Here is a 48,157-nt window from a genome sequence, read left to right on the forward strand (position 1 = left end):
GCTCCCGGGCACCGACATACAACCGGCAACACGGGTTGAAAGTCGGCCGGGGGGGCCCGCGACCGCGGCCACCCCGGCAATTCGGCATCAGCCGCGCGGCTTCTCGCGCATCTCGTAGGTCTCGATCAGGTCGCCGACCCGCAGGTCGCCGTACGAACCGAGGGTGAGACCGCACTCGAAGCCCTCGCGGACCTCGGTCGCGTCGTCCTTGAACCGACGCAGCGAGCTGATCGGCAGACCTTCCTGGACCACGACACTGTCGCGGATCAGTCGGGCCTTGGCGTTGCGCCGGATCTCGCCGGACATCACCAGGCAACCCGCGATCGTGCCGACCTTGGACGACTTGAAGACGTCGCGGACCTCGGCGCGGCCGAGCTCCACCTCTTCGTAGATCGGCTTGAGCAGGCCCTTGAGTGCCGACTCGATCTCATCGATCGCCTGGTAGATCACCGTGTAGTAGCGCATGTCGATGCCCTCGCGGTTGGCGAGTTCGGTCGACTTGCCCTCCGCCCGGACGTTGAACCCGATGATGATCGCGTCGGACGCGGTCGCCAGGTTGACGTCGCCTTCGGTGATGCCACCGACGCCGCGGTGGATGACCCGCAGCTCGACCTCGTCGCCAACGTCGATCTTCGTGAGCGCGTCCTCAAGTGCCTCGACGGTACCCGAATTGTCGCCCTTGATGATCAGGTTGAGCGCGCTGGTCTCCTTCAGCGCGGCGTCCAGGTCTTCCAGGCTGACGCGCTTGCGCCTGGTGGCGTTGAGCGCCGCCCGGTTCCTGGCCGCGCGCCGCTCGGCGATCTGGCGTGCCGTGCGGTCCTCCTCGACCACGAGGAAGGTGTCGCCCGCGCCGGGAACCGACGTCAGACCGATCACCTGGACCGGCCGAGACGGCAGGGCCACGGTGACGTCCTCGTTGAACTCGTCCACCATGCGCCGCACGCGGCCATACGCGTCGCCGGCGACGATCGAGTCGCCCACGCGCAGCGAACCGCGCTGGACCAGGACGGTGGCGACCGGCCCGCGACCGCGGTCGAGGTGTGCCTCGATCGCGACGCCCTGGGCCTCCATGTCCGGGTTCGCCCGCAGGTCGAGCGCCGCGTCCGCGGTCAGCAGGATCGCTTCGAGCAGCCCATCGATGTTGATGGCCTGCTTCGCCGAGATGTCCACGAACATGGTGTCGCCGCCGTACTCCTCGGCGACCAGTCCGTACTCGGTGAGCTGCTGGCGGATCTTCTGCGGGTTGGCGCCTTCCTTGTCGATCTTGTTGACCGCCACCACGACCGGGACGTTCGCCGCCTGGGCGTGGTTGATGGCCTCGACCGTCTGCGGCATGACACCGTCGTCGGCGGCGACCACGATCACCGCGATGTCGGTGGCCTGGGCGCCACGGGCACGCATGGCGGTGAACGCCTCGTGACCCGGAGTGTCGATGAAGGTGATCAGCCGATCGTTGCCTTCCAGCGACGTCGCGACCTGGTAGGCACCGATGTGCTGGGTGATGCCACCGGCTTCGCCCTCGTGCACGGTCGTCTTGCGGATCGTGTCGAGGAGCCGGGTCTTGCCGTGGTCGACGTGACCCATGACGGTCACGACGGGCGGCCGGGCCCGGAGATCCTCTTCCTCGCCGGAGTCCTCGCCGTAGCTGATCTTGAACGAGTCGAGCAGCTCGCGGTCTTCCTCCTCGGGGCTGACCACCATGACCTGGTAGTTCATCTCCGAGCCGAGCAGCTCCAGGATCTCGTCGGTCACCGACTGGGTGGCCGTGACCATCTCGCCGAGGTGGAACAGCACCTGCACCAGGGACGCCGGATTCGCGTTGATCTTGTCCGCGAAGTCGGTCAGCGAGGCACCGCGGGCCAGCCGGATCGTCTCGCCACTGCCCTTGGGCAGGCGGACGCCGCCGACGCTGGGCGCCTGCATGTTGTCCATGTACTCCTGGCGCTTCTGCCGCTTCGACTTGCGGCCACGCCGCGACGGTCCGCCGGGACGGCCGAAGGCACCCGCGGCGCCGCCGCGTCCGCCGCCGCCACCGGGACGGCCACCGCCACCGCCGCCACCGCCGCCGCGGAAGCCACCGCCACCACCGGCCGGAGCACCGCCGCCACCGCCACCGGGACCGCCGCGGAAGCCACCGCCACCGCCGCCGCCACCGGGACCGCCGCCGGGGCCGCCGCGGAAGCCACCGCCACCGCTGCCACCACCCGGTCCACCACTGGGACCGCCACGGAAGCCACCGCCGCCGGGGCCACCACCGGGACCGCCCCGCGGACCGCCGCCGGGTCCGCCGCGCGGACCGCCGGGTCCGCCGCCGGGGCCACCGCGTCCGCCACCGGGGGCGGGACGGGCGGGCCGGGGCGGCATCATGCCCGGGTTGGGCCGCGGCGGCATGTTGCCGGGCGTCGGGCCGGACGGACGCGAGCCGCCGGGAGCGCGGTCGCCGCGGGGAGCGCCAGAAGGACGTCCCTCACCGGGCCGCGCGGGCCGCTCGCGATCGCCGCCGGGGGCGCCGCCCGCCGGCCCGGACGGACCGGGCCGGGGACCGGAAGGCCGCTGTGCCGGAGCACCGCCGCCGACGCCGAACGGGTTGTTGCCGGGCCGCGGCGCGCGCGGACCGGGCTTGGGGGACTGCGTCTTCGGCGGGACGACCGAGCCACCCGGCTGCTGCGGCGCGGGCCGCTCGGCGGGCTTGGGCGCGGGCTTGGGCGGGGCGACCGGATCGGCCGCCGCCGCGGCGGGCGCCTGCTCGCGGGCGGGCTCGCGCACGGGTTCCCGCACGGGCTCGGGTTCGGTCCGCACCACGGGCTTGGGCGCGGGCCGGGGTCCGGGTGTCACGCCGGGCTTCGGCGCGCCGGACACGGTCGGGGTCGGGGGGGCCGAGGCGGCGACCGGAGCGGACTGCTCGGGTCGGGGCGCCTGCGGACGCGGGGCCGGCTTCGGGCCGGGACGCGGGCCGTTGGCCTTCACGTCGCCCTTGCCGGGATAGGCATCCCGCAACCTGCGGGCTACCGGCGCCTCCACGGTGGAGGACGCAGATTTCACGAACTCGCCCAGGTCTTTCAACTTGGCGAGCACATCCTTGCTGGTGACTCCGAGCTCCTTCGCCAGCTCGTGCACACGGGCCTTGCCTGCCACTGCTCTCCTCGTCTGGTGAGGCCGGCGGCAGTCCCGTCGACCTCGTCCTATCGTCGCGCGTTCATGTCTTCAGCTTCACGGCTGACTCATGACGGGTCGACCTGCTTCCTGTCTTCTGCCACGGCGCGAGAATGCCTCGCACCAACACTGCCCGCGAGCCGCTCGATCTCCGACCGCAGGCCGTCGAGGCGGACCGGCCCCTGGACCCGCAGGGCCCGTGGGAACGACCGCCGCTGCTCAGCCCTGGCCAGACAGCCGAGATCGGGGTGAATCCACGCTCCCCTACCCGGCATCCGACGCCGCGGATCGGGAAGCACATCCCCGTCCGCGGCCACGGCCCGCAGCAACTCCGAGTCCGCCGCCCGGGCACGGCAGCCAACACAGGTCCGAACGGGGCTTGCGCCGCGAGGACGTGCGGAGACCGGTTCCTGGCGATGAACCACTGAAAGTCTATCCCGTCTTGCTCAGTCAGCCGAACCGGATACCGGTGCCGGCGCCGCGGCGTCGCTGCGGATGTCGATCCGCCAGCCAGTCAGCCGCGCGGCGAGGCGGGCGTTCTGGCCCTCCTTGCCGATCGCGAGGGAGAGCTGGAAGTCCGGCACCACCACGCGGGCGGTCTTCGCCCGCTCGTCGACGACCGTGACCGAGACCACCTTCGCGGGCGAGAGCGCGTTGCCGACGAACGTCGCCGGGTCGTCCGACCAGTCGATGATGTCGATCTTCTCGCCGGCCAGCTCGCTCATCACGTTGCGCACCCGCGCGCCCATCGGGCCGATGCACGCGCCCTTGGCGTTCACCCCGGACACCGTCGAGCGGACCGCGATCTTGGACCGGTGCCCGGCCTCGCGCGCCACCGCGGGGATCTCGACCGTACCGTCGGCGATCTCCGGGACCTCCAGCGCGAACAGCCTGCGCACCAGGTTCGGGTGCGTCCGGGACAGCGTGATCTGCGGGCCCCGGTTTCCCCTGGCCACCCCGACCACGTAGCACTTGATCCGGGTGCCGTGCTCGTAGCTCTCGCCCGGCACCTGCTCGACCGCGGGCAGCACGCCCTCGGCGTCGTTGACCTGCACCACGACCATGCCGCGCGAGTTGGCCCGGGTGTCGCGCTGCACGACGCCCGCGACGATCTCGCCCTCCTTGGCGGAGAACTCGCCGAAGGTGCGCTCGTGCTCGGCGTCGCGCAGCCGCTGCAGGATGACCTGGCGCGCCGTGGTGGCCGCGATGCGGCCGAAGCCCTCCGGGGTGTCGTCCCACTCCTCGTCGACCTGGCCGTCCTGGCCGAGGGTGAAGGCGAGCACGCGCACCAGGCCGCTGCGCTTGTCGATGTCGATCCTGGCGTGCGACTGGTGGCCCTCGGTGTGCTTGTAGGCCACCAGCAGGGCGTTCTCGATGGCGTCGATCACGGTGTCGAACGGGATGTCCTTGTCCCGCTCGATCGCCCGCAGCGCGGCGATGTCCACGTTCATCGCGCGTCCTCCTCAGTGCCGGATGCACGACCTTCGAGCATCGCCATGTCCGCCACGGGCGGCTGCTTGAACTCCACCTCGACCGCGGCCCTGGCGACCTCGGCGTACCGCACCCGCCGCAGGGCGCCGTCGACCAGCATCTGCACGCCGCCGTCGGCCACCTCGTCGGCCGCGCCGACCCTGCCGACGAACTCGTCGCCCTCGACCGGGCGGACCTTCACCAGGCGCAGCCGGGCGCGGCGCCAGTGCCGCGGCCGGGTGAGCGGGCGGTCCAGGCCCGGGGAGGTGACCTCCAGGGTGTAGGGGCCGCCGAGCACCTCGTCGTTCTCGTCGAGCACCGCGGCCACCGCCCGGCTGACCTCGGCGACCTGGTCGAGGTCCACGCCGTCGTCGCCGTCGACCACGACCTTGACCAGCCGCTTGCGCCCGGCCTGGGCGACGTCGAGCTGCTCCAGCTCGAACCCGGTCGTCGCGACGGCCTCGGCCACCACCGGCTCCAGCGCCGCGCCCATGGGGCTCGCGGGCGCGACATTCGTTCCGGTGTCGCGATGTCGGTCGTTGGCCACGTCGGCCGCTCCCCTGTTCAGGTCGGTGGTGCGATTGTCGGCCGGTCGGCGGTACCGCACGCCGACCGTGGTCACCTAGCGTATCTCTTCCCGCCGGACCGAGCCGCCGCAGGCGATGGTCTCGGAATGTCGGGCGGGCCTGGCAGGATGACACACCGTGAGGACCACCCCGGTGACCCGTCGCGCGGTGCTAGCGGCGGCTGTCGCGGCTCCCCTGCTGGCGGGCTGCACGAGCGAGCCCGACGGGCCGCCGCCACCCGATCCGCTGGCCGAGCTGGCCGTGCGGGCGCGCGCGGACACGGCCGCCGCCGAGGCCGTCGCGGCCGGGGTGGCGGAGTTGGCCGCGCCCGCGGCCGAGGTCGCGCGGGTCCGGGCCGAGCACGCGGCCGTGTTGCAGGCGGAGGTCGATCGGGAGCGTCCGCCGAAGAGCACGGCGGCCTCGTCGCCCGCCACCAGCCCCGCGCCGCCGATCGCGACGCCCGCCGACCCGGCTACCGCGCGTACCTGGTTGATCGAGGCGCTGCTGGCGGCGGAGCAGGGGGCGGCGGCTGTCGTGCCCGCGGTGCCCCGCTACCGAGCGGGCATGGTCGGCTCGGTCGCCGCCGCGTGCGCGAGTCTGCGGGAGGTGCTGGCATGACCCAGCCGACCCAGCCAGGGTTGCCGGGGGACACGGTGGCCGCCGTGCAGCAGGCGCTCGGCACCGAACACGCCGCCATCTGGGTGTACGGGCTGGTCAGCGCGTTCCTGCCCGCCGCGTTCGACGTGTCGATCCGCGAGGGCGCGACGGCCCACCGGGCGCGCCGCGACGCCACCGGGCGGCTGCTGGGCGCGGCCGGGGTCGTCCCGGAGCCAGCGGAGGCGGCCTACCTGCCGCCGCAGCCGGTGTCCGACCAGGCGTCCGCGCTGGCGCTGCTGGTCGCCGCGGAGCAGGACGCGACGGTGGCGTGGCGGTCCGTGCTGGAGCGCACGGACGACGTCGAGCTGCGCAAGGCGGCCCTGGCGGCGCTGACGGCCGCCGCCGTGCGGGCGACGCGCTGGCGCAAGGCGGCCGGGGTCGCGCCTCTGACGCCGCCGCTGCCCGGTCAGCCGTGATCAGCCGGTCGACATCTGCTGGCCGAGCCGGATGGCGTCGCCGCTGATCCCCGTGAGGAAGGTGTCCTCGTCCTTGGTGCGCTTGGCCGCGGGGGCGAAGTCGGACTCGACGATGATCACCAGGCGGTCCAGTTGCGCGGACTCGTAGCCGCCGCCGCCCACCCCGTTGTCCAGGCCGTCGACCTGGACCAGCTTGGCCCTGATCGGGTCATTGACATTGCCGGTGTTGTTGCCGTCGACCAGCTTCTTCAGCGCGATGGCGTCGTCGTTGGTCGGCATCTGCACGACAGTGACCGCGGTGAAGACCTGTCGGCCGCCGACCGTGGTCGTGTAGAGACCCCGGGTGAGCTGGGTGCACGGCTTGCCGACGAAGAACTCCTGCACCTTGGTGTGCGAGTTCGCCGCGCAGTCCCGGTCGACCTTGGGTTTCTGCAGGTCGGGGTGCGCGGCGAACTGGTATCGACCCTCTTGGCGCTCGGTGGTCGGGCCCGGCGGAGTCGCCGTCGATGACGAGGAGTCGTCCCGGATGTAGGACCAGACCAGCCCGGAGATCACCGCGATCGCGACCAGCCCGGCCGCGCGCAGCGCCCAGGTCAGCGCGGGATTGGTGACCTGCGCGGGCCGTTCCTCTTCGAAGCGGAACGGCTCGTCGCGGCGGGGCGCGTCCTGGACGCGCGGAATCCACTCCGTCTCGCCCGGGCGGCCGTAGGGCTGCTCGGGCCACGGAGCCTGTCCTGGCCGGTGTGGGTCTGACACGACTGCTCACGGTAAACGGTGTCCCCCATCCGTGTCAGACCGCATCGGCGGTTTGTCCGAATGCGCTGCTCAACCACGGTCGCGCAGCGCGTCCAGAGCCAGGTCGACGTCGTCCGGGGTGTTGTAGAGGTGGAACGACAGCCGCGGCAGGCCCGCGCGGATCGCGCACCGGATTCCGGCGGCGGTGAGCCGGTCGGCGGCGCCCGGAACGTCCAACGCGACGATCGCCGACCCGCGCGGCGCGAGGTCCAGCCCGGCAAGCAGCCCGTCGGCGAGGCCGACGCAGTGGTCGCGGACCGCGGCCATGTCGAGGCCGGTCAGCCAGGTCACCGCGGCCGCCGCGCCGACCTGGGCGAACCAGACGGGCGCGAGGTCGTAGGCCCGCGCGTCGGGGGCGAGTCGCAGCGGGAGGCCGTAGACGGTGTCCCACGGGTCGTCGCCCGCGTACCAGTTCGCGGCGATCGGCCGGGTCAGCGTCGCCGCGTCCGGGTGGATCGCGAGCCAGGCGGAGCCGCGCGGCGACATCAGCCACTTGTAGCCCGCGCCCACCACCCAGTCGGCCCACCCGAGGTCGAGCGGGAGCCAACCGACCGCCTGGGTGGCGTCGAGCAGCACGCGGGTCCCGCTGTCGCGCAGGCCGTCGAGGTCGGCGATGGCGCCGTTGGCGGACTGTACGACGCTCACCGTGACCAGGTCGAACTCGGGCGCCCGCGCGACGAGGTCGGCGGGGGCAACCTCGGTGACGGTGACGCCCCGGTGGGCCTGCGCGGCGAACGGGAACGTCGCGCTGGTGAACTCGGACCCGACCGTCACCACCCGCGTGCCGTCCGGGATACCGGCCGCGACCAGGGCGATCAACTGGGACACACTCGCCCCGACCGCGACCCGCGCGGAATCCACCCCGACCAGCCGCGCCCAAGCCCCACGCGCGACGGCGGTCGGCTCGTCGAACTCGGGCGCGGAGTTCGCTCCCGTCCGCCATCGCCGGACGGCCTTGTCCAGCGCGTCCGCGACGACGCCCGGCGGGACGCCGATGCTGGCGGTGTTGAGATATCCGGGCGGTACGGCGAAGTTCTCCCCAAAGGCGGCGCGCACACCATCGACCTTACGGTGGCTCCGTGCACAGCGAGGAAATCGAGATCCACACCGGCGCCGCCGAAGTCGTCCACGACCTGACGGACCGCTGCGTGCGCTTCCTGACCGAAGCCGCCGCCACCGACGGCCTACTGCACGTCTGGGTCCCTCACGCCACGGCGGGCCTGGCGATCATCGAAACCGGCGCGGACAGCGACGACGACCTACTCGCCGCGCTGCGCGATCTGCTGCCGCCCGACAGCCGGTGGCGGCACCGGCACGGCTCACCCGGCCACGGCCGCGACCACGTGCTGCCCGGGCTGGTACCGCCGTACGCGAGCATCCCGGTGCTGGACGGCAGGCTCGCGTTGGGCACGTGGCAGTCGATCTGCCTGGTGGACACCAATGTGGACAATCCGGTACGCAAGGTCCGGCTGAGCTACCTGCCGGGCTGAGCCAACTCCCCGCCTGAGCCATCTACCAGGCGACAGATCACCTCGCCCGGGATACCTCCCGGGGGTACACCTCCCCGACCGGCCGAGTTGTCCACATACGACTCAACCATCCACAGCCAAGTGCCACCCCTGGCCCCCACGCCCTTGCGCCGATAGCCTGGAGCAGGGCAGTGCCCCCAGGGCGGGCGGGGGTTGTCCCTACTGGGGATCGCGCAAGGCGGGGTTAAAGTCGATCATCGTTCGGGGTCTCGTTGATCAAGTGGGGTCGCGTCCGGTGATCGCGTGCGGGTCAGGGAACGGAGGAGTCGGCGGGTAATTCGGTCGCCGGGATCGGATGCCTGCCAATAGTGTCCGTCCATGCACACCGTCCCGCACAGCCCCACCGCAGGCGTCTACCCCGCCACCCGCGACTATGTGCACGCCCTCGAAGTCCGCGACGCCGGACGGTTGGTGTTCGTGTCGGGGACCATGGGGCTCGACCCGGACGGCGTGCCCGGCGCGACCCTGGACGAGCAGTTGGTGTTGATCTGGTCGAACCTGCGCGCCATCCTCGCGGCCGCGGACATGACCGTCGACAACATCGTCCGGCTCACGAGCTACCTCCGCGACGCCTCCTATGCCACGGCGAACGCCAAGGCGCGGGTCGAGGCGCTCGGCGGGCGGCTGGTGCCGACCACCGCGATCGTGGCGGAGACGCTGGAAAGCACCTGGCTGGTGGAGATCGAGGTCATCGCGGCCGGGTAGCGGTCAGCACCGGCTCGGGCGCATCCGCCGGTCGACGCGACGGCAGCGACAGCACCGCGAGGCCCGCCACCGCCAGAGCGGCCAACACGATCACGCCGAGCCGCACGTCCGGCGCAGAACCCGTGCCCTGCACCAGACTGCGCAACCCCTCCGCCGCGAACCGGAACGGTGTCCACGACCACAGCAGCGCCCGGTAGACCGGATTCAGCAACTCCGGCACCTGGCCCGCGACGGCAGGGGCGATCAGGTAGAGCGGGCCGAGGATCGCCATGGCGCGGATGCCGAGCAACCGCAGCAGAGCACCCTGGACGGCGGCGAACGCGACCGCTGTCAGCAGCAGGAAGCCCAGTACGTCCACGCCCAGCGGCAGCGCGGAATCCCACAGTGCCAACAATCCCGCGACGGCGGCGACGCCGACCACGCTCACCCCGGCGACCAGGCCGAGCCGGTGGACGGGGCGCACCCGCAGCCCGGCGCGCGCGGCGAGCAGGACGAAACCCGCGGCGGCGACCAGGCCCGCGACCCACAGCAACGCGCTCGCCGCCAGCGGGGCCGTGCGGCCCGCGATGCTCGCCGGGTTCACCGTCACCGTGCGCACTTCGCCGCCAATGGCTTGGGCGGCACCGGTCAGCACCTGTTGGGCGATCTGCGTGCCCTGCGGGTTCACCGCACCGGACAGCACGACGGTCGCGCCGAGGCCGCCGGACGTCGGGGCGAGTTCGAGGATGCCGTAGACGTCCTTGTCGGCGAGCCGCGCGCGGGCACCCTCGGGGGTGTCGACGCGCCACGCGACGGTGTCGCCGCCGTTGGCCGCGATCCGTTCGGCGACGGGCCGGAGCTGGGCGGGCGCCGACACGGCGAGCGGGACGGCGTCCGGTCGGGCCGTGGCCTGCGCGCCGAAGGTGAGCAGGCCGAGCACCGCGGCGACCACGGCTCCCGCGACCGACAGGGCCAAGACCAGCGCGATGGGGCGTCTGGATGTCGAGCCTGCCATCTCCGCCTCCTGAGTTTCATCACGTGTTGAATTCTTACCGCGAACGGTAGCCCCGCCCCGCCGCCGGGTCAAACCCCGACCCCGCCGCGGGCGGTATCGTCCGGCCGTGACCTATCCCGGCGGCCAGTACCGAGGCTTCGGCGTCTTCGAGGAGCCACCGCCGCCGCGCGACCGGACCAAGCCGGTGATCATCGGGTCGCTGATCGCCGTGGTGTTGATCGTCGCCGCCGTGCTGGCCATCACGCTGATCGACCGGGAGCGCGGCACGCCGGTCGCGCAGTCCACCACCACGACAACCACGAAGACCACGACGACGACCACCTCGGCCGCGCCCGACGGTCAGCCGATCGAGAACCTCGCCGCCAAGGTGCGCTACACCGTGCCGGAGTCCTGGACGGTGGCCAAGGACGCGCAGCCGATCACGCTGCAGACCGTCGCGGGCGTCAGCATCACCCAACTGGCGGGCTACGGCGACTACCGCTGCGGCGGCAAGTCCTACAGCCGCGGCATCGTCGGCAGCGGCACGGTCGCGCGCGCCGAGATCAACCAGGCGGGCACCGACCTCGCCCGCGCGTTCGGCACCGAGTTCTACAGCACCGGCACCGGGGTCGAGGTGACCGTCGGCACCCCGAAGAAGATCACCCGCACCGCCGACAACGGCTCGGCGGTCGAGGGCGTCCAGGTCGACGCCACCATCGTCACCACCGGCAACGACTGCCTCGCGAGCAAGGGCCGGGTGAGCGTCGTGCTGCTCGACTACGCGGACGCGCTGCGGCTGGTGATGGTCAACGGCGACCTGGAGGGCGGCCCGGCCACACCCACCCCGACCACGCCCGCGGACCTGCAGACGATCGCGGACAGCGTCCGACCCGGCTGACCCGCGCCCCATCGTCAGGGGGGCGTGCCACCATGGCCGAATGACCGAACAGACCCGGCTTCGCGCGGCGGACGATCCCGCCGCGCCGACCACGCTCGTGCTCTGGGACATCGACCTCACCCTGGTCGACTACAGCGGCATCGGGCGCCGGTGGTACGGCGAGGCGCTGGCCACGGTGCTGGGCATCGAGCTGGCGCACGTGCCCGCCTTCCCCGGCCGGACCGAGCGGTCGATCACGGTGGAACTGCTGGAGGCGCACGGCGTCGAGCGGACCGAGGAACACATCCAGCGGATGTTCGCCGAGCTGATCGCGATCGCCACCGCCGCCCGGCACGACCTGCACACCCTCGGGCGCCCGCTGCCCGGCGCCACCGAGATCCTCGGCGTGCTCGCCGAACGCCCGGACGTCGTGCAGTCGCTGGTCACCGGCAACCTGCCCGAGCTGGCCGACTGCAAGCTGACCCCGTTCGGCCTCGACCGCCACCTCGACTTCGAGGTCGGCGGCTACGGCTCGCTCTCGATCGACCGACACGAGCTGGTCTCCGCGGCCATGGCGGCGGCGGGCGCGAAGTACCGCACCCGGTTCGCGCCCGACCGGGTCGTGGTCATCGGCGACACCCCGCACGACGTGGCCGCCGCCCTGCACCACGGCGCCGTCGGCGTCGGCGTGGCCACCGGGCGGCACTCCGCGGCGGAGCTGGCCGACGCGGGCGCGCACCTGGTGCTGCGCGACCTGTCCGACACCGCCGCCGTGCTGGACGCCCTGATCGGATGTACAGGTTCCGGCGACCGGGTGAACGCGCACCAACTACCGTCTGGGGCATGAGCAACCCCGGGGGACCGTACTGGCAGGAGCCGCAGCCGCAGTACCAAGTGGACCCGATCACCGGCAGGCCGACGACCTTCCAGCCCCAGGGCCACCCGCAGCCGAGCGGCTACCAGGGGTTGGGGATGTACCCGCAGCCGGGCAAGCCGAACCGGACGCCGGTGATCGTCGCCCTGGTGGCGGCCATGGTCGTGGTGATCGGCGTGGCAGTCACCGTGTTCGTGGCGTCCGGCGGGTCAGACCCGGAGCCGGTCGCCGCGCCCCAGTCGACCGAGTCCGCGCCGACCAGCAGCACCTCCCGCAGGCGTGCGTCGACGAGCCCACCCCCAGCGTCCAAGACGCCGACCGAGGTCTCGGACATCACTGTCGATCCGGTGATCGCCGGGTGGCAGGGTGTGTTGTCCTTCAAGGAAAAGGTCGCCTACGACGTGCCGCCCGGCTGGAAGCCGGAGAAGCCCGGCGTCCTGGTGGGCTTCGAGGACAACGAGGGCAAGCCGACCGCGACCATGCACGGGGTGTCCACCTACAAGCCGGACGCGTGCACGGGCGTGCGGGGGTCTTATCGCGGTCGCGTCGGTCTGGTGACGGCCGGGAAGGTGGAGACCACCCTCGCCGCTAAGAACGGTGTCAAGCTGTTCGCCGAGGCCGCGGCTCTGAACACGGACGGCTCGAAGTCCCCGGTGACGGCGACCGAACCGGTGTCCACCAAGGTCGCCCAGGGCAAGATCGACGCCGTCCTGGCGACCGCGACGCTGACGGTCGACCAGCCCGGTGACTGCCCGTCACCCACGGTGTTGTTCACCGCGGTGGCGTTCAAGAACGGCGCCGACACGGCACTGTTCATGATGTACGCCGACCAGGGTGTGCCGGACGCGCTGGCGCCCGACGTCGCCCAGCAGGTGATCGCCAGCCTGCGCCCGTACCAGGAGTGACCCCGGCGGGTCAGCCCCGCAGGTGCGCGACGATGTCGGCGAGCACGACCTCCGTGCGCTCCCCCGTCGCCCGGTCCTTGACCTCGACCACGCCGTTGACCAGCCCGCGGCCGACCACGACGATCGTCGGGATGCCGATCAGCTCGGCGTCCTTGAACTTCACGCCCGGGGACGCCGCGCGGTCGTCGAGCAGCACGCTGAAGCCCGCGGCGTCCAGATCCGCGGCCAACTGCTCCCCACCGGCCTTCAGCGTCTCGTCCTTGCCCGCGACAACCAGGTGGATGTCGTAGGGCGCCACGGCCTTCGGCCACACGATGCCCAGCTCGTCGTGGCTCTGCTCGACGATCGCGGCGACCACGCGGGACACGCCGAGGCCGTAGGAGCCCATGGTGATCCTGACGGGCTTGGCGTCGGGTCCGAGGGCGTCGAGGGCGAAGGCGTCGGCGTACTTGCGGCCGAGCTGGAAGACATGGCCGATCTCGATGCCGCGCGCGGCGACCAGGGTGCCGTTGCCGTCGGGGGCCGGGTCGCCCTCGCGGACGTCGGCGGCGTCGATGGTGCCGTCGGGGGTGAAGTCGCGGCCCGCGACCAGGTCGATCACGTGGTGGTCGTGCTTGTCGGCGCCGGTGACCCAGGCGGTCCCGGTGACCACGCGCGGGTCGACCAGGTAGCGCACGCCGTTGTCGAGCAGCGCCTTCGGGCCGATGTAACCCTTGACCAGGAACGGGTTCCGCGCGAAGTCGGCCTCGTCCAGGATGGCGACCTCGGCGGGCTCCAGCGCCGCCTCCAGCCGCTTGGGGTCGACCTCGCGGTCGCCGGGCACGCCGACGGCCAGCGGCACCCACTCCGTCGTGCCCGGCTGCCGGGTCTTGAGCAGCACGTTCTTCAGCGTGTCGGCCGCGGTGAAGGCGCGCCCGAGGTCGGCCTGGTTGAGGAAGTCGACCAGGGTGTCGATGGTCGGCGTGTCGGGCGTGTGGTGGACCTGCGCGTCGGGCAGGCCGTCCAGCGCGCGAGCGGGCGGCGCGGGCGTGACCACTGCCTCGACGTTGGCCGCGTAGTCGGAGCCGCTGCCGCGGACGTAGGTGTCCTCGCCGGTCGCCGCCTCGGCCAGGAACTCCTCCGAGGCCGAGCCACCCATCGCGCCCGACGTGGCGGCGACGATGACGTACTTGAGGCCGAGCCGGTCGAAAATCTTGATGTAGGCGTCGCGGTGCTTGTGGTAGCTCACCGACAGGCCGTCGTCGTCCAGGTCGAACGAGTACGAGTCCTTCATCAGGAACTCGCGCCCGCGCAGGATGCCCGCCCGGGGACGCGCCTCGTCGCGGTACTTCGACTGGATCTGGTACAGAATGACCGGGTAGTCCTTGTAGGAGGTGTACTCGCCCTTCACGGTGAGGGTGAACACCTCCTCGTGGGTGGGGCCGAGCAGGTAGTCGGCGCCCTTGCGGTCCTTGAGCCGGAAGATGTTCGGGCCGTACTCGGTCCACCGGTTGGTGGCCTCGTAGGGTTCCTTGGGCAGCAGCGCCGGGAACTGGATCTCCTGCCCGCCGATCGCGTCCATCTCCTCGCGCACGACGCGCTCGACGTTGCGCAGCACCCGCAGGCCCAGCGGCAGCCAGGAATAGCCGCCCGGCGCGACGCGGCGGACGTACCCGGCGCGCACCAGCAGTCGGTGGCTGGGCACCTCGGCGTCCGCCGGGTCCTCGCGCAGGGTGCGCAGGAACAGCGACGACATCCTGGTGATCACGGCATGGCTCCTCATGGCGACTGACGGCCCGAACTGTGCCGCAAAGCGTAGTGACCGGCCGCCTGCCAGCGCATTCGGGTTACGGGTGACCGCCTGCCGATGGCTCGACCACCCGGGCCTCGGTGACGATCGCGGTGACCAGGTCGGCCGGGGTGACGTCGAAGGCGTAGTTCAGCGCCGCCGTCCCCGCGGGCGCGACCCGGGTGCCCGCGAACTCGGTCAGCTCGGCGCCGTCGCGCACCTCGATCGAGACCGCCGCGCCGGACGGCGTCGCCATGTCCACAGTGGACTCGGGGGCGGCGACGACGAACGGGATGCCCGCGCGGGCGGCGGCCAGCGCGAGCGGGTAGGTGCCGATCTTGTTCACCACGTCGCCGTTGGCCGCGATGCGGTCCGCGCCGACCACGACCGCGTGCACCAGGCCGTTGGCGATCACCGAGGCGCCCGCGGAGTCGACAACGAGCGTGTGCGGGATGCCGAGGCGGCCCAACTCCCACACGGTGAGCCGCGCGCCCTGCAGCAGCGGCCGGGTCTCGTCGGCGTAGACGTGGCCGATGGCGCCGCGCTCGTGCAGCGCGCGCACGACGCCGAGCGCGGTGCCCCACTCGACGCAGGCCAGGGCGCCCGCGTTGCAGTGCGTGTGCACGTTCAGCGGGCCTGCCACCCGGCCCAACAGCCAGTCCGCGCCCCGCTCGCCGAGCGCGCGGTTGACGGTCACGTCGGCTTCGAGCACGGCCAGCGCCTCGGCCACCACGGCGTCGAGGCCGTCGCCGAGCCGGGCCAGCGCCCGGTCGACGCCCCAGGCCAGGTTGACCGCGGTGGGCCGCGCGGCCCGCACCAGCGCGGCCTGCGCGGGAACGTCGTGCGGGGTCACCACGGCGGCCAGCGCGACGCCGAGCGCCCCCGCGACGCCGAGCGCGGGCGCGCCGCGCACGGCCAGCCTGCGAATCGCGTCGACGAGGTCGGCGACGGTGTGCAGGTCGAGCAGGATCAGGTCGTCGGGAAGCCGGGTCTGGTCGATCACGACGACGTGGTCGTCGCGCCAGTCGATGGTGCGCACGGCTCCATCATGGCGGGGTTGTCCCCAGGGCGGGATCACCGTCCGTGCGGAATTGTCGGTGGCCGGGTCTACCTTGCCGCCATGAGTATCGACATCGGCGGCGTGACCATCGATTGCGCCGACCCCCGCGCCCTCGCCGGGTTCTGGACCGCGGCGCTGGGCTATGAGATCACCACCGACTACGACGGCGAGTTCCTGTTCCTGCTGCCCGAGGGCAAGGACATGGGCGAGGCCGTCTACGTCGGCCTGCAGCGCGTGGACGAGAAACGCGCGGGCAAGAACCGCCTCCACCTGGACTTCCACACCGAGGACCGGCCCGCCGAGGTCGCGCGCCTGGTCGAACTGGGCGCGTCCGTACTGGACGAGCACGCCATGCCGGGGCTGACGTGGTCGATCCTGGCCGACCCGGAGGGCAACGAGTTCTGTGTGGGGTCGCGCCACGGGTGAACAGACGGACAGACCTCAGTCGAGCGGCAGCGCGTAGGTGGTCCAGCGGTCGGTGACGGCGAAGCCGCAGCGCTCGTAGACCCCGAGCGCGCCGGTGGCGTTGCCCGAGTCGACGCTGAGCCCGGCCGACGCGAACCCCGCCTTGCGCGCCTCGGCCAGCACGGACGCGAGCAGGGCCGTGGCGATCCCGCGGCCCCGCCACGCGGCGCGGGTGCCGACGTCGCCGATCCAGATCTCGCGGTGCCCGCGGGCCTCGGCGTCGGCGGCCTGGAACCGGCTGAGCACGAACGCGGCCATGGTGCCGGTGGCCTCGTCGCGCAGGTGCACGGAGTGCTCGGGCAGGAACGACTGGCTGCCGGTGAAGAAGTTCCGCCAGAACTCCTCGTCACACTGGGTCGAGCCCCAGTGCTCGGCGAAACAGTCGTTGCGGGTCAGCCGGAGCTCGTCGTCGACGTCGGGGTGGTAGGGCTCGATCCGCAGACCGTCCGAAATGGACAGTTCGGGCGGCGCGGCGGACAGATCGGCGCGCATGTCGAAGAACCAGCGCACCGGGCTGAACCCGGCGGCAGTGAGCATGGCCTGGTGCCCGGCGTTGTTCTGGTGGCTGGTCGAGTGCACCTCCAGCCGCGCCGCCGGATAGCGGGCGGCGTGCTGGGTGCGCGCGCTGTCCACCAGCCGGGCGAGCAGCTCACGGCCGACACCGCGCCGCCGGTGCGACGGCCGAACGGTGCCGACCAGCCACACCCGGTCGAGGTCGGTCACCCCAGAGCGGACCCACGCGGCGCCCTGGGCGACCATGTCGGGTCCGTCGAACGCCGCGACGCTCGCCGCGGCCAGGTCGAGTCCGGTCGCCAGCTCGGCGAAGTCGTCGGCGCCCTCGTGCTCGCCGGTCTCGTCCACCGCCTCGACCGCGGCCACCAGGGCCACCCACGCATCGGTGTCGTCCGGCTGCAACGGCCGCCAGGTCAGGTCCACGTCATCGGACGGTACGCACCCGCGGCGGCGGGCTCGACCGGTTTTCTTCTACGCTCGGCGCGTGCTCGTACTGCTCCCCCCGTCGGAGACCAAGGCCGAGGGCGGCGCGGGCGCCCCGCTCGACCCGGCCGCGCTGTCGTTCCCCGAGCTGACCCCGATCCGGGAGCGGCTGGTCGACGCGCTCGTCGCGCTCGCCGCCGACCCGCCCGCGAGCCGCGCCGCGCTCGACCTGTCCGAACGACAGAACGACGAGGTGGCCCGCAACGCCGCGCTGCGCCGCTCCCCCACCCGCCCGGCGCTGGAGCGCTACACCGGCGTCCTCTACGACGCGCTCGGCGTCGCGGGCTTCACCCGGGCGCAGCGCTCGCGCGCGACCAGGCGGCTCGCGGTGGCGTCGGCGCTGTTCGGGGTGGTGCGCGCGGGCGACCCGATCCCCGCCTACCGGCTCTCCGGCGACACCGTCCTGCCCGGCATCGGCGGCCTGCGCGGCGTCTGGCGGACCGACCTGGCCAGGACGCTGTCCACTGTGGACGACCTGGTGGTCGACCTGCGGTCGGGCATGTACGCGAACCTGGCCGCCGTCCCCGACGCGGTCACGGTGCGCGTGGTCACCGAGGACGGCGCGGGCCGCAGGCTGACCGTCAGCCATTTCAACAAGGCGTACAAGGGCAGGCTCGCCGCCGCCCTGGCGCTCGCCCCGCGCGAGCCGGGGTCGGTGCGCGGGGTGATCTCGATCGCGCGGACCAACGGCCTGCGCCTGGAGCCGACGGGCAGGCGCGCGCTGGATCTGGTGGTCGAATAATCGGTTGCCCGCCCCGATTCGGGCCGGGCAGACTGTGCGGAAGCAGCGGCGGGAAGCGCCGTGGAGCCAGGGAGGTGCCTTGTGCAGACGGTTGTGACAACGACAGTCGCGGTGGTCCAGGCATCGACCGGTCCACCAGCCCCACTCCGCTAGGCGCGCGGTGGGGCATCCTTCCCGATTCAAGGAGACCCACCAGTGCGCAAGCACACCGATCTCGACCGCGACTTCGATTCCAGCGACGACCACGCCGCGTCCCGCACGCGGCAGCTGCGCCGACGCGGCTTCGACGACGATCCCCAGCCACAGCGTTCCGGGCGGCTCACCGAGGCCGAACGCGTCCGCCTGGCCCGCGTCCGCGACGACGCCTACACCGCCGCCGAGGAACTGCCCGACGGCGCCGACCGCTGGTCCACCTGGGGCGACTGCGAGCAGGGCCCGCACCCCCGCCCCGACTGGGTGGTCACCGAACTCGCCGCCGCCGACACCGAACTCGGCGTCCTCAAGACCGGCAAGGAAGCCGACGTGTTCGTCGTCGAACGCGCCGTCCCGGACGGAGAACGCTGTCTGCTGGCCGCCAAGCGCTATCGCAGCGGCGAACACCGCCTCTTCCACCGCGACGCGGGATACCTGGAGGGCAGGCGGATGCGTCGCTCCCGCGAGACGCGCGCGATGGCCAACCGCAGTGCCTTCGGCCGCAACCTGATCGCCGAGCAGTGGGCGGTCGCTGAGTTCGCCGCGCTGTCGCGGCTGTGGTCCATCGGCGCGCCCGTGCCGTACCCGGTCCAGCGCGACGGCACGGAGTTGCTGCTGGAGTTCCTGCGCGACGAGCAGGACCAGGCCGCGCCCCGGCTGGCGCAACTCCGCCCGAACCCCGACGACCTGCGCGAGCTGTGGGCGCAGCTGGTCGCGGCCCTGGAACTGGTCGCCTCGGCCGGGCTCACCCACGGCGACCTGTCCGCGTACAACATCCTCGTCCACGAAGGCCACCTGATGCTGATCGATCTGCCCCAGGTGGTCGACCTGGTCGCCAACCCCGGCGGCCCGGAGTTCCTGGGCCGCGACGTGGCCAACGTGGCGGGCTGGTTCCGCTCGCGGGGGCTGCCGGAGGACGTGGCGAACCCGGCCGATCTGACCGCTCACCTGCTGGTCACGGCCGGTCTGGACTGACCGGGACGGCCGGGGTTCGGCGCCTCGCAGCGTCTGACCCCGGTCCCCCGGGACGGGTCGAATAGTGATCCTGCTCCCGCGATGCGCGGGGTTGGTCAGGCGTCAGGTACGATGAACACGCATCGTGAGCGTCGTCGTTGGCGCTCCCCGCCCGGTTTCGACCATGTGAGACCGGAATGGCCAGCGGTGCCACACCACACCAACGGCGTGAGAATCACGCCGGGCCCGTCTGTGCGAATGTCTGCCGGCCTCCTGCGAAGAGGGCGGAGCCTCCGAGACGTGCCACGTCCCGGAGAGGACCCTGTGCAGAACTCTGCCCTGCCCATGAACGACGCCGACCAGGCTGACCGCAAGCCCCGGCACAGCCAGAGCGGCAAAGGCCGCTACGAGGACGGCACGGTTTCGTTCGCCGACCTCGGCCTGGCGAAGCCGCTGCTGCGCGCACTGAGCGACGCGGGCATCGAAGAGCCGTTCCCCATTCAGGCCGCCACCCTGCCCGACGCACTCGCGGGCCGCGACGTGCTCGGCCGCGCGCAGACCGGCTCGGGCAAGACGCTCGCGTTCGGCCTGGCGCTGCTGTCGCGTCTGGACGGTGGCGAGGCCCGCCCGCTGCGGCCGCGCGCGCTGATCCTGGTGCCCACCCGTGAACTGGCCCTGCAGGTGAGCGACGCGCTCACCCCGCTGGCGAAGTCGCTGGGTCTGTGGTGCCGCACCGCCGTCGGCGGCATGTCCTTCCCCCGCCAGGCCGACGCCCTCAAGCGCGGTGTCGACCTGCTGATCGCCACCCCCGGTCGGCTGTCCGATCACGTCCGCCAGGGCACCTGCATCCTGCACGACGTCCAGTTCGCCGCGATCGACGAGGCGGACCAGATGGCCGACATGGGCTTCCTGCCGCAGGTGCGCGAGATCCTCGACCTGGTCGACCCGGACAGCCAGGTGCTGCTGTTCTCGGCCACCCTCGACGGTGACGTCGACCAGCTCATCAAGCGCTACATGCACAACCCGGTCACCCACTCGGTCGACATCGCCACCGCCAGCGTGTCCACCATGGAGCACCACATGCTCCTGGTGTCCAAGCAGGACAAGGCCGACGTCATCACCGAGATGGCCGCGCGCGAGGGTCGCACGATCATGTTCGTGCGCACCAAGCACCATGTCGACCGGCTGGCCGACAAGCTGCGTTCGGTCGGCGTGCGCGCGGGTGCGCTGCACGGCGGCAAGACCCAGGGTGCCCGCAACCGGGTGCTGAGCCAGTTCCGCGACGGCGACATGCCGGTGCTCGTGGCCACCGACGTGGCGGCCCGAGGCATCCACGTCGACGGCGTGAGCCTGGTCGTGCACGTCGACCCGCCCGCCGACTCGAAGGACTACCTGCACCGGGCCGGTCGCACGGCCCGCGCGGGCGAGTCCGGCACCGTCGTCACGGTCGTCACGCACGACCAGCGCCGCACGGTTGTCCGTCTGACGGACAAGGCGGGCGTGAAGCCGGAGGCCACCAAGGTGCGCCCCGGCGACCCGGACCTGATCCGCATCACGGGTGCCCGCACCCCCAGCGGTGAGCCCGTGATCGAGCGCGCCGCCCCCGCCCGCCCCCAGCGCGGCGGCCCCCGTGGCGCCCACGCCCCCCGCCGCACCACGGGCGGCGACTTCCGCCGCCGCGAGGGCAGCCGCCCCCGCGACAACCACCCGCGCGACGACCACCGCCGCGAGCAGTCCCGCGAAGGCACCCGCGACTTCCGCGACGGTGCCCCGCGCCGAGAGGGTGCCCCCCGCACCCGCGAGTTCCACAGCCGCACCACCGCCGCCCCCGCCCGGGGTTGGCGCGATGGCGACCGCCGGTACAAGTCCGACCGGGGCTGATCACCACAAGGTCGAGGGCCGGTTTCGAGACTCCCCAGTCTTGAACCGGCCCTTCCCTTTCCGCCGGGCCCAAGGTGTCGCGAGAAGCTCGCCAGTCAGGGTCGGTGGAACGCCGTTCGCGGCCGTCCCGCACAGCGAGCCGGGACACCATTGCGCCGCCGCTCGACGCGCGCCCCGCAAAGCCCACCGATCCATGCGCGCCACCACGGGCCATCGGTGCCGCGCCACGCTAACCGTCCAGTTCGGACACCAGCCCCGCCACCGCCCCAATCACCGTGACCGCTGGCGGCCGTATCCCCTGTGCCACAACCTCTCCCGCCACCGAGTCCAAAGTAGACCGCAAGACCCGCTGGTTCCGCATCGTCCCGTCCTGCACCACCACCACCGGCGTCGACTTCTCCCGTCCGCCCGCGATCAGCGCCGCCGCGAACTGATCCAACTTCTCCACCCCCATCATCAACACAATCGTCCCGCCCAGCCGCGCCAACGCCGACCAATCGGTCAACGACGCCGGATCATCGGGCCCGACATGCCCCGACACGACCACCACCTCGTGCGCCACCCCCCGGTGCGTCACCGGCACATCCGCCACCGCGGGCACCGCGAACGCCGAGGTGATCCCCGGAACCACCGTCACCGGCACCCCCGCCCGCGCGCACGCGATCAACTCCTCGAACCCGCGCCCGAACAGATACGGATCGCCACCCTTGAGCCGGACGACGAACTTGCCCGCCTTCGCGTGCGTGATCAGCGCGTCGTTGATGGCGGCCTGGGTGGCGGCGCGACCGTAGGGAATCTTCGCGGCGTCGATGACCTCGACATTCGGCGGCAACTCGTCGAGCAGTTCGCGGGGGCCGAGCCGGTCGGCGACAACGACGTCGGCACGCGCCAGCAGCCGCCTGCCGCGCACCGTGATCAGCTCAGGATCGCCGGGCCCGCCGCCGACCAGCGCGACACCGGGCAGCGAACCGGCCCCCACCTGATCCGCCACGCGGCCCTCGCGCAGGGCGTCGAGCAGGCCGTCGCGGACGGCGGCGGAGCGCTGGTGGTGGCCGCCAGCGAGGACGCCGACCAGCAGGCCGTCGTGCGTACCGCTGGCCGGGGTGACGGCGCTGCCCTCGGTGCCCGCGTCGGCGCGGACGCAGAACACGCGGGCGCGCTCGGCCTCCTCGGCGACGGCGACGTTGACGACCCGATCCGACGTGCAGCACAGCACATACCAGGCGTCGGCGAGGTCGCCGGGCGCGTATGGGCGGCGGTGCCAGCGCACCTCCCCGGCGTCGGCCATCGCCTGCACCGACGGGGTGACCTCGGGCGAGACGACCTCGACGCGCGCGCCTGCCGCGACAAGTCTGGGCAGGCGCCGCTGGGCCACGGTGCCGCCGCCGACCACGACGACGCGACGGCCCGCGAGATCGAGTCCGACCAGGTAGTGCTGCTCAACTGCCATTGCGACAGCATGCCTGGTCGCCCGAGCGGACCCACCGACCATGTGACCTACGCCAATTCGGCGACGGGCCCTACGCCAGTTCGGCGACGACGACCCGGTAGCCGACGCCGCGTACCGACTCGACGCGCACGCCGGAGGCGCCCTCCCGCAGCGAGCGCCGCAGCCGCTTGACCGCCGACACGACCGCCTGGGTGTCCCCGATGTAGGGGCGCCCCCAGACGTGCGTCGTCAGATCGGCGAACGACCATACCCGGCCGGGGTCGTCGGCCAGGGTGAACAGCAGGTCGAACTCCCGCGAGGACATCGGCACCGGCACACCCCGCCAGGTGACCTCGCGCAGGTCCACGTCGAGCCGGAGTTTGCCGCATTCGACGACGCGGTGGGCCGCGATTTTGGGCACCACCACGGGGTCGACGGCGAGCGCGGTGCGCAGCGTGGCGGCGTCGGGCAGGTACAGCACGGCGGCCTGCCCGTGCGTGGCGGCCGCGATCGCCGCGAGCTGATCGCTGGTGGTGCCCACGCACAGCACCAGCGGCGTGTCCATCTTGCCGAGCACCCGAACGCCACCCCCAGGAATCCACTTCGGACGTCATTCACTAACAGGGAAATTCGTCTGCGGCGTGATTCCGTTACAAGAATCCGGTCAGGACACAGTCAGAGCCCGGTCAATGCCCGTGAACCGACCGGAGAACGCCCGGTGGAACACCTTCCTGTACCCACGGACTTCCGGCAGCGTCCATGGGACCGGTAGTCATCGCACGGCTACCGGTGGTCAACACGCGCTGCACCCTGCCGCGCGGGATCGGAGCGACCCGTTGTTACACCCTCCCCACCACCGCGCACGCGGCCGGACCTGGCTCGGCCTGGTCACCGCCGTACTCGCGATGCTCAGCATCTTCACCGTCCCGGCCGCCGCCACACCCCCGGCGGCGGACCCGGGAAACAAGATCGACAAGTCCGTGGCCACCGCCCTGGACGCCAAGGACAGCGCCGACTTCTGGGTGCTGTTCGGCGAGCAGGCCGATCTGTCCGGTCCGTCGCGGGTCGCCGACTGGAACGACCGCGGCCAGGCCGTGCTCGACGCTCTGCGCACCACCGCGGACCGCAGCCAGGCAGCAGTGCGCGCCGAACTGGAGGCGGCCAAGGTCGACTACCAGCCCTACTTCATCGCCAACGCCCTGCAGGTGCGCGGCGGCGACTCGGCACTGGCCGAGCGGCTCGCCAAGCGCGGCGAGGTCAGCAGCATCGTGGCCTCGCAGACCTATGAGCTCCCGACGCCCACGATGGGCACCGCGGAGGCCACGGTCAACTCGGTCGAGTGGGGCATCGCGGCCATCAACGCCGACGACGTCTGGTCGACCTTCGGTGTGCGCGGCGAGGGCATCGTCGTGGCGAACATCGACTCGGGTGCGCAGTTCGACCACCCGGGCCTGGTCGGCAAGTACCGCGGCAACACCGGCGGCGGCACGTTCGACCACAACTACAACTGGTTCGACCCGTCGAGCGTCTGCCCCAGCCCGGCGCCGTGTGACAACAACAACCACGGCAGCCACACCATGGGCACCATGGTCGGCGACGACGGCGCGGGCAACCAGGTCGGTGTCGCACCGGGTGCGCGCTGGATCGCGGCGAAGGGCTGCGAGTCGAGCGGCTGTTCCACCGCGGGGCTGCTGGCCTCGGGCCAGTGGGTGCTCGCCCCGACCGACCTGACCGGCGCGAACGCGCGTCCTGACCTGCGTCCGCACGTGGTGAACAACTCCTGGGGCTCCTCCAACGGCGCGGCGATCGACCCGTTCTACCGCGCGACCGTGCAGGCGTGGCGGGCGGCGGGCATGTTCCCGGCGTTCTCCAACGGCAACTCCGGTCCGGGCTGCAACACCTCGGGCTCGCCGGGCGACAACGTGGAGACCTTCTCCTCCGGCGCGTTCGACATCAACGGAAACATCGCGTCCTTCTCCAGCCGGGGTCCCGGTGAGAACGGCGACATCAAGCCGAACCTGGCCTCGCCGGGTGTCAACGTGCGCTCGACCATCCCGGGTGGCGGCTACAGCGCGTTCAACGGCACGTCCATGGCCTCGCCGCACACGGCAGGCGCGGTCGCGCTGATGTGGTCGGCGGCGCCGACGCTGGTCGGCGACATCGCCCGCACCGAGGAGATCCTCAACCAGTCCGCGGTCGACGTCAACGACGTCACCTGCGGCGGCACCGCGGCCGACAACCACGTCTGGGGCGAGGGCAAGCTCGACGCCTTCGCCGCGGTCGACCAGTCGCCGCGCGGCCCGGTGGGCACGCTCAACGGCACCGTCACCGACGCGGTCACCACCGCGCCGATCGGCGGCGCGCGGGTCACCATCACCGGCCCGAGCAACCGCACCACCACGACCAGCGCGGGCGGCCTCTACACCGCCACGTTGCCGGTCGGCGACTACACCGTGGCGGTCTCGTCGTTCGGTTACGGCGACGGCTCCGGCACGGCCACGATCACCGAGAACCAGACGGTGGTCCGGGACATCGCGCTGAGCCCGGTCTCGCGGTTCACCGTGAGCGGTGTCGTCAGCGACTCGCAGGGCGGCACGGTCGCGAACGCGACGGTGCAGGTGCTCGGTTCGCCCATCCCGTCGGTCATCTCCGGCGCGGACGGCTCGTACTCGATCCCCAACGTCCCCGCGGGCAACTACCAGCTCAAGGCGTCGGCGGGTGGCTGTTCGGACCCGCAGACCCAGGCCCTGACCGTGGACGGGAACGAGACGCTGGGCTTCACGCTGCCCAGCAGGCGCGACTCCTTCGGCCACTACTGCGTCCTGGAGCCCGCGTCCTATGTGGAGGCTGACACCCCGGTCGCGCTGACCGGGGACGACGCCGCGGCCACCGTGCCGCTGCCGTTCGACTTCTTCTACTACGGCAACACCTACCAGAACGCCAACATCTCCACCAACGGTCACATCAACTTCCTGACCCGCAACACCTCGTTCGCCAACGTCGGGCTTCCCACGACGCTGGCGCCGAACGCGGCGATCTACCCGTTCTGGGACGACCTGCTGGTCGACGCGTCCAGCCGGGTGCTGACCAAGACCAGCGGTACGGCCCCGAACCGCGAGTTCGTGATCGAGTGGCGCAACGTCACGTTCTTCCAGGCCACCACGACCCGGATCGACGCGGAAGCGGTGCTGTCGGAGAACGGCGAGATCTCGCTGCGCTACCGGGGTCTGGACCCCGCGAACCCGCGGGAGGCGGGTAACTCCGCGACCATCGGTATCGAGAACCAGACCGGCACGGTGGCGCTGCAGTACTCGCTCAACGCGCCGAACCTGTCCGACGCGCAGTCGATCCGGTTCAAGCTCCCGCCGAGCGGCCTGCTCTCGGGCGCGGTGACCGACGCGAACGACACCCTGGCGCTCGCGGGCGCCACGGTGCGCGTGCTGCGCGACGGTGCCGAGGTGGCCAAGACCACCACCGGTGCCGACGGCAACTACCGGCTGCGGCTGCTGGCCGCCGAGTACACGTTCGAGGTGAGCAAGGAGAACTACGTCACCAGCAGTCGGACGCTCACGGTGAGCGGCGACCTCGCCGAGAACGTGGCGCTCAAGACGCCGAAGGCGGAGTTGGACACGACGCCGCTGTCGTTCCTGGCGCAGACCGGCCAGTTGCGGACCGCGGTGGTGACCCTGCGCAGTACCAGTGACCTGGCGCTGACGTACTCGCTCGCCGACAGCGCGCCGTGGCTGTGGGCGGTGCCGGGTTCGTCGACGCTGAAGCCGGGCCAGTCGCAGGCCATCACGATCCGGGTCGACCCGGTGGGCTTGCTGCCGGGCGTGCACGAGGCCGCGGTCACCCTGACCACGAACGCGGGCCGCACACCGACGCTGACGGTGCCGGTGCAGCTCGTGGTGCCCGCCTACCGGGCTGGTGTCAACGTGGGTGGCACCGGGTTCACCGACCGCAACGCCGACAACTGGGTTCCCGACCAGGCGTGGACTCCGGGCGGCTTCGGCTACCTGAGCCCGGGGCCGATCGTCACCACGAAGAAGGCGATCGCGGGTACCGACGACGACGTGTTGTTCCAGTCGCAGCGCGAGAGCGCGGGCGGCTACCGGTTCGACGCGCTGCCGGGTGGTACGTACCTGGTTGAGCTGGACTTCGCCGAACTCAGGGCGGGCCAGACCCCTGCACGCCGCGTGTTCGACGTGTCGCTGAACGGGACGAAGGTGCTCCCGAACTACGACATCTTCAGCCGCGTCGGCGCACTCACGGCCGACCGGCACGAGTTCTGGGTGACTGTCGAAGAAGGAGGGTCGATCGCGGTCGAACTGGCCGCGCTGCGCGGAAAGCAGCCGCCGGTGCTGAACAACGTGCGGATCACGCACCGTCCTGACCGGACGAGCTAGTCGATAGCCGCGCCTGCCGGGCCGTCACCAGACGGCCCGGCAGGCGCTTTTCCATTCGGTACTCGGTCCGCGAGGGCCATTCGGCCGTGGAGTAAGGTCAGCCTGTCGAGCGCAGAGTTGGGACCGGTGGAGGAGCCGGTCCCGTCGTCGATCCCCTCGGCCAGCACCTGTTCCGTCGCGAGACCAGCGCTGTCCAGCGTGGTCGTCGCCGGGCCCGTGTCCGGCCCACCCGATCGAAGGAGTCTCCCCCCGATGGTGACCCGCCCATTCCCCATCCGCCACGCGGCTGACGAGTTCGCCAAGTCCCGAGCGGACGCGCTCGACCAGCTCACGGTGCAGCGCGGCCGCGCCGCCCTGACCGTCGCGGACCACTCCAACGACGTCGAGGACTGCCGCAGGCTGCTGACGATGCTCGGCCTGGACGCCGCGGCGGAAGCGCCCGACAACGCCCGCCCGGTGTATGTCGCCCCGGTGATGTAGCGCCTACGTGGCGCTCGCGATGTAGCGGCTCAGCTGCTCCGCCAGCGCCCACCGATCGGTCCCCTTCGCGGGCAAGTCCCCGCCGGTGAGCCGCCCTGCCACGGTGTCGGCGACGAACGCGGCCACCGCGGCGGGGTCGGGCACCAGTTCGGCGCTGTGCCGGGCGACGGTCTCCTGTCGCTCGGCCGGGCCGTGCTCGACGGCGATCGACCAGCCGGTGTGCTCGTCCCACAGCAGCATCAGGTCGCGGTCCGGCGGGCCGGGCAAGGCGAGGTAGGCCGTGGCGGTGTCGCTGATCTCGCAGGTGCTGCCCTGTGCGGGCAGGTCGAGCGCGGCGGCCACGGCGCGCAGGTATCCCTCCAGGCCGCGGCGCAGAACGTGCGTGCTGTCCGGCGAGGTGTTCACCTGGTGAACGTTAGTGCCCGCAGCCGTATCCCGGGCATGACGACGACTCGTCGATCTCCCGGGTGACCTCGGGACTCCTGTGTGGACAGTCAGCCCGCGACGCGCCACAGGCCGTCGATGCCCTCCCGGCGGCTGCGGTGGTCCACGTACAGCAGCGACTGGATCACCACGTTCGCGGGCACCAGGACCGTGCCGACCAGGATCGCGGCCAACGCCGCCCCGACGAGGCTGTCGCCGCTGATCCTGGCGAACAGGGTGCTCACCACCAGCGCGAGCAGGCCGAAGATCACCGTGGTGAGCACCGAGATGCCGAACACCCGCCACCAGCCGCCGCCGGTGTGCACCAGCAGCCGGGAGCGGCGTAGCGCCTCGATGACGGTCGAGTCCTCCACCACCACGACCGACGCGCTGAACGCGAATGCCATGGACAGGTAGACCACGCCCGCCAGCGCGGGCAGCAGCAGCAGGATCCCGACCGGACCGGCGGCCAGCGCGAGCACCCCGACCGACGCGAGGCCGCCGATGATCACGACCTCCGCCAGCAGCAGGCCCAGCAGCTTCGGCACCGCGGGCAGTGCCGCGCCGAGAGCGGCGCGCAAACCCGTGGTGTGCCCGAACACCGCACGCGGCACGACGACGTTGACCACGGCGGCGACGAGCACGGCGAACAGCATCGCCACCCCGGACCGGATGCCGTAGTCGGCGAGCATCGGGCGCAGTTCGTCCCACGTCAGCAGGCCGGTCTCGATCTGGGCCTTGGTCGGCAGCGGACCGACGAACAGCGTGGTCAGCAGCCACCGCAAGGATTCCGCGGCCACCGCCACCGCGAACCCGACGACCAGCAGCGCGGCGGCGTTGCGGCGCAAGGCTTGCACGGTGCCGCTGACGAAGTCGGGCAGGGTGAGCGGGCGCAGGGCGACGATGCCCAACTGGATCGCCTCGCCCGTGCGCTCCCGAGGAGCAGGCGTGACGTCGGGCTGCTCGCTCACGACGTCCCCTCGCAGGCTCCGGGACGCCGCTCACGGACGCACTGTGTCGATGGTTCCCTCGCAAGCTCGCTCACGACGCCCCCTCGCAGGCTCCGGGACGCCGCCCACGGACGCACTGTGACACTGGTTCCCTCGCAAGCTCGCTCACTGATCCCCCAAGGGAAGGCGTTCGGTCCACGAGATCGTCCCACGGCCCCGGACGGGAGCTACAGGTAGCCGCCGACGAACTTCAGCGCGTCCGGCAGCACCTCGCGCCAGTAGGCCGCGTCGTGGCCGCCCGGGGTGAACGACGCGACGGGAGCCTTGGTGCGCTCGGCGAGGGTGCGGGCGGTGCCGAGGTAGGTCTTGTCCCCCGTGCCGCACCAGAGGCCGACCGCCATGTTGGAGATCTCGGTGATGTGCCGCAGCGGTTCCGTGCGCTCCCACTGCTCCTGGTCGATGAACAGCCCGGAGCGCTGGGCGTCGGGCCAGGTGTCGAACAGTGTCGGGCTGATCGCGGCGACGGCGGCGGACCCGGGGACGCGGGCCAGGTTGAGCGCGCCCGCGCCGCCCTCGCCGATGCCGAGCATGGCGAACGGGGTGTTGGCGAGGTCGTGGTAGTCGAGCCAGGTGGGGAGTTCGTCGTTGAGCATGCGCTGCGGGTCGTCGTCCTTGTGTCCGACCCAGTTGCCGCCGTCGACCGCGACGACCGCGAACGGCGCGGCGCCCTCCTGGACCAGGGCGGACAGCATGTTCGGCAGGCCGAGGTCGAGGAAGCTCTTGGCGCCGCCCAGGCCGCCGTGCAGGGCCACGCACACGGGGATCGGCTCGGCCGGGATGCCCGCCGGGCGGATGATCACCACGTCGACCTCGCGGTAGCGGCCAGCGGACAGGTTGCGTGCCGTCGTCACCGGCTCTGTCGTCGTCGCGGGCGGCTTGGTGAGCACGAGGTTCTCCCCGGGGCCGCCGGGGACCGCCGTGCCCTGACAGCCCGCCAGCAGGGCCGCTGTCCCGAGACCCAGTCCACCGAACAGGACTGTTCGACGGGATAGTCGAACAGTTCGCGCAGCATTCACAAGTTCTCCGCTCGTCACGGACCCCTGGCGGCGATCTTATGGGTCCGGGGCGTCGCGTGGCACGGTCCACTTGCCACGGGCACCGCGAGGAGGGTCGCGACGACCGTTCTCGCGGCGGTGCACGACTCGGTCGGACCGACGCGCCGGAGTCCTTTCGCCACAGGGCGTACAGCGCCGGTTAATCCACCGTCAAGCTCGCCTTCACGACAACTTCGACGGGCCGCGCGAATCCCGGGAATAGGCGGAGTTGCGTACGTCACACCCGGCCGCCGGGACACCGCTGTCCCTGCGGCCTGGCCACGGATAGCTACCCTGGCAGGTGTCGACCCCGCCGTCGGGCAGGCCGGGCGTGGTCAGCGCGACCAGGTACGGATGGTCGGCGATGTCGGCGTCCTCACCGCCGACGATGTAGGGCCGGACCGGGTCCGACTTTCGGCTGGACTTGGCGCGGTACGGAGTCGGAACGGGATCAGAACGGGATCAGTTCGAACGCCGACGCCGGGCGGCCGCCGAACCGCTCGCCCGTCGTGTCGGCCATCCCGCGCAGAAACGCGTCCGCGTCGGCCATCGGACCGCTCAGCGCCGCCAGGTACGCGGCGTGCGCGCGCAGCGAGGCAACCCCGCGGTCCACTGTGGACGAGATGTCGACCGCGTGCGTCGCCGCGGGAGAGCCCGACACCGCGACCCACCGGACCCCGCCCCACGGCTCCAGATCCGGCTCAGGGAAGACCCACCGGTTGCCCGCGTCGCGGACGGCGTCGAGCACCGCGGCGCCGACGTTGCGGTGGTCGGCCATGTTCAGGAAACCGCCGGGAAAGGTGTCGTGGTGGTTGATCGTGACGACCAGTTCCGGGCGGTGGCGCCGAATCGCGAGCGCCAGGTCGCGACGCAGCGGCAGGCCGTACTCGATCACACCGTCGACGTGGTCGAGGAACTCCACCACGTCGACGCCGACCACCGCGGCCGACGCGATCTGCTCGGCGGTGCGCAGCGGCCCGGCCTCGGCCGGGGACATGCTGTCGATCCCGGCTTCGCCGCGGGTGGCGAGCAGGTAGGCGACCGTGCGGCCCTCGTCCGTCCACTTGGCGATGGCCGACGCGGCGCCGTACTCCAGGTCGTCCGGGTGCGCGACGATCGCCAGCGCCCGCCGCCAGTCCTGCGGCATCGGCTCCAGATCCGTCATGGTTTCCCTACTTTCTGCTGCCCCACACCAGGAACGTCGAACTCGCGGGCGCGACCCCGGTCATCCCGCTGGGCAGTTCGGTCAGGCTCGCCGAGGAGAGTTGGCAGCCGTCGGTGGCGTAGCCCGCGTCCATCAGCACCGCGCGGGCTTGCCCGAGTCGGTCGAGTTCCGGGACCAGCACGACGATCCGGTCGGCGCCCGAGCCCGCGCACGCGCGCACGATGTCCGGCCGCGACGTGCCGACGAACACCGCGTCCGGGCGCGGCAGGCTCGCCAGCACCTCCGGCGGGTCGCCGTCGGCGAGGCACAGGTCGACGCCGTGGGCGCCCGCGTTGGACACGATCCGCACGCACAGCCCGGCGTCGCGCTCGACGGCGATCACGGCGGCGCCGAGCCTGCCCGCCTCGATACCCAGCGCGCCCGACCCGGCGCACACGTCCCACAGCAGGGTGCCCGGCCGCGGCGCGAGCCGGGCCAGGGCCAGCGCCCGCACCTCCGGGGCGATGCCCACCCCGGAGCGGGTCGCGAACGCGCTGTCGTCGAGCGCCCAGCCGTCGACCGGCGGCACCGGCTCGCCGCCCGCGATCCACGGGTCGTGCCCGACCGAGTCCAGCGACACCAGGCACAGCACCAGGTTCGGCTCGCGCCACCGGCGCCGCTCGGCCTCTGTCGCGTCCACTATGGACAGTTTCTCGGTCGGCCCGCCGACGTCCTCCAGCACCGCGATGTTGCGTCGCCAGCCGTCGAGTTCGCGGGCCAGTTCGGTCGGACCGGCACCGGGCGCGGTGATCACCGCGACCGCCTTGCGGGCCCGGCACACGTTGACCGCGTGCCGGAAGTCGCGCCCGCGCGCGCTGACCACGGTGATGTCGTCCCACGGCCGCTTGATCATCGCGGCCATCCGCTGCAGGTCCGACACCGCGGGCCAACTCGTCGCGGGCACGCCCGCGGCCCGCAGCGCGCGCAGCACGCCGAAGAACCCGGGGTCGCCGGAGACCAGCACCACCGCGGACTCCGCCGTGCGCAGCGCGTCCACTATGGACTCGGTCACCCCGGCGGCGGGGAGCTCGATCGTGCGCTCCACCGCCGCCACGTGGGTGTCCAGCAGCGCCCGGGCGCCGACGACCAGGTCGGCCGCGCCCAGCACCACCTCGGCGCCCGGGGGCAGCGCGCCCCGTTCGACGCCGATCACGGTCACGGTTGCCGTCATGTGTCTCATTCGATCACGAACCGACAACCAGCGGGAGACTCAGATATCCGCTTTCTGGAACTCGTACGCCTTGGCCGCGTCCGAGGTGAAGGCGTACTTCACGGTCTTGAGCCCGAACGGCTTGCTCGGGTCGATCGCGAACAGCGTGGTCGTGCGCGGCGGGTTGCGGTCCGCTGCGGCGCCGTAGGTGTAGTCGCCGGTGAGCCCGTCGAAGGTCACCGAGCCGAGGGCCTTGGACGCGGCCAGCATGCCGTCGCGGGACAGGTTGCCCATGCTGACGGCCTTCTCCAGCACCGCGGTCATCGCGCGGGCCTGGTTGTAGCCGAAGCTGAAGTAGTAGTCGGGCTGCTGGCTGGGGGCGAACTTCGCCGCCCTGGACACCATGTCCTTCATGCCCGGCACCTTCTCGTCGCCCCATTCCGTGCCCTCGGACGCGATCAGCACGTTGGCCTGCAGGTACGGCGCGACGGCGGACTTGGCCAGGGCGCCCGCGTAGCTCGGCGACTGCCCGTACCAGCGCGGGGCGTAGCGGCCCTGCGCTGCGGTGCCCCAGATCTTGCCCGCGTCGCTCGGCGTGGCGACCAGGAACACCATCTGGCAGCCCGCGCCCGCGAGCGCCTGGATCTGGCCCGCGTAGTTCTCGGTGCCGAGCTTGAACTTCTGCGTGTTGGTCACCGTGAAGCCGTAGCGCTTGGCGGCGAAGTCGATGCCGGACTGGCCCGCCTCACCGTAGACGTCGTCCTGGATCATCGTGCAGATCTTGGAATCCTTGCTGCCACCGCCGTCGGTCAGGTAGTGGTCGACGGCGTTGATGGCCTGCACCTGGTAGGGGCCGCCGATGGGCAGCAGGTTGTCCTCGCGGACCCACAGCGCGTCGAGGGACGCGGGCGAGGCGAGCACCTTGTCCGAGCGGAGCTGCGGCAGCACGGCCAGGGTCGACGGGGTGCCGAGGATCTGGGTGAACGCGACGACGTCGCCCTTGACCTTGTTGTACTGCTGGACGGCGACGTCCGGCTTGTACTGGGTGTCCTCCTGGATCAGCTCGACCTTGTACTTGCCGCCGATGCCGCCGGTCGAGTTGAGGTGGTCGAACCAGACCTTGTTGCCCGCGGTGAGCGGCTGCCCGATGACCGCGACGGGGCCGGACAGCGGCGAGAGCACGCCGAGTTTGATGGTGGTGCCGTCGAACCCGGCGGTGGTGCCGGGCGCGCCCGCGTTGCCGCCGCTGGTGCCTCCGGTGCCGCTGTCGCCCGCGCCGCCGCACGCGGTGGCGGTGAGCACCAGCGCCGCGAAGGCCGCGGCGAGAGCCGTTCTGTTGTGCGGCATGGTGACGCCCTTCCTTGGATCGGTCAGTACGAGAATGGCCATGCGCTGAAGTAGGTCTTCACGCGCAGCCAGATGCCCGCGAGGCCGCGCGGTTCGAACACGAGGAACAACACGATCAACACCCCGAAGATGGCTTGGTTGAGCGCGAAGACGCTGATGAAGCCGTCGCCGCCCACCGAGGTCTGCACACCGGGGATCACCGAGCTGTAGCGGTCGATCATGGCGGGCAGCGCGCCGACGAACACCGCGCCCAGGATCGAGCCGAAGATCGTGCCGAGGCCGCCGACGATCACGATCGCGATGTACTGGATGGACAGCAGCAGGTTCCACTCGTCCGGGCTGACGAATTGCTGGTACGAACCGAAAAGCGCGCCCGCCACGGAGGCGATCGCGCTCGACACCATGAAGGCGCCGATCTTGTAGCGGCCCGCGCGGACGCCGATGACCTCGGCGGCCTGGTCGCGGTCGCGGACGGCCTGCAGGGCGCGGCCGGGGCGGGTGCGCACGAGGTTCTTCGCCAGCAGGGCGATCACGCCGACCAGGATCCAGACGAGCCAGAAGTAGCCCTGGTTGCGCGAGTACACCTCGCCCGCGAGTTCGATCCGGGCGAAGTCGACCGGCCCGATCGACGCGGCCGCGTCGACCGAGGTGCCGGAGTTGCCGCCGGTGACGCCCTTGAGGTTGCGCCACAGGTGTTCGCCGACGAAGATCAGGCCGAGGGTGACGATGGCGAGGTAGTTTCCCCGCAGCCGCAACGCGAACGGTCCGATCAGTCCACCTAGGACAGCTCCCACGGCGGCCGCGGCGAGCAACCAGAGCGGCAGCGGCAGGCCCAGGTCGCCGCCGACGATGGCGGTGCAGTAGGCGCCCGCGCCGATGAAGAAGGCGTGGCCGAGGGAGATCTGTCCACAGTAGCCGGTGAGCAGGTTGAGCCCGAGCGCGCCGACGGCGGTGATGCCGACGTAGACCAGCACGGAGAGCCAGAAGTCGTCCTGCACCACCATGGGCAGCAACGCGACGACGCCGACCATCAAGGCGAGGCCGGTTTTCGACCACGGCGTGCCGAACAGGCGCAGGTCCTTGTCGTACCCGCGGGCGAGATTGCGGTGCGGCTTGGCCATCAGATCCGCCTCACGTCCTTGGTGCCCAGCAACCCGTAGGGCCGGACGAGCAGGATCACGATCATGAGCAGGTAGGGCACGATCACCGACACGTTGTCGCCCGCCCAGGAGAAGAGCTGGTCCTGGTAGCCGCGCGTCAGCGCTTCGGCGAGCCCGATGACGAGGCCGCCGAGCACCGCGCCCGCGGGCGAGTCCATGCCGCCGAGGATCATCGCGGGGAACGCGGCGAGCGCGATGAACCCGATCGACGGCGAGAGCCCGCCCGGTCCGGCGGCGAGCGTGATCCCCGCGAGCGCGGCCAGTGCCGCCGCGATCGCCCACGACACGGCGTAGACCTTCTTCGCGCTGATCCCTTGCGCCAGCGCGGCTTCCGGGTCGAACGCGGTGGCCCGCATGGCGAGGCCGAAGCCGGAGAAGCGGAAGAACAGGAAGAACGCGAGCACCACGGCGGCGGTCAGCCCGATCGTCCACAGGTCGCGCACGCCGAACACGAGTCCGGCCGCCTCGACGGTCTGGATGTTCCACGGATTGGTGACCTGCAGGTTCTCGAACCCCCACACGGCGGTGACCACGGGTTCGATCACGAACAACAGCCCGATGGTGATCATGATCACCGCGAACGGTGGTTGTCCCACCATGCGCCGCAACACGATCCGCTCGAACGTCGCCCCCACGGCCGCCGCCGACAGACAGGCGAACAAGATGGCCACGGCGAAGGCGAGGGCGAGATCGGTGGCGAAGGTGAACCCGAGGTAGGCGCCGAGCGCGAGCAGCCCACCCTGCGCGAAATTGATCACCCCGGTGGACTTGTAGATCACCACGAACCCGAGCGCCACGAGCGCGTAGGTGGAGCCGAGGGCCAGGCCCGCGAAGCAGTTCTGCAGAAAGGCGATCATCCCGATCGCCCCCACCCGGCGCGCCGGTCACGGCACCCGCCACCACCGCGCCCAAGGGCACCGCCAGGTCTGGCCATGAGCACAGGGGTCATTGGTACATCGCCTCGATCTCGGTGGCGAAGCGCTGTTCCACGGCTCGGCGTTTGACCTTCTGGGTGGCGGTGAGGTCGCCGTCCTCGTGGTCGAGTTCTCGCGGGATCAGCCAGAACCGCTTCACCCGCTCCACTTGGGACAGATCGCCGTTCGCCTCGTCCACCACGCGCTGGACCAGGTCGCGGACCTCGGGTTTGGTCGAGAGATCCGCATAGGTCGTGTAGGCGATGCCGCGCCGGGTGGCCCAGTTGCCGACGGTGTCGCGCTCGATGCCGACCAACGCGCTGAGGAACTTGCGCCGGTCGCCGATCACGATCGCTTCGCGCACGAAGGGGGAGACCTTGAGCCGGTTCTCGATCTCCGATGGCGAGATGTTCTTGCCGCCCGCGGTGATGATGATGTCCTTCTTGCGGTCGGTGATCCGCAGGAATCCGTCCCCGTCCAGCTCACCGACGTCGCCGGTGTGCAGCCAGCCCTCCGCGTCGACCGTCTGAGCGGTGGCGTCCGGGTTGTCGACGTAGCCTTGGAACACCCCGGCCGACCGGGTGAGGATCTCGCCGTCGTCGGCGATGCGGAGTTCGACACCGGGCAGGGCGACGCCGACCGAACCGAGGCGGACGTCGCCCGCCGGGGTGATGGTGCAGATCGCGGTGTTCTCGGTCTGGCCGTAGCCCTCGCGCACCGGCACGCCGATGGCCCACAGGTATTCCAGCACCTGCGGCGCGATCGGCGCGGCGCCGCTGACCGCCGTCCGCACCCTGGCCATCCCCAACTTCTCCCGCAGGGCACGGAAAACCAGCAGCTCGCACAGGCCGAGCACGACCCGGTCGACGACCGACGTCGTCCCGGTCATCCGGCGCGGCGCGATCCGCCTGCCCTGTGCCAGGCACGCCTTGTACAGCCCGCGCTTGAGTCGGGTGGCGTCCGCCATCCTGATCTCCACACCGGCCAGCATTTTCTCCCACACCCTTGGCACACCGAGGAAAACGGTGGGCTGCACATCGCGCAGGTCGTGCGGGAACGAGAGGCCGCCCTCGCCGAAGTTGACCACCAGGCCCGACCACACCGCGTCGATCACCGAGATCAGCCGTTCCGCGATGTGGCACAGCGGCAGGTAGCTCAACACCTCGTCGTCGCGGCCTGCGCCAAGGGCCTCGACGAACGTGGCGCCCGCGGCGACCAGGTTCGCGTGGGAGATCATCGCGCCCTTCGGCGGCCCCGTGGTGCCCGAGGTGTAGACCAGGATCGCCGTGCTCGCCGGGTCCACAATGGACACCTCGCGGGCGAACTCGGCGCGGGCGTCCGGCTGGTTCTCCAGGTCGGCGAAGGTGAGCACGTCGGAATGCCTGCCGAGGTGGACGCCCCTGGGGTCCATGAGCACGATGTGGCGCAGCATCGGCAGCCGGTCGCGGACCTGGGCCACCTTGTCGAACTGCTCCTCGTCCTCGGCGATCAGCACCCGCGCGCCGGAATGCGCGAGCAGGTACTCGACCTCGGCCGCCGGGGAGGTCGGGTAGATCCCGATGCTCTGCGCGCCGATCCCCTGCACGGCCAGGTCGGCGACCACCCACTCTGGCCGGTTCTCCGCGTGCACGGCCACCCGGTCGCCGGGCCCGACGCCGAGCGCCTTGAGTCCTATCGCGACAGACGCGACCCGGTCCGCGTACGCCGACCAGGTCCACTCCCGCCAGATACCACGGTGTTTCTCCCGCAGGGCGGTCGCGTCAGGACGGTCGGCGGCGATCTGCAGCAGCCGCGCGGGCAGGGTGGCGATCCCGGTGTCGGTCAGCGTGGCGGTCATGACCCACCGCCGAGGTACGCCTCGATCACCTTGGCGTCGTTCTGCACCCGCGCGGGCGAACCCGCGGCGATGACGACGCCGAAGTCCAGCGCCAGCACCCGGTCGGCGAGATCCATCACCAGTCGCATGTCGTGCTCCACCAGAATCATCGCAAGCCCCAGCTCACGCCGGACCTGCACCAGATAGCGGGCCATGTCCTCGGTCTCTTCCACGTTCATCCCCGCGACGGGCTCGTCGAGCAGCAGCAGCGTCGGCTCCATCGCCAGTGCCCGACCCAGTTCCGCGCGCTTGGCCACGCCGTAGGGCAGCAGCCCCGCCGGTGTGCGGCGGTAGGACTCCAACTCCAACAACTCGACCACCTCCTCCACGGCGGCGCGGTGCTCGATCTCCTCGCGCTTGGCCCGGCCCCACCAGACAATCCCGGACAGGAATCCGGTGCGCATCAGGTGATGCCTGCCGAGCATCAGGTTGTCGATCAGCGTGAGGTGCTCGAACAGGCCGAGGTTCTGGAACGTGCGCGCCACCCCGAGTCCCGCGATGGCCGCGGGCGAGCGGCCCAGCACGCTGACGCCGTCGAGCAGGATTTCGCCGCTCTGCGGACGATAGACACCGTTGAGGCAGTTGAAGATCGAGGTCTTGCCCGCCCCGTTCGGGCCGATCACCGCGAACAGTTCGCCGCGCGCCACGTCGAAGCTCACCCCGTCGAGCGCGGTCACACCGCCGAAACGCAGCGTCAGCCCGGACACCGACACCAGCGGCGGCGCTGGTTCGGGCGGGACGACCGCGGGGGCGGGCTCGCTCACCATGGTCACGCGCTCCATCGTTTCTTCCTCCGGTAGCTCTTGACCTCGGCGAACGACCGCCGGGAACCGTCTGCCGGGGCGCCGAGGTAGAACTCGCGGATGTCGTCGTCGGCCATCAGCTCCGCCGCCGGTCCGTCGCGCACCACGGCGCCGACCTCCAGCACGTAGCCGTGGTCCGCAATGGACAGTGCCATCACCGCGTTCTGCTCCACCAGCAGCACACTCATGCCCTGCGCGTTGATCTGCGCCACGATGTCGCGGACCTGCTCGACCAGTTTCGGCGCCAGGCCGAGCGAGGGCTCGTCGAGCAGCAGCAGCCGGGGCGCGGCCATCAGCGCGCGGCCGATCGCGAGCATCTGCTGCTCGCCGCCGGACAGGTACCCGGCCGTCGACCGCCTGCGGCTCGCCAGGATCGGGAACAGGTCGAGCACCCGCGCGTAGGACTCCTTGACCTCGACGCGCGACCGCCGGGTGTGCGCGCCCGCGCGCAGGTTCTCGTCCACGGTCATCTCGGCGAAGATCCGCCGCGCCTCCATCACCTGCGCGACGCCGCGGCGGACCACCTGCGCGGGGTCGGCGCCGGTGATGTCGGTGCCGTCGAAGCGCACCGTGCCCTTGGTGATCCGGCCGCGGTGCGGCACGAGCAGGCCGGTGACCGCCCGCAGCAACGTCGTCTTGCCGGCCCCGTTCGCGCCGAGCAGGGCAACGATGCCGCCCGCGGGGACCTCGATGCTCAGTCCGCGCAGAACCAACACGACATCGTCGTAGACGACCTCCAGATTGCTCACCGAGAGAATCGGTTCACCCGATGCCGCCATTGGCCGCTCCTGTGCGTGACCTAGATCACTTATGGAGTGGGACGGTAGACGCTGGATGTGATCCTCAGCAAGAGCCGGACGTAACTGTTACCAGAGGTCAGCCGGTGTTACCGGCTGGTCCGGCGCGCGGACGCGCGCGGGGTGCGAGCGGGCTTCTTCGCGGCGGACTTCGTGCCGGGCTTGGTCGCGGCCGACCGGGCGCCGGACGCCTTCACCGCGGGCCTGGCCTCCGGCTCGGCCTCGGCGGCGTCGGCGGACCGCGGCTCCTGAACCGGAATCTCCCCTGCGTCGGACTCCGCCTTGCGCGCCGCCCATCCCGGCCCGGACCGGGTCGAGCGCCTGACCCACCGCGGCGCGGGCACGTGGCCATCGGCCGGGCTCGGCAGGTAGCCCGGCCGCGGCTTCGCCTCGCGCAGCGCGTCGCCGACGAGGAACAGGGCGTGCCGCCACAGGTTGTGCCGCTTCACGGCCACGGCCAACTCGCCGACCGTGGTGCGCACCAGGGTTTCGTCGGGCCAGCTCACCTTGTAGGCCACGGTGACCGGCACGTCCTCGGCCATCCCGGCCGCGGCCAGCGCCTCGGCGAGCTCGGCGGCACGCGCGGCCGGGGCCTGCACCGCGACGGTCCGGTCGGCGGCGACGAGGTCGCGGACCCGGTCGAAGTCGGACTCGGCTCCGGTGAACACGACCGAGGCCGCGCCGCCGGTCTCGATCAGGGCGTTGCCGGTCGCCGCCGCAGCCGCGGACACCGGCGACACGCCGGGCACCACCTCGACGTCGAGGCCGAGCTTCGCGCACAGCTCGCGCTGCTCCCGCAGATCGGCGCACAGTGCCGGATCGCCCGGCACCAGCCGCACCGCCTGCCGCTGACTCGCGGCCAGTTTGCGGTACAGCTCAAGGAGTTCGTCGGCCGAAAGGCGGGCGAAGTCGACCAGCTCGGCGTCGGACCGGACGTGCTCGCGCAGCCACGCGACATCCGCCACGCTCGGCGCGTACAGCACGAGGTCGGCCCCGCCGATCCGACTCGCCCCCCGCAGGGTGATGAGATCACCGGCACCCGGACCCGCACCCACGAAACACACCGCGCCACGCATGACACGACCGTATCGCCTGTCCCGTCGACCACCCGGACCTGGGCCCGAACCGGCGCCGATGTCAGACTCGCACGCGTGACCCCCGACTCGAACCACCCTGGTGACGCCGTGTTCGGCTGGCTCGACGAGCACGCCGAGGACCGGCGGCGGGCCGGGCTGAGCAGGCAGCTCCGGCCGCGGCGGGCCGAGTCCGACCTGCTCGACCTCGCGGGCAACGACTACCTCGGCCTGGCCAAGGACAAGCGGGTCAGCGGCGCGGCGGCCGCGGCGACACTGCGCTGGGGCGCGGGCGCCACCGGCTCGCGGCTGGTCACCGGCAGCACAGAGCTGCACAGCGAACTGGAGTACGAACTGGCGCGGTTCTGCGGCACGCAGGCCGCCCTGGTGTTCTCGTCGGGGTTCGCGGCGAACCTGGGCGCGGTGACCTCGTTGTCGGGCAAGAACTGTTCGATCGTCACCGACGCCAACATCCACGCATCGCTGATCGACGGCTGCAGGCTCGCGCGCGCCGAGGTCGCGGTCGTGGCCCACCGCGACCCGGCGGCCGTGGCGCGCGCCCTGGCCACCCGCCGCACCGAGCGCGCCGTGGTCGTCACCGACTCGGTGTTCTCTGTGGACGGTGACCTCGCGCCGCTGCCCGAGCTGGCGGCGGCCTGCCGGGAGCACGGCGCCGCCCTGATCGCCGACGACGCGCACGGCTTCGGCGTGCTCGGCGACGGCGGGCGGGGCGCCGTGCACGCGGCGGGCCTCGCGCGCGACCCGGACGTGGTCACCACGCTGACGCTGTCGAAGGCCCTTGGCGCGCAGGGCGGCGCGGTGCTCGGGCCGCGCCGGGTGATCCGGCACCTGGTGGAGAACGCGCGGAGCTTCATCTTCGACACCGGACTGGCGCCGGGCAGCGTGGCGGCGGCGCTGGCCGCGCTGAACCTGCTCAAGGAGGAGCCGGAGCGGCCGGGCCGGGCGCTGGCGGTCGCCCTGACCCTCGCCGAACGGCTGGGCGCGGCCGGTCTGTCGGTGAGCGAGCCGACAGCGGCGGTGGTCTCGGTCCGCGCGCCGTCGCCCGAAGTGGCACTGACCTGGTCGGACGACTGCCGGGCCGCCGGGGTGTGGGTGGGCTGTTTCCGGCCGCCGTCGGTACCCGATCAGGTGTCGCGGCTGCGGCTCACGGCGCGCGCGGACCTGACCGAGGGCGAGATCGACCGCGCGGTCGAGGTGATCACCCGCTGCGCGCCCGGCGCATCGTGATGTGATCGATGCCGTCGTCGTCGAAGGGCTCGCCTTCGGCGAGGTAGCCGAAGCGGGCGTAGAGGCCCTGGGCTTGGACTTGGGCGTTGAGCACGCTCTCGTCGTCGCCGAGGTGGTCGAGGGCGGCGGCCATCAGGCGGGACCCCAGGCCCTTGCCGCGGGCGCCGGACGCGGTGCACACGCGGCCGACGTGGCGCACGGTGCCCGGGGCGCCGAGCAGGCGCAGGCAGGCCAGCGGCCGGTCGGCGTCGTCGGGCTGCCACCACAGGTGCACGGTGTCCTGGTCGAGGTCGCGACCGTCGAGTTCCGGGTAGCAGCACCGCTGTTCGACCACGAACACGTCGACCCGCAGCCGGAGCAGGGCGTAGAGCTGGGCCGGGGTCAGGTCGGGACCGGCGGCCCGGTGCAGCGCACTCATGTGGGTTTGGATATCACAGTCTGGATATCACAGTCTGGATATCACAGTCCGGGTGTCACAATCTGGCTGGCGCGATCTGTGCGGCGATCTCCTTGGCGTAGGCCGAGACGCGGGTGTAGACCCCCGGCTTGCCCGCCTCCGCGCAGCCCTCGCCCCACGACGCGATGCCCGCCAGCCTGCCCGCGACGACCAGCGGGCCGCCGGAGTCGCCCTGGCAGGCGTCGATGCCGCCCTCGGGCAGGCCCGCGCAGACCATCGAGTCGGCCGCGAAACCGTCGTACGCCTGGTCGCAGTCGGTGTCGGCGACCAGCGGGAGGTCGGCCTTGAGCAGGTAGCGCGAGGTGGCACCGGTCGGCGTGGTGCGACCCCAGCCGAACACGGTGCTCGGCGTGCCCACCGCGTACAGCGCCGTGTCACCGGGATCCGCGACCGGCAGCGTCCGGTAGCGAACGCGGTCGGCGAGGGTGAGCACGGCGACGTCGTTGCCCTCGACCACCTCGGCGTAGTCCGGGTGCACCCACACCTTCGCGACCTCGACCTCCTCGCCCGCGGTGGCCTTCTTGTCCTCCCGCCCGGCGACGACCCGGATGTCGGCCGGGTCGAACGCCGCCGCGCAGTGCGCCGCCGTGACCACCTTGTCCGGTGCGACAAGGGTTCCGCCGCAGAACTGGTAGCCGTCGCTGGTGGCGAGGTAGACGACGTACGGGTGGTCGGTGATCTTGGCGCGCGATCCGCCGACGATCTGCTCGCGGGCGTCGGCCACGAACTGTCCCAGTAGGACGGCAATGATCGCGACGGCGGCGGCCGCACCGAGAACGCGGCGCGCGGTTACCCCCATGGGAGTGTCTCCTGTCGTGGTGGCGGGCATCGTTCCGTGCTCCGCACGACACGCTAGGTCAATCGCGCCCGAAATAGTTACTCTGCGCTGTCGCTCGAATGGGTGGAGTTCGGGCTGGTGCATGCTGGAGCCGTGCACCGTCCCGCGCTCGCCGTCCTCGCCGCCCTCGCCCTGCTGGGCGGCTGCACGACGCCGCCGGAACAACTCGCTGCCCAGCGTTCGACCACTCCGCCCGCCGCGCCGTCCAGCGCCGCGCCCTCTGGTCGGCCTTCCGGTGTGCCCTCTGGCGTGCCGTCTGGTGTGTCGGCCACGCCGACTGCCGCGCCGCCGGTCTGGGTCGTGGGCGCGACCCCGCTTCCGCTGCGGCCGGACGGATTCGGCAAGGTCCTGCCCACGCCCGCGGTGCTCGCGAACCGGGCGCTGCCCACCGCCGACCTGCTGCCCCCGCCCGCCGACGGCCGGTATGCCGCGACCATGGCGCCCGTGCCGGACGACGTGCTGGCGCGCAGCACCTGGCAGCCCGGGTGCCCGGTCGGGCGCGCTGAGCTGCGGTATCTGACGATGTCGTTCTGGGGGTTCGACGGCCGTCCGCACACGGGCGAGATGCTCGTGCACGCGCGGGCGGCGGACGGCGTCACCCAGGTGTTCGCCACGCTGTACGCGGCGCGGTTCCCGCTAGAGGAGATGCGGGTGACCGCGCGCCCCGAACTCGACCTGCACCCGACCGGCGACGGGAACAACACGACCGCGTTCGTGTGCCGCCCCGCGGTCAACCTGACGACCTGGTCGGCCCACGCCTACGGGCTCGCGATCGACGTCAACCCGTTCTGCAACCCCTACCTGAAGGGAGACCTGGTGCTGCCCGAACTGGCGTCGTCCTATGTGGACCGGACGAACCGGCGACCGGGAATGCTGGTCGCAGGCGACCGGGTGGTCCGCGCGTTCGCCGCCATCGGCTGGTCCTGGGGCGGCTCCTGGTCGTCCCCTGTGGACACTCAGCATTTCAGCGCCACCGGCCGGTGACGCCATGACGGTGCTGAAGTCGGTGGCGCTGTTCGCCCTCGCCGCCCTCGCCGAGATCGGCGGTGCCTGGCTGGTGTGGCAGGGCATCCGCGAAGACCGGGGGTGGCTGTGGGTGCTCGGCGGGATGCTGGCACTCAGCGCGTACGGGTTCGTCGCGACGCTGCAGCCGGACGCGCACTTCGGCCGCATCCTGGCGGCCTACGGCGGTGTGTTCGTGGCGGGCTCCTTGGCCTGGGCGATGGTGATGGACGACTTCCGGCCGGACCGGTACGACGTGATCGGGGCAGCGGTCTGCCTGGTGGGCGTCGCCCTGATCATGTACGCCCCGCGCGGCTGAGGCGGTCGGCACCCCGGCCCCGCGGATCCGATTCGGTGGTGACCGGGTCAGTTCGGGCTCTCGGGCTCCTCTCGGCCGCCGGTGCCGAACTTGGAGAAGACCTTGCCCGCCGCGCCCGACAGGGCGTCGCCCACGTCGTTGAGGACTTTGGCCAGGGGGTCGGTGGAGTTGGCGAAGCCCTCCTTGTAGGACTTGGCCGCGGACTTCATGTCGTCGCTCAAGGTGGAGGTGGGACTGTCCTCGTCGCGGCGGAGGTAGTCGCCCGCGAGGATGGCGCGGTATTCCTCCGACGCGGCCCAGCGCTGGAGTTGGGCGGCGCGCACGACGGCGAACGGGTGGCTCATGCCCTCGACGCTGCGCAGCTTGTGGATGCTGTCGCGGATGTCGTCGACCTCTTCGTACTCCTTGGCCTGTTGCAGGAACGACGGGATGTCGATCTGCGTGAGGTCGGTGCCGCCCGCCAGGTAGACGTGGGTGCGCAGGGCGGCGGCCGGGTCCTGGCCGCAGAGCAGGCCCGCCCGGTCGCAGGTCAGCTCCGCCTTGCGGAACCACTCGCGCAGGGCGGCGATCGCGGCGCGTAAAGCCAGCGCACCGGCCGGGATGAACGCGATGGTCATCTGTAGGTGCAACAGGCGCAGCAACAGGGTGCGCAGCACGGCGTGGCCCGAGAGCACGTGGCCCATCTCGTGGCCGATCACGAACCGCAGGCTCTCGGTGTCGAGTGCCTCGACCAGGCTCGTGGTGAGCACGATGAACGGCTCGTCGATGCCGACCGTCATGGCGTTGGCCACCGGGTTCCGCTCGACGAACACGTTCGGCACCGTGTCCAGGTCGAGCGTCTCGGCGCACTCGACGCGCAGCGTGTCGAGCTTCGGGTACTGCTTGTCCCCCACCCGGATGGCCGACGCCAGCGCGAGCAGCCGCTCGCCGCGTTCGCTGAACAGGCCAGACGCCGCCTTGAGCACCTCGGCCACCCCCGGCACCGCGCGCAGCCCGGCCATGGCGCCCCGGTCCGCCGGGTGTTCGTACGCGCGCGGGCCGATCCGCGGGAATCGCACTCGCGTCGACGAGCGCGAGACCTCGTTGTCCGTCACTGATTTCCTCCCTCGGTCAACGTCCACAGTAGGCCGAACAGGCGACGCGGGTGTGCGTTTGTCCACAACCCCCGGCGCCGGGCGCCCGCGCCCGACCGCCACTAAGGTTGACAGGGAAACTATCGGTGAGTTGTGGAGGAATCGATGAGCCTGGACCGGCCGACCGCGCCCGACCCCTACGACCTGCTGCCCAAGGCAGGCGCGTTCACGGTCACCTCGGACCACGTGCGACCCGGCGAGAAGATCGACCTCAAGCACGTGCACGGGTCGGCAAACGGCGAGAACGTCTCGCCACACCTGGCCTGGAGCGACGTGCCCGCGGGCACGGAGAGCTTCGTGGTCACCTGCTTCGACCCGGACGCACCGATCCCCGGCGGCTTCTGGCACTGGATCGCGGTGAACATCCCCGGCGACGCGACCGAGCTGCCCGCGGGCGCCGGCACTGACGACGACTCGCTGCCCGGCGCGGCCTTCCACGTGCGCAACGACTTCAGCAGCCGCGACTACGGCGGCTGCGCCCCGCCGCAGGGCGACCAGAACCACCGCTACTACTTCGTCGTGCACGCCGTCGACGTGCCCAGCCTCGACGTCGACCAGGACGCCAGCGCGGCCGTGGTCAGCTTCAACCTGGCGTTCCACACGCTGGGCCGCGCGATCATCACCCCGACCTACCAGCACTGACGGCGATGCGTGGCCGGGGCGGCTCCTGGAACCGCCCCGGGAATGCCCGCGCGCCCGATGGGGTTGGATGACACCGTGCGGCACTTCGATCTGGTGATCATCGGGACCGGCTCCGGCAACTCCCTGCTCGACGCCCGCTTCGCGGACTGGGACGTCGCGCTGGTCGAGCGCGGGGTGTTCGGCGGAACCTGCCTCAACGTCGGCTGCATCCCGACCAAGATGTTCGTGCACACCGCCGACCTCGCGAGCGTCCCGGCCGCGGCGGCGAGACTTGGCGTGGACGAGACGCTGGACGCGGTGCACTGGCCGCGCGTCCGCGACCGGATCTTCGGCCGGATCGACCCGATCGCCGACGGCGGGCGGCAGTACCGGACCGAGCACCCGGACAACGCCAACGTCACCGTCTACGCGGGCGACGCGCGGTTCACCGGCGAGCGGCGCCTGGAGATCATCCCGAACGACGGGTCGGCGCCGGAGACGATCACCGCCGACCGGGTGGTGCTCGCCGCGGGCGGCAGGCCCGTCGTCCCGCCCATCGAGGGCATCGACGCCGTCGAGTTCCACACCAGCGACACCGTCATGCGGCTCGACGCCCTGCCGCGCGGCATGGTGATCCTGGGCGGCGGGTTCATCGCCGCCGAGTTCGCGCACGTGTTCTCCGCCTACGGCGTCGACGTCACGGTGGTCGCGCGGTCGGGCGCGCTGCTGCGCCACGAGGACCGCGACATCAGCCTGCGGTTCACCGAGTCGGCCCGCGAGCGCTGGGACGTGCGGCTCGACCGCAAGACCGTCCGGGCCGAGCGGGCTGGCGCGGGCGTGCGGCTGCACCTGGAGGGCCCGGACGGCGCGGAGACCGTCGAGGCCGACGTACTCCTGGTCGCCACCGGCCGGACGCCGAACGCCGACCAGCTCGACGTGGCCGCGGGCGGCATCGCGCTGGCGCCCGACGGGTTCGTGCAGGTGGACGAGTTCCAGCGGACGACCGCCGACGGCGTGTGGGCGCTGGGCGACATCAGCTCGCCGTGGGAGCTCAAGCACGTGGCGAACCACGAAGCGAAGATCGTCAAGCACAACCTGCTGCACCCCGACGCGCCGCGGGCCGCCGACCACCGGTTCGTGCCGCACGCGGTGTTCACCTCGCCGCAGATCGCCGCGGTCGGGCTGACCGAGCAGGAGGCGGAGCGGCGCGGCGTGCGGTATGTGGCCTCGACCCAGGCGTACTCGGGCATCGCCTACGGCTGGGCTATGGAGGACACGACAGGGTTCGTCAAGCTACTGGCCGACCCGGCGACCGGGCTGCTGCTCGGCGCGCACATCATCGGCCCGCAGGCGTCGACCGTGATCCAGCCGGTGATCCAGGCGATGAGCTTCGGCCTGGACGCGCGCAGCATGGCCACCGGCCAGTACTGGATCCACCCGGCGATGCCCGAGCTGCTGGAGAACGCCCTGCTCAACCTCCCGCTCGCCTAGCGACGGCGAAGTTGACTCGGCCGATACGGGCGTCCTCGGTCGACTCGGCCCGCGAACGGACCACCTCGTGGCAGGCTGGACTCTTCGGCGACGGCGTGGGGCGCCGCGCTCTGGTCGTCGGACGAACTACGATGGGCCGAACGTGGGATGAAGGGATGGCGCTGTGCCGTTGGCCACTACCCGACGGGCAGGCCTCGTCGACCAGGTGATCGAGCAGATGCGCTCGGCGATCACCAGCGCCGAGTGGAAGGTCGGGGAACGCATCCCGACGGAGCCCGAGCTGGTCTCCGCGCTCGGCGTCGGCCGCAACACCGTGCGTGAGGCGGTGCGCGCGCTGTCCCACGCCGGACTGCTGGAGGTACGCCAGGGCGACGGCACCTTCGTCCGCGCGACGAGCGAGTTCTCCGGCGCGGTCCGCAGGCTCGCGGGCACCGAACTGCGCGACGTGCTCCAGGTCCGGCGGACGTTGGAGGTCGAGGGCGCCCGGCTGGCGGCGGTGCGGCGCACCGAGGAGGAGCTGCGCGAGCTGACGGCGCTGCTCGACGTCCGCGAGAAGTCGATGGCGGCGCGCGACTACGAGGTCGGCGTCGACCAGGACGCCGCGTTCCACCTGGCGATCATGCGGTGCTCGCACAACCCGCTGCTCGCGGAGCTGTACCAGGGGCTGACGGAGGTTGTGCGCGCGTCGGTGGCGAGCACGGTCAGCACCGCGCCGAGCAAGGCGAACATCGACCACCGGGGCCTGCTGAACGCGATCCGCGACCAGGACGCCACCAAGGCGGCCGCCGAGGCGCGCGGCTTCCTCGACGAACTGCTCGCCGACCTCGACGCCGACTAAGAGGGCATTTTGAAACTGGATCACTTGTCTGGTTCGCGGGCGAGTCGTCGGGACATTGTCATGATCATGGCGATGTGGACCATGGCTTCGTGGTGGTCGGGCAGGGTCTCGTAGTCGCGGACGCAG

General features: G+C 71.7%; 46 protein-coding genes. 19 read left to right on the forward strand and 27 right to left on the reverse strand.

Annotated elements, in window-relative coordinates:
* Window positions 1–87 precede the first annotated feature (87 nt).
* From infB to rimP, 4 genes are all read right to left on the reverse strand, one after another.
* Complete coding sequence (gene infB, locus ACT4N7_RS24905; RefSeq protein WP_444831267.1) at window positions 88–3,135, reverse strand: translation initiation factor IF-2; 3,048 nt, start codon at window positions 3,133–3,135, stop codon at window positions 88–90.
* An 86-nt stretch (window positions 3,136–3,221) separates the two neighbouring features.
* The gene (locus ACT4N7_RS24910; RefSeq protein ID WP_444831268.1) at window positions 3,222–3,578 is read right to left on the reverse strand and encodes a YlxR family protein; all 357 of its coding nucleotides are present in this window, start codon (window positions 3,576–3,578) and stop codon (window positions 3,222–3,224) included.
* A gap of 21 nt (window positions 3,579–3,599) precedes the next feature.
* Complete coding sequence (gene nusA / locus ACT4N7_RS24915) at window positions 3,600–4,604, reverse strand: transcription termination factor NusA (protein ID WP_444831269.1); 1,005 nt, start codon at window positions 4,602–4,604, stop codon at window positions 3,600–3,602.
* On the reverse strand, window positions 4,601–5,116 hold the full coding sequence (gene rimP, locus ACT4N7_RS24920) for a ribosome maturation factor RimP (protein WP_444831310.1): 516 nt from the start codon (window positions 5,114–5,116) through the stop codon (window positions 4,601–4,603). The genes nusA and rimP overlap by 4 nt, the downstream gene beginning before the upstream one ends.
* 226 nt (window positions 5,117–5,342) lie before the next feature.
* Here rimP and ACT4N7_RS24925 point away from each other — a divergent pair, with 226 nt between their 5' ends.
* Window positions 5,343–5,807 carry a hypothetical protein gene (locus tag ACT4N7_RS24925; RefSeq protein WP_444831270.1) on the forward strand — a complete coding sequence of 155 codons (465 nt, stop codon included), beginning with the start codon at window positions 5,343–5,345 and terminating at the stop codon, window positions 5,805–5,807.
* Window positions 5,804–6,262: a ferritin-like domain-containing protein gene (locus ACT4N7_RS24930; RefSeq protein WP_444831271.1), complete on the forward strand. Its 459-nt coding sequence runs from the start codon at window positions 5,804–5,806 to the stop codon at window positions 6,260–6,262. The genes ACT4N7_RS24925 and ACT4N7_RS24930 overlap by 4 nt, the downstream gene beginning before the upstream one ends.
* On the opposite strand, the gene ACT4N7_RS24935 is transcribed toward ACT4N7_RS24930, so the two are convergent.
* Together ACT4N7_RS24935 and ACT4N7_RS24940 are read right to left on the reverse strand one after the other, a co-directional pair.
* Window positions 6,263–7,018, reverse strand: a complete 756-nt coding sequence (locus ACT4N7_RS24935) for a hypothetical protein (protein WP_444831272.1) — start codon at window positions 7,016–7,018, stop codon at window positions 6,263–6,265.
* A gap of 69 nt (window positions 7,019–7,087) precedes the next feature.
* A complete protein-coding gene (locus ACT4N7_RS24940; RefSeq protein WP_444831273.1) occupies window positions 7,088–8,113 on the reverse strand; it encodes an aminotransferase class V-fold PLP-dependent enzyme in 1,026 nt (341 codons plus the stop codon).
* 23 nt (window positions 8,114–8,136) lie between these two features.
* On the opposite strand from ACT4N7_RS24940, the gene ACT4N7_RS24945 reads away from it, so the two are divergent.
* Together ACT4N7_RS24945 and ACT4N7_RS24950 are read left to right on the forward strand one after the other, a co-directional pair.
* Window positions 8,137–8,547, forward strand: coding sequence for a secondary thiamine-phosphate synthase enzyme YjbQ (locus ACT4N7_RS24945; protein WP_444831274.1), 411 nt, complete (start codon window positions 8,137–8,139; stop codon window positions 8,545–8,547).
* A 357-nt stretch (window positions 8,548–8,904) separates the two neighbouring features.
* Window positions 8,905–9,291 carry a RidA family protein gene (locus tag ACT4N7_RS24950; RefSeq protein WP_444831275.1) on the forward strand — a complete coding sequence of 129 codons (387 nt, stop codon included), beginning with the start codon at window positions 8,905–8,907 and terminating at the stop codon, window positions 9,289–9,291.
* Here the strand turns inward: ACT4N7_RS24950 and ACT4N7_RS24955 are convergent.
* Entirely contained in the window at window positions 9,275–10,285 is a 1,011-nt protein-coding gene (locus ACT4N7_RS24955) for an ABC transporter permease (RefSeq protein ID WP_444831276.1), read from the reverse strand. The genes ACT4N7_RS24950 and ACT4N7_RS24955 overlap by 17 nt on opposite strands.
* 106 nt (window positions 10,286–10,391) lie before the next feature.
* On the opposite strand from ACT4N7_RS24955, the gene ACT4N7_RS24960 reads away from it, so the two are divergent.
* From ACT4N7_RS24960 to ACT4N7_RS24970, 3 genes are read left to right on the forward strand one after another with little or no spacing between them, the layout of a single operon-like run.
* Window positions 10,392–11,162: a hypothetical protein gene (locus ACT4N7_RS24960; RefSeq protein ID WP_444831277.1), complete on the forward strand. Its 771-nt coding sequence runs from the start codon at window positions 10,392–10,394 to the stop codon at window positions 11,160–11,162.
* A 40-nt stretch (window positions 11,163–11,202) separates the two neighbouring features.
* Window positions 11,203–11,988, forward strand: a complete 786-nt coding sequence (locus tag ACT4N7_RS24965) for an HAD hydrolase-like protein (RefSeq protein ID WP_444831278.1) — start codon at window positions 11,203–11,205, stop codon at window positions 11,986–11,988.
* Complete coding sequence (locus ACT4N7_RS24970) at window positions 11,985–12,920, forward strand: hypothetical protein (protein WP_444831279.1); 936 nt, start codon at window positions 11,985–11,987, stop codon at window positions 12,918–12,920. Before ACT4N7_RS24965 ends, ACT4N7_RS24970 begins: the two co-directional genes overlap by 4 nt.
* A 10-nt stretch (window positions 12,921–12,930) precedes the next feature.
* Here ACT4N7_RS24970 and ACT4N7_RS24975 read toward each other — a convergent pair whose 3' ends face one another.
* Window positions 12,931–14,667 (reverse strand): proline--tRNA ligase, encoded by a 1,737-nt coding sequence (locus tag ACT4N7_RS24975; RefSeq protein ID WP_444831280.1) that lies wholly within the window; start codon window positions 14,665–14,667, stop codon window positions 12,931–12,933.
* A gap of 79 nt (window positions 14,668–14,746) precedes the next feature.
* A complete protein-coding gene (gene mtnA / locus ACT4N7_RS24980) occupies window positions 14,747–15,727 on the reverse strand; it encodes an S-methyl-5-thioribose-1-phosphate isomerase (protein WP_444831281.1) in 981 nt (326 codons plus the stop codon).
* A gap of 81 nt (window positions 15,728–15,808) precedes the next feature.
* On the opposite strand from mtnA, the gene ACT4N7_RS24985 reads away from it, so the two are divergent.
* On the forward strand, window positions 15,809–16,174 hold the full coding sequence (locus tag ACT4N7_RS24985) for a VOC family protein (RefSeq protein ID WP_444831282.1): 366 nt from the start codon (window positions 15,809–15,811) through the stop codon (window positions 16,172–16,174).
* A 15-nt stretch (window positions 16,175–16,189) separates the two neighbouring features.
* Here ACT4N7_RS24985 and ACT4N7_RS24990 read toward each other — a convergent pair whose 3' ends face one another.
* Window positions 16,190–17,149, reverse strand: a complete 960-nt coding sequence (locus ACT4N7_RS24990) for a GNAT family N-acetyltransferase (RefSeq protein ID WP_444831283.1) — start codon at window positions 17,147–17,149, stop codon at window positions 16,190–16,192.
* 61 nt (window positions 17,150–17,210) lie between these two features.
* Between ACT4N7_RS24990 and yaaA the strand changes: the two genes are divergently transcribed.
* The 3 genes from yaaA (at window position 17,211) to ACT4N7_RS25005 (ending at window position 20,978) form a co-directional block, all read left to right on the forward strand.
* Window positions 17,211–17,951, forward strand: a complete 741-nt coding sequence (yaaA, locus tag ACT4N7_RS24995; protein WP_444831284.1) for a peroxide stress protein YaaA — start codon at window positions 17,211–17,213, stop codon at window positions 17,949–17,951.
* A gap of 195 nt (window positions 17,952–18,146) precedes the next feature.
* Window positions 18,147–19,118 (forward strand): serine protein kinase RIO, encoded by a 972-nt coding sequence (locus ACT4N7_RS25000; protein ID WP_444831285.1) that lies wholly within the window; start codon window positions 18,147–18,149, stop codon window positions 19,116–19,118.
* A gap of 324 nt (window positions 19,119–19,442) precedes the next feature.
* Complete coding sequence (locus ACT4N7_RS25005) at window positions 19,443–20,978, forward strand: DEAD/DEAH box helicase (RefSeq protein WP_444831311.1); 1,536 nt, start codon at window positions 19,443–19,445, stop codon at window positions 20,976–20,978.
* A 229-nt stretch (window positions 20,979–21,207) separates the two neighbouring features.
* Here ACT4N7_RS25005 and cobA read toward each other — a convergent pair whose 3' ends face one another.
* Together cobA and ACT4N7_RS25015 are read right to left on the reverse strand one after the other, a co-directional pair.
* Window positions 21,208–22,428, reverse strand: coding sequence for a uroporphyrinogen-III C-methyltransferase (gene cobA, locus ACT4N7_RS25010; protein ID WP_444831286.1), 1,221 nt, complete (start codon window positions 22,426–22,428; stop codon window positions 21,208–21,210).
* Between the two features lie 70 nt (window positions 22,429–22,498).
* Window positions 22,499–22,984 (reverse strand): winged helix-turn-helix domain-containing protein, encoded by a 486-nt coding sequence (locus tag ACT4N7_RS25015; RefSeq protein ID WP_444831287.1) that lies wholly within the window; start codon window positions 22,982–22,984, stop codon window positions 22,499–22,501.
* Between the two features lie 259 nt (window positions 22,985–23,243).
* Here ACT4N7_RS25015 and ACT4N7_RS25020 point away from each other — a divergent pair, with 259 nt between their 5' ends.
* Window positions 23,244–26,813: a carboxypeptidase regulatory-like domain-containing protein gene (locus tag ACT4N7_RS25020; protein ID WP_444831288.1), complete on the forward strand. Its 3,570-nt coding sequence runs from the start codon at window positions 23,244–23,246 to the stop codon at window positions 26,811–26,813.
* A gap of 252 nt (window positions 26,814–27,065) precedes the next feature.
* Entirely contained in the window at window positions 27,066–27,293 is a 228-nt protein-coding gene (locus tag ACT4N7_RS25025; protein WP_444831289.1) for a hypothetical protein, read from the forward strand.
* A 3-nt stretch (window positions 27,294–27,296) separates the two neighbouring features.
* On the opposite strand, the gene ACT4N7_RS25030 is transcribed toward ACT4N7_RS25025, so the two are convergent.
* The 12 genes from ACT4N7_RS25030 to ACT4N7_RS25085 all read right to left on the reverse strand — a co-directional run bounded on the left by ACT4N7_RS25030 (window position 27,297) and on the right by ACT4N7_RS25085 (window position 40,087).
* On the reverse strand, window positions 27,297–27,698 hold the full coding sequence (locus ACT4N7_RS25030) for a DUF6292 family protein (protein WP_444831290.1): 402 nt from the start codon (window positions 27,696–27,698) through the stop codon (window positions 27,297–27,299).
* Window positions 27,699–27,787: 89 nt separating this feature from the next.
* Window positions 27,788–28,687 (reverse strand): hypothetical protein, encoded by a 900-nt coding sequence (locus ACT4N7_RS25035; protein ID WP_444831291.1) that lies wholly within the window; start codon window positions 28,685–28,687, stop codon window positions 27,788–27,790.
* Between the two features lie 206 nt (window positions 28,688–28,893).
* Window positions 28,894–29,613: an alpha/beta hydrolase gene (locus tag ACT4N7_RS25040; RefSeq protein WP_444831292.1), complete on the reverse strand. Its 720-nt coding sequence runs from the start codon at window positions 29,611–29,613 to the stop codon at window positions 28,894–28,896.
* Window positions 29,614–30,211: 598 nt separating this feature from the next.
* A complete protein-coding gene (locus tag ACT4N7_RS25045; protein WP_444831293.1) occupies window positions 30,212–30,925 on the reverse strand; it encodes a PIG-L deacetylase family protein in 714 nt (237 codons plus the stop codon).
* Between the two features lie 7 nt (window positions 30,926–30,932).
* The gene (gene cbiE / locus ACT4N7_RS25050) at window positions 30,933–32,135 is read right to left on the reverse strand and encodes a precorrin-6y C5,15-methyltransferase (decarboxylating) subunit CbiE (protein WP_444831294.1); all 1,203 of its coding nucleotides are present in this window, start codon (window positions 32,133–32,135) and stop codon (window positions 30,933–30,935) included.
* A gap of 39 nt (window positions 32,136–32,174) precedes the next feature.
* Complete coding sequence (locus ACT4N7_RS25055) at window positions 32,175–33,461, reverse strand: ABC transporter substrate-binding protein (protein WP_444831295.1); 1,287 nt, start codon at window positions 33,459–33,461, stop codon at window positions 32,175–32,177.
* 23 nt (window positions 33,462–33,484) lie between these two features.
* Window positions 33,485–34,582, reverse strand: coding sequence for a branched-chain amino acid ABC transporter permease (locus ACT4N7_RS25060; RefSeq protein ID WP_444831296.1), 1,098 nt, complete (start codon window positions 34,580–34,582; stop codon window positions 33,485–33,487).
* Complete coding sequence (locus ACT4N7_RS25065; protein WP_444831297.1) at window positions 34,582–35,478, reverse strand: branched-chain amino acid ABC transporter permease; 897 nt, start codon at window positions 35,476–35,478, stop codon at window positions 34,582–34,584. Before ACT4N7_RS25065 ends, ACT4N7_RS25060 begins: the two co-directional genes overlap by 1 nt.
* An 88-nt stretch (window positions 35,479–35,566) precedes the next feature.
* A complete protein-coding gene (locus ACT4N7_RS25070) occupies window positions 35,567–37,372 on the reverse strand; it encodes an AMP-dependent synthetase/ligase (RefSeq protein WP_444831298.1) in 1,806 nt (601 codons plus the stop codon).
* On the reverse strand, window positions 37,369–38,193 hold the full coding sequence (locus tag ACT4N7_RS25075) for an ABC transporter ATP-binding protein (RefSeq protein ID WP_444831299.1): 825 nt from the start codon (window positions 38,191–38,193) through the stop codon (window positions 37,369–37,371). Before ACT4N7_RS25075 ends, ACT4N7_RS25070 begins: the two co-directional genes overlap by 4 nt.
* Window positions 38,181–38,972, reverse strand: coding sequence for an ABC transporter ATP-binding protein (locus ACT4N7_RS25080; protein ID WP_444831312.1), 792 nt, complete (start codon window positions 38,970–38,972; stop codon window positions 38,181–38,183). The genes ACT4N7_RS25075 and ACT4N7_RS25080 overlap by 13 nt, the downstream gene beginning before the upstream one ends.
* 128 nt (window positions 38,973–39,100) lie before the next feature.
* Complete coding sequence (locus ACT4N7_RS25085; RefSeq protein ID WP_444831300.1) at window positions 39,101–40,087, reverse strand: cobalt-precorrin-4/precorrin-4 C(11)-methyltransferase; 987 nt, start codon at window positions 40,085–40,087, stop codon at window positions 39,101–39,103.
* 75 nt (window positions 40,088–40,162) lie between these two features.
* On the opposite strand from ACT4N7_RS25085, the gene ACT4N7_RS25090 reads away from it, so the two are divergent.
* Window positions 40,163–41,332, forward strand: a complete 1,170-nt coding sequence (locus ACT4N7_RS25090; RefSeq protein WP_444831301.1) for an 8-amino-7-oxononanoate synthase — start codon at window positions 40,163–40,165, stop codon at window positions 41,330–41,332.
* Here the strand turns inward: ACT4N7_RS25090 and ACT4N7_RS25095 are convergent.
* On the reverse strand, window positions 41,304–41,750 hold the full coding sequence (locus ACT4N7_RS25095) for a GNAT family N-acetyltransferase (protein WP_444831302.1): 447 nt from the start codon (window positions 41,748–41,750) through the stop codon (window positions 41,304–41,306). The genes ACT4N7_RS25090 and ACT4N7_RS25095 overlap by 29 nt on opposite strands.
* Before the next feature lie 55 nt (window positions 41,751–41,805).
* Window positions 41,806–42,588 (reverse strand): S1 family peptidase, encoded by a 783-nt coding sequence (locus ACT4N7_RS25100; protein ID WP_444831303.1) that lies wholly within the window; start codon window positions 42,586–42,588, stop codon window positions 41,806–41,808.
* Between the two features lie 132 nt (window positions 42,589–42,720).
* Between ACT4N7_RS25100 and ACT4N7_RS25105 the strand changes: the two genes are divergently transcribed.
* Together ACT4N7_RS25105 and ACT4N7_RS25110 are read left to right on the forward strand one after the other, a co-directional pair.
* Window positions 42,721–43,611 (forward strand): M15 family metallopeptidase, encoded by an 891-nt coding sequence (locus tag ACT4N7_RS25105; protein ID WP_444831304.1) that lies wholly within the window; start codon window positions 42,721–42,723, stop codon window positions 43,609–43,611.
* Between the two features lie 4 nt (window positions 43,612–43,615).
* Window positions 43,616–43,948 (forward strand): YnfA family protein, encoded by a 333-nt coding sequence (locus tag ACT4N7_RS25110; protein ID WP_444831305.1) that lies wholly within the window; start codon window positions 43,616–43,618, stop codon window positions 43,946–43,948.
* 47 nt (window positions 43,949–43,995) lie between these two features.
* On the opposite strand, the gene ACT4N7_RS25115 is transcribed toward ACT4N7_RS25110, so the two are convergent.
* Window positions 43,996–45,042, reverse strand: coding sequence for a M48 family metallopeptidase (locus ACT4N7_RS25115; RefSeq protein ID WP_444831306.1), 1,047 nt, complete (start codon window positions 45,040–45,042; stop codon window positions 43,996–43,998).
* Window positions 45,043–45,186: 144 nt separating this feature from the next.
* On the opposite strand from ACT4N7_RS25115, the gene ACT4N7_RS25120 reads away from it, so the two are divergent.
* The 3 genes from ACT4N7_RS25120 to ACT4N7_RS25130 all read left to right on the forward strand — a co-directional run bounded on the left by ACT4N7_RS25120 (window position 45,187) and on the right by ACT4N7_RS25130 (window position 48,031).
* Entirely contained in the window at window positions 45,187–45,723 is a 537-nt protein-coding gene (locus tag ACT4N7_RS25120; protein WP_444831307.1) for a YbhB/YbcL family Raf kinase inhibitor-like protein, read from the forward strand.
* A 75-nt stretch (window positions 45,724–45,798) separates the two neighbouring features.
* Window positions 45,799–47,193 carry a mycothione reductase gene (locus ACT4N7_RS25125; protein WP_444831308.1) on the forward strand — a complete coding sequence of 465 codons (1,395 nt, stop codon included), beginning with the start codon at window positions 45,799–45,801 and terminating at the stop codon, window positions 47,191–47,193.
* 163 nt (window positions 47,194–47,356) lie between these two features.
* Window positions 47,357–48,031 (forward strand): FadR/GntR family transcriptional regulator, encoded by a 675-nt coding sequence (locus tag ACT4N7_RS25130; RefSeq protein ID WP_444831309.1) that lies wholly within the window; start codon window positions 47,357–47,359, stop codon window positions 48,029–48,031.
* The last annotated feature ends 126 nt before the right edge of the window (window positions 48,032–48,157 follow it).

The organism is Actinokineospora sp., assembly GCF_052390155.1.
GTDB lineage: Bacteria > Actinomycetota > Actinomycetes > Mycobacteriales > Pseudonocardiaceae > Actinokineospora.

Bases quoted from the DNA above. Each gene is read 5' to 3' on its own strand.
- ACT4N7_RS25070 (WP_444831298.1), bottom strand. From the start codon at position 37,372: ATGACCGCCACGCTGACCGACACCGGGATCGCCACCCTGCCCGCGCGG.
- ACT4N7_RS25085 (WP_444831300.1), bottom strand. From the start codon at position 40,087: ATGCGTGGCGCGGTGTGTTTCGTGGGTGCGGGTCCGGGTGCCGGTGAT.
- ACT4N7_RS25095 (WP_444831302.1), bottom strand. From the start codon at position 41,750: ATGAGTGCGCTGCACCGGGCCGCCGGTCCCGACCTGACCCCGGCCCAG.
- ACT4N7_RS25100 (WP_444831303.1), bottom strand. From the start codon at position 42,588: ATGGGGGTAACCGCGCGCCGCGTTCTCGGTGCGGCCGCCGCCGTCGCG.
- ACT4N7_RS25120 (WP_444831307.1), top strand. From the start codon at position 45,187: ATGAGCCTGGACCGGCCGACCGCGCCCGACCCCTACGACCTGCTGCCC.
- ACT4N7_RS24930 (WP_444831271.1), top strand. From the start codon at position 5,804: ATGACCCAGCCGACCCAGCCAGGGTTGCCGGGGGACACGGTGGCCGCC.
- rimP (WP_444831310.1), bottom strand. From the start codon at position 5,116: ATGGGCGCGGCGCTGGAGCCGGTGGTGGCCGAGGCCGTCGCGACGACC.
- cbiE (WP_444831294.1), bottom strand. From the start codon at position 32,135: ATGACGGCAACCGTGACCGTGATCGGCGTCGAACGGGGCGCGCTGCCC.
- nusA (WP_444831269.1), bottom strand. From the start codon at position 4,604: ATGAACGTGGACATCGCCGCGCTGCGGGCGATCGAGCGGGACAAGGAC.
- ACT4N7_RS25110 (WP_444831305.1), top strand. From the start codon at position 43,616: ATGACGGTGCTGAAGTCGGTGGCGCTGTTCGCCCTCGCCGCCCTCGCC.
- cobA (WP_444831286.1), bottom strand. From the start codon at position 22,428: ATGGCAGTTGAGCAGCACTACCTGGTCGGACTCGATCTCGCGGGCCGT.
- ACT4N7_RS25075 (WP_444831299.1), bottom strand. From the start codon at position 38,193: ATGGAGCGCGTGACCATGGTGAGCGAGCCCGCCCCCGCGGTCGTCCCG.
- ACT4N7_RS24955 (WP_444831276.1), bottom strand. From the start codon at position 10,285: ATGGCAGGCTCGACATCCAGACGCCCCATCGCGCTGGTCTTGGCCCTG.
- ACT4N7_RS25045 (WP_444831293.1), bottom strand. From the start codon at position 30,925: ATGACGGATCTGGAGCCGATGCCGCAGGACTGGCGGCGGGCGCTGGCG.
- ACT4N7_RS25005 (WP_444831311.1), top strand. From the start codon at position 19,443: ATGAACGACGCCGACCAGGCTGACCGCAAGCCCCGGCACAGCCAGAGC.
- ACT4N7_RS25055 (WP_444831295.1), bottom strand. From the start codon at position 33,461: ATGCCGCACAACAGAACGGCTCTCGCCGCGGCCTTCGCGGCGCTGGTG.
- ACT4N7_RS24970 (WP_444831279.1), top strand. From the start codon at position 11,985: ATGAGCAACCCCGGGGGACCGTACTGGCAGGAGCCGCAGCCGCAGTAC.
- ACT4N7_RS25065 (WP_444831297.1), bottom strand. From the start codon at position 35,478: ATGATCGCCTTTCTGCAGAACTGCTTCGCGGGCCTGGCCCTCGGCTCC.
- ACT4N7_RS24985 (WP_444831282.1), top strand. From the start codon at position 15,809: ATGAGTATCGACATCGGCGGCGTGACCATCGATTGCGCCGACCCCCGC.
- ACT4N7_RS24965 (WP_444831278.1), top strand. From the start codon at position 11,203: ATGACCGAACAGACCCGGCTTCGCGCGGCGGACGATCCCGCCGCGCCG.
- ACT4N7_RS24950 (WP_444831275.1), top strand. From the start codon at position 8,905: ATGCACACCGTCCCGCACAGCCCCACCGCAGGCGTCTACCCCGCCACC.
- ACT4N7_RS25025 (WP_444831289.1), top strand. From the start codon at position 27,066: ATGGTGACCCGCCCATTCCCCATCCGCCACGCGGCTGACGAGTTCGCC.
- ACT4N7_RS25060 (WP_444831296.1), bottom strand. From the start codon at position 34,582: ATGGCCAAGCCGCACCGCAATCTCGCCCGCGGGTACGACAAGGACCTG.